The sequence below is a fragment of the Pseudomonas karstica genome, assembly GCF_009707515.1.
Classification (GTDB): domain Bacteria; phylum Pseudomonadota; class Gammaproteobacteria; order Pseudomonadales; family Pseudomonadaceae; genus Aquipseudomonas; species Aquipseudomonas karstica.
Window position 1 is genome coordinate 1 of the sequence record NZ_WLYI01000033.1, and the last position, 57,276, is coordinate 57,276.

A 57,276-nucleotide genomic window follows, 5' to 3' on the forward strand; every position below is an offset into this window, starting at 1 on the left:
AAATAACGCAGGCTATTATTTTTTCAGGTCTTCAGCACCCTGCAACGGCTCATCACCCAGTAGCAAGTCCTTGCCGTGGCTGACGTCTTCCTCTTCGAACAGACGCCAGGTTTTGTCATCCTGTATCCCCAGCAGTTCAACGAAGCGTCGGCCTTCGATCTTGTCGGGCAGTTGGCCGATATAGCGGCCTTGCTCGCTTTGGCTGAGAGCGAGGGCAACCTTGCGGTCTTTCTCGGGCTGGGTTGGTGAAATCAGGTTCAGTTCCAGGCTTCCGGGTGCGCTGGCACCGCTCAGGCGCAGCTCGACTTCACCGGTCAGTTCATCCAGATGGACAGTCGCACGCATTTGCAGGGTCTGGGCCAAGCGCTCACGGTCCAGCGAGCGGTTGATGCCTTTGCCGGCCTCATAGTAGTTGTCGTTGACCAGGTTGTCCGGATTGTTCACCGCGATGGTCACCATGGTCAACGTCAAGGTCACCGAGCAGGCCAGGATACCAATGATGATCCAGGGCCAGAGATGCTTGTACCAAGGGCTTGCGACAGTAGCTACGGGCATTGTGCTGCTCTCTTTTTAACGAATCTGTGGGCCGATGAACCGGCTCTTGGCTTCAATGTGGACGCTGTCGTCATCGGTATCCTTGAGGATGAATTTCACCTCGTTGGTGCTGGACGGCAATTGCTCCGGCGCGCTGGACAGCTCTACCGGCATGGTGAAGATTTCCCCGGCGGCAACCTTGACTTCACGCTTGCCTTGCAGCTTGAGGTCCGGCAGCCCCGAGGCTTCCAGCACGTAGGTGTGGTCGCGTTGGTCCTTGTTCATGATCTTGAGGCTGTAGACGTTTTCGATCCGCCCTTCGGCGTTCTCGCGATACAGCACACGGTCCTTGCTGATGTCGAAGCCTACCAGCGAACGCATGAAGAACGCTGTCGCCAACAGGCTGATCATCGCCAGCAGTACCAGGGCATAGCCGATCAGGCGCGGGCGCAGCTTGTGGGTTTTCTGCCCCGACAGGTTGTGCTCAGTGGTGTAGCTGATCAGGCCGCGAGGGTATTCCATCTTGTCCATGATGTTGTCGCAGGCGTCAATGCAGGCCGCGCAACCGATGCATTCGACCTGCAGGCCGTCGCGGATGTCGATGCCCGTGGGGCAGACCTGCACGCACATGGTGCAATCGATGCAATCCCCCAGGCCCTGGGCTTTGTAATCGATGCCTTTTTTACGCGGGCCACGGGCCTCACCACGGCGTGGGTCGTAGGAAACAATCAGGGTGTCCTTGTCAAACATCACGCTCTGGAAACGCGCATAGGGGCACATATAGATGCACACCTGTTCGCGCAGCCAGCCGGCGTTGCCGTAGGTGGCGAGGGTGAAGAAGCCGATCCAGAAATATGACCAGCCATCGGCCTGCCCGGTGAAAAACTCGAACACCAGTTCCCGAATTGGCGAGAAGTAACCGACAAAGGTCATGCCGGTGACAAAGCCGATGATCAGCCACAAGCTGTGCTTGCTGAGTTTACGCAGGAACTTGTTGGCGCTCATCGGCGCCTTGTCCAGCTTGATGCGTTGGTTACGGTCACCTTCAGTGACCTTTTCGCACCACATGAAGATCCAGGTCCACACGCTCTGGGGGCAGGTATAGCCGCACCAGATCCGTCCGGCGTACACGGTAATGAAGAACAGGCCAAACGCCGAAATGATCAGGATTCCCGACAGCAGGATGAAATCCTGAGGCCAGAAGGTCGCGCCAAAAATGAAGAATTTGCGCTCCGGCAGGTTCCACCAGACGGCCTGATGACCGCCCCAGTTCAGCCATACCGTGCCGAAGTACAAGAGGAACAGCCCGGCGCCGCCGAACATTCGCAAATTGCGGAACAGGCCGGTGAAGGCACGGGTGTAGATTTTCTCCCGCGAGGCGTAGAGATCGACGGTGTTGCTTGAATTTTTGGCAGGCGGGGTAACGTCTTGTACCGGAATCTGGTTACTCATCATTGCATCCCACGGCAGTGGAGATTTGCCTCGGCCAGTACGTGCCAACCGGGGTCAAAAATAGGCTATTGCAGTGGCGTAATGATACGCCTGTAGTGCTGGTGAACGGGTGCGACCTTTGGTCGCGTTGGGGGAAATCAATTGATGGTGTAAATGACTTGAATCAATTGACAGGTGAAGTATGGACGGTTTTCCGGGGGGTGCAGGTCATTCATCCCAGGGGTTTATCAGTACAACGCCGCTGGTTTGGAAATCGGCGATGTTGCGGGTGACCACTGTCAGGCCGTGAACCAGAGCGGTCGCTGCGATCAGCGCATCACCTTCGTTGGCGCGATCGGGTACATGCAGGCTGGCACAGCGCAGTGCTACGGCGGCATCAATCGGCAGGATTCTGGCGTCGAAGGCGGGCATGACATGACGCTTCAGCCAAGTGCGCAGTACCTTCCCCTGCGCGGGATCGCGCCGTTCCATTCGAAGCACGCCGGTCTCCAGCTCTTTCAAGGTAATGGCCGAAATGTACATGCGGGGCGCGGCCACGGTTCTGGCCCAGGCGACGACATTTTTGTCGGCCTGGGGCTTACGCAGTTCGGATATGACGTTGGTGTCGAGCAGGTACATCAAGAGAGGTCCACGGGTCGATGAATAATCACGGCACGCTCGGTTTCAAATTCGATATCCGCCGCTTCTGGCATCACCAGCAGGTCAACGATGTCGACGTTGATGCCTGTGAGTTTTTGGTACTCCTCAATGCTTAGCAGTACATGAGCAGGCTTGCCTCGATCCGTGATGAAAACCGGCCCCTGGCGGGCGGATTTTTTGGCACCGCTTGTGTCCTGGTTGAATTCACGGCTGGAAATGGTGGTGATGGGCATAGGGCGCCTCCCAGGAATTGGGCTGAATGTAGTTACGTTACTACGCTGCAATTGTAAGCTGCAAGCTTCAAGTTACAAGCGGTCGATATGCTTGTAGCTTACGGTTCCGCAAAGAAAAAGCCCCGCCAGCATTACGCTGTACGGGGCTTTTTTTCCTGCAGCTTGCAGCTTAAAACTTACTCCTGCTCTTTCTGCGACAGGCTGTAAACGTAAGCCGCCAGCAAGTGCACCTTGTCGTTGCCTTGCAGGTGCTCTTGTGCAGGCATCTGGCCCTGGCGGCCGTAGCGGATGGTTTGCTGCAACTGGGCGAAGCTTGAACCGTAGATGAACGCGCCCGGGTGGGTCAGGTCAGGTGCGCCCATCGCTGGGGTGCCTTTACCGGTCGGACCGTGGCAGGCCACGCAGTTGGCGGCGAAAAGTTTTTCGCCGTTGGCCAGGTCTGCCTTGGCGCCTTCCGGCAGTTTGCGGCCATCGAGGTTGCTTACGACGAAACCGGCGACATCGGCTACACCTTGCTCGCCAATGACTTCGGCCCAGGCCGGCATCACCGCATGACGGCCGCCCATGATGGTGGCTTTGATGGTTTCCGGTTCGCCGCCCCAGCGCCAGTCGGCGTCGGTGAGGTTAGGGAAGCCGTAGGCACCCTTGGCATCGGAGCCGTGGCATACCGAGCAGTTGGAGGCAAACAGGCGGCCACCCATCTTCAAGGCTTGTGGGTCCTTGGCCACTTCTTCGATCGGCATCGATGCGAACTTGGCGAAGATCGGCCCGAACTTGGCGTCCGACCTGGCCATTTCCTTTTCCCACTCATGCACGCCGGTCCAGCCGGTCTGGCCGTTGGCAAACGGGGTTTGCTTGTCGTTGTCGAGGTAGGCGTAGCCTGGTAGCAGGCCTTTCCAGTTGCCCAGGCCCGGGTACAGCGCCAGGTAACCCAAGGCGAAGATGATGGTGCCGACGAACAGCATGAACCACCATTTCGGCAGCGGGTTGTCGTATTCCTCGATCCCGTCGAACGAGTGACCAACGGTTTCGTCCGTTTGCTCGGCTCGCTGGCCCTTGCGGGTCGACAGCAGCAGCCAGGTCAGGGCGAAAATGGTACCCAGGCTGAGGACTGTGACGTACAGACTCCAGAACGTAGTCATTCTTTGTTACTCCTAGAAGCTTGCTCGACGTGCTTGATGGCTTCGGGATCGTCCGCAAAGGGCAGCAAGGTTGCGTCTTCAAACTCCGACTTGCGCTTGGGGCTGAATACCCACAACGCCAGACCGATAAAAGCCACCATCACCACGACGGTGCCCAGGCCACGAATCATCCCGATATCCATCCAGATCACCGTTTGCTTTTGATGATGGTACCCAGGCCTTGCAAGTAGGCCACCAGCGCATCCATTTCGGTCTTGCCCTTCACGGCATCCTTGGCACCGGCGATGTCTTCATCGGTGTAAGGCACGCCCAGGGTGCGCAAGACTTCCATCTTCTTCGCGGTGTCCTTGCCGTCGAGCTTGTTTTCCACAAGGAACGGGTACGCCGGCATTTTCGACTCGGGTACTACGTTGCGCGGGTTGTACAAGTGCGCGCGCTGCCAGTCATCGGAGTAACGACCGCCAACACGGGCCAGGTCTGGACCAGTACGCTTGGAACCCCACAGGAACGGGTGATCCCAGACGCTTTCACCGGCGACCGAGTAGTGGCCGTAGCGTTCGGTTTCGGCGCGGAACGGACGGATCATCTGCGAGTGGCAGCCGACACAACCGTTGGCGATGTAGACGTCACGGCCTTCCAGTTCCAGGGCCGTACGCGGCTTCATGCCTTCCACCGGCTTGTTGGTCACGTCCTGGAAAAACAGCGGAACGATCTGGGTCAAGCCGCCAATACTCACGGCGATGACCATGAAGAAGGCCAGCAGGCCGATATTCTTTTCTACTGCTTCGTGCTTCATCAGTGAGCTCCCACAACGGCAATCTTGGCGGCGGCTTCAGCTTCTGCAGGGTCACTGGCACGCACGGTGCGCCAGACGTTGTAGGCCATGAACAGCATGCCGCTGGCAAAGAACGCACCACCGATGGCACGAACGATGAAGCCAGGGTGGCTGGCTTGCAGCGCTTCGACGAAGGAGTAGGTGAGGGTGCCGTCATCGTTGATCGCGCGCCACATCAGGCCCTGGGTGATGCCGTTGACCCACATGGATGCGATGTACAGCACGGTACCAATGGTGGCGAGCCAGAAGTGGGTGTTGATCAGGCTGACGCTGTGCATCTGCGCCCGTCCGAACAGTTTCGGGATCATGTGGTACAGCGCGCCGATGGAGATCATCGCGACCCAACCGAGGGCGCCGGCGTGTACGTGGCCGATGGTCCAGTCGGTGTAGTGGGATAGTGAGTTGACAGTCTTGATGGCCATCATCGGGCCTTCGAAGGTCGACATGCCATAGAACGCCAGCGAAACCACCAAAAAGCGCAGGATCGGGTCGGTGCGCAGCTTATGCCAGGCCCCCGACAGGGTCATCATGCCGTTGATCATGCCGCCCCAGCTTGGCGCCAGCAGGATGATCGACATGGCCATGCCCAGGGACTGGGCCCAGTCCGGCAACGCGGTGTAGTGCAGGTGGTGAGGGCCGGCCCAGATGTACAGAGTGATCAGTGCCCAGAAGTGCACGATGGACAGGCGATAGGAGTAGATCGGGCGCTCGGCCTGTTTCGGCACGAAGTAGTACATCATCCCCAGGAAGCCGGTGGTGAGGAAGAAGCCCACGGCGTTATGGCCGTACCACCACTGGATCATTGCATCGGTCGCACCGGAATAAGCCGAGTAAGACTTGAAGAAGCTCACCGGCAGGGATGCATGGTTGACGATGTGCAGCATCGCGGTCACAACGATAAACGCACCGTAGAACCAGTTGCCCACATAGATGTGCTTGGTCTTGCGCTTGACGATGGTGCCGAAGAACACAATGCCGTAGGTAACCCAGACGATCGCCAGAAGAATGGCAAGGGGCCATTCCAGTTCCGCGTATTCCTTGGTGGTGGTGAAACCCATTGGCAGGGTGATGATGGCGCCAACGATAACCGCTTGCCAGCCCCAGAAGGTGAAGGCGGCGAGGCCATCGGAAATCAGTCGCGTCTGGCAGGTTCGCTGCACGACATAGTAGGAAGTGGCGAACAATGCACAGCCACCGAAGGCGAAGATCACCAGGTTGGTGTGCAGCGGGCGCAGGCGTCCAAAGGTCGTCCATGGCAGGTCGAAGTTCAACTCCGGCCAGACCAGTTGCGAGGCGATGAAGACACCGAGCCCCATGCCAAGGATCCCCCAGACCACCGTCATGATGGCGAACTGGCGGACTACCTTATAGTTATAAGCAGTCGGACTGATTGCTGTGCTCATTCTAAGGTTCCACGGTTTAGGTTTTTTTATAGGGTGAAAATCGGTCGCAAGTATGGAGAAAGCAGGGTGCCATTGCAACGCAAGGGTGACCTGCGTCAATGCGTTCCAAACCAGATTCTGCGCCCTTTCCATGTTTGGCGTAAGGACAAAATCCAAAATGAAAAGCTGACGAGTTGGACAGGAAAATTGGAGAGTCGAAGGTACTTGTAACTGGGTGTGATTAAACAGACTGTTCGGAGGACGGAAGGCCAGTGGCACGACAGCCGGTAACTACCAGCCTTTGCGCCTGTCACCCTGCAGAAATATTCAACCCATCGAGTGCAAGTCAGCCGTCGACCAGCCAAAACCAGCCCACTGTGGGAACAAGCGTAGACCCGAATGACGGGAGGGGAAAGTCAGGCTTTAGCCGGGTGCGACAATGGGTCGCAAAGGGGCCGCTTTAAGCGGCAAGCTACAAGCTGCACGGAAAAGCACTGCAAGATCCGAGTGGGGGGAGTTCTTCACTTGCAGTTCACCCCTTATCTCTGCTCCGCCTGCGACAGGCTGTAGACGTAGGCCGCCAGCAAGTGCACCTTGTCATTGCCTTGCAGCACTTCCTGGGCGGGCATCTGGCCCTGGCGGCCGTGGCGAATCGTCTGCTGCAACTGCGCCAGGCTGCTGCCGTAGATGAAGCCGCTCGGCTGGGTCAGGTTCGGCGCCCCCATGGCTTCGACGCCATGGCCATCCGGCCCGTGACAGGCCACGCAGGTGGTCTGGAGCGCCACTTGGCCAGCCGTCAGGTCCGCTGTGCTGTTGGCCGGCAATGGCAGCTTGGCCAGCTCATGACGCACATAGGCGGCGACGTTTTTCACGCCGTCTTCGCCCAGCACTTCACCCCAGGCGGGCATCGCCGCATGGCGGCCCTGCAGGATGCTTGCCTTGATGGCTTGTGCCGAGCCTCCCCAGCGCCAGTTGTTGTCCGCCAGGTTCGGGAAGCCGTAGGCGCCCTTGGCATCCGAGCCGTGGCACACCGCACAGTTGGAGGCAAACAGGCGGCCACCCATTTTCAGCGCTTGCGGGTCTTTGGCGACTTCTTCCACGGGCATGGCCGCGAATTTGGCGAAGATCGGCCCGAACTTGGCGTCGGCCCTGGCCATTTCCTTGTCCCACTCCTTGGTTTGGCTCCAGCCGTCTTCATAGCCTGGCAACACGCCTTTCCAATTGCCCAGGCCCGGATAGAGGATCAGATAGCCGACGGCAAATACCAGGGTGCCGGCGAACAACATGAACCACCATTGCGGCAGTGGGTTGTCGTATTCCTCGATCCCGTCGAAGGCGTGGCCCATGGTCTGGTCGACGCTGCCGCGGGTTTCGCCCTTGCGGGTGCCGACCAACAGCCAGGTCAGGCCGACCAGGCTGCCGAGGGTCAGTACACAGATCCATGTACTCCAGAAGGGGGTCATGGCCGAATGCTCCTTGTTGCAGGCTCTTCTTGAGCCTCGGATGGGGTGCCGGGGGCGGCAGGCGCGGGTTCATCGGCAAGGGGCAGCCAGCGTGCCTGCTCGAATTGCGCGTTGCGCCGGGTGCTGAACACCCAGAGCGACAGGCCGATGAAGGCAATGGCGACTACCAGCGTGCCGAGGCCGCGGATGGTTCCAGCATCGAATTCAAATCCCATGGCTCACCTCTTGCTCTTGATGGCAGTGCCGAGCACTTGCAGGTATGAAACCAGTGCGTCCATTTCGGTCTTGCCCTTGAGGGTTGCCACCGCGCCGACGATGTCGTCATCGATGTACGGCACGCCAAGGGTGCGCATCACCTTGAGCTTGGTCTCGGTATGGTTGCTGTCGACCTGGGCGGTGACCAACCACGGATAGGCCGGCATCTTCGATTCCGGCACCACGTTGCGCGGGTTGTACAAGTGCGCGCGGTGCCAGTCATCGGAGTAACGACCGCCAACACGGGCCAGGTCCGGACCGGTACGCTTGGAACCCCAGAGGAACGGGTGATCCCAGACGCTTTCACCGGCCACCGAGTAGTGGCCATAGCGTTCGGTCTCGGCGCGAAAGGGGCGGATCATCTGCGAGTGGCACTGTACGCAGCCTTCGCGGATATAGATGTCGCGGCCTTCCAGTTGCAGCGCGGTATAGGGCTTCATGCCTTCCACCGGCGTGTTGGTGACGTCCTGGAAGAACAGCGGGACGATCTGCGTCAGGCCGCCGATGCTTACGGCGAGTACCATCAGCAGCATCAGCAGGCCGACGTTCTTTTCAATCGTTTCGTGTTTCATCACAAACTCCTCAGGCCATTTGCGTCGCAGCGGTGATGTCGGCAGGCTGCGCCGAACGCACGGTGCGCCAAGTGTTGTAAGCCATCAGGAACATGCCGCAGAGGAAGATCGCCCCGCCCACCAGCCGCACGATGAAGCCTGGGTGGCTGGCCACCAGGGTTTCGACGAAGGAGTAAGTCAGCGTGCCGTCTTCGTTGACTGCACGCCACATCAGGCCCTGGGCGATGCCGTTGACCCACATCGAGGCGATATAGAGCACCGTGCCGATGGTGGCGAGCCAGAAGTGCGCGTTGATCAGGCCGAGGCTGTACATCTGCTCGCGACCGAAGACCTTCGGGATCATGTGGTACAGCGCGCCGATGGAAATCATCGCCACCCAGCCAAGTGCGCCGGCGTGTACGTGGCCGATGGTCCAGTCGGTGTAGTGGGACAGGGCGTTGACCGTCTTGATCGCCATCATCGGGCCCTCGAAGGTCGACATACCGTAGAACGCCAGGGACACCACTAAAAAGCGCAGGATCGGGTCGCTGCGCAACTTATGCCAGGCACCCGACAGGGTCATCATGCCGTTGATCATGCCACCCCAACTCGGAGCCAGCAGCACCAGCGACATCACCATGCCCAGGGACTGTGCCCAGTCCGGCAGCGCGGTGTAGTGCAAGTGGTGAGGGCCGGCCCAGATGTACAGAGTGATCAGTGCCCAGAAGTGCACGATGGACAAGCGATAGGAATACACCGGGCGCTCGGCCTGCTTGGGCACGAAGTAGTACATCATTCCCAGGAAGCCCGCTGTGAGGAAGAAGCCTACAGCGTTGTGCCCGTACCACCACTGCACCATGGCATCCGTCGCACCGCCGTACAGCGAGTAGGACTTGGTCAGGCTGACCGGGATTTCCAGGTTATTGACGATATGCAGGATGGCCACGGTGAGGATAAACCCACCGAAGAACCAGTTCCCGACATAGATGTGCTTGGTAGTGCGCTTGGACAGGGTGCCAAAGAACACAATGGCGTAGGCCACCCATACGATGGTGATCAGGATATCGATCGGCCATTCCAGCTCGGCGTACTCCTTGGAGCTGGTGTAGCCCAATGGCAAGGTGATCGCCGCCAGCACAATCACCAACTGCCAGCCCCAGAAGCAGAACGCGGCGATTGCGGGAGCAAATAAGCGGGTCTGGCAGGTCCGCTGCACCGAGTAAAAAGAGCTGGCAAACAAGGCGCAGCCCCCAAAGGCGAAGATCACCGCGTTGGTGTGCAACGGGCGCAATCGACCGAAACTGGTCCAGGGCAGGTTGAAGTTGAGCTCGGGCCATACCAACTGGGCCGCGAGAAAAACTCCGAGCCCCATGCCGACGATGCCCCACACCACCGTCATAATGGCGAATTGGCGGACCACCTTGTAGTTATAGGCGGTACTTAAAGTAGTGTTCATGGTTCCCCATCCACGGTTCAACCCAAGCAGATACGACACTTGGGCTGGAGTTATAGGCAGACTAAAAAGCGAGGTAAGCATGGGCAAAGAGCACAAGGCCGGTATTGACGGGGATCAATGGGCGCAGTGTGTACGGGAGCGGGGTTGGTTGTGGAATGCCGCGTCAGGCGCACTCCTGGATGAACCCGTGACGCTGATTCTGGCCCATGGTGCCGGCGCGCCAATGGACTCGGGCTTTATGAACGACATGGCTGCACGTCTTGCCGGCCATGGTGTGAACGTGTTGCGCTTCGAGTTTGCGTACATGGCCCAGCGCCGCCTGGACGGTGGCAAGCGTCCGCCCAATCCGGCGTCCAAACTGCTTGAGTGCTGGCGTGAGGTGTATACCGAGGTGCGACGTCATGTCGCTGGGCGTTTGGCCATTGGCGGCAAGTCCATGGGCGGTCGGATGGCCAGTTTACTGGCGGATGAGCTGGGCGCTGAGGGGCTGGTGTGCCTGGGGTATCCGTTTTATGCAGTGGGCAAGCCGGAAAAACCTCGGGTCGAGCATCTGGCCGGATTGAAGGCGCCGACCTTGATCGTTCAAGGCGAGCGGGATGCCTTGGGGAATCGGGCGGCGGTAGAGGGCTATGAGCTGTCGCCAAGTATCGAGGTGATGTGGCTGGTGGCGGGGGATCATGATCTGAAGCCGTTGAAGGCGTCGGGGTTTACCCATGAGCAGCATTTGGAGGCGGCGGCGGTGAAGGTGGCTGAATTCCTGAAATCCTTGTAGCAGCTGCCGAGGCACGAGGCTGCGATAAGGGCCGCAGGCCCTTCAGCAGTTTCAAGGCCCCGACGACTGCTGCGCAGCCGATTGCAGGCTGCGCCAGCGGTTACAGGTGTGTTACCGGTTAAACCGTTCCACCAGCGAATACTGGGTGTTGGCCGTATGGGTCAGCTCCTCACTCAACTGCGACGATTTCAGGGCTTGTTCCGACGTCTGATCCGCCAACTGTGCAATGGTGCTGATGTTGCGGCTGATCTCTTCGGCCACCGAGCTTTGCTCCTCGGTAGCAGCGGCGATCTGGGCGGTCATGTCGGTGATATGCGCCACCGCCTCACTGATCCCCACCAGCGCCTGGTCCGCTTCCATCACCCGTGCCACGCCTTCTTCAGCCTGGCGATGCCCGGCGTCCATGGTCTGCACGGCGGCGCTGGCAGTCTGCTGCAGCTTGGCGATCAGCGCATGGATCTGCCCGGTCGACTCGCTGGTGCGTTGGGCCAGTTGTCGCACTTCATCGGCCACCACCGCAAAGCCACGTCCCATCTCACCGGCACGGGCCGCTTCAATGGCTGCGTTCAAGGCCAGCAAGTTGGTCTGATCGGCAATACCCTTGATCACATCCACCACGCCGCCGATTTCGTTGCTGTCCTTGGCCAGTTGGGTGACAGTCATGCCGGTTTCGCCGACGGCGACCGAAAGGCGTTGAATCGCCTCGCGGGTTTCCCCGGCGATATCACGGCCACGCCCGGTCAGGCGATTGGCTTGCTGGGTGGCATCGGCCGTGCGCTGCACATGGCTGGCAACTTCCTGGGTGGTAGCTGCCATCTGATTGATCGCCGTGGCCACTTGTTCGGTTTCCACCCGCTGGCGCTCCAGGCCACTGGAGCTGTTATGGGCCAGGGTGCTGGACTGCACGGCCTGGGCGTTGAGGTGTTCAGCCGTGTCTTGCAAGCGCGTAAGACACGTCTTCATGCGTGCCTCCTGGCTGAGGATCGACATCTCCAGGCGCGCCTGGGCGCCGCGACTGTCGGTGTACATCTGCGCGATCAACGGGTCGGACGTGGTCTGCTCGGCCAGGCGTAACAGACGCTTGAGTCCGCGCTGTTGCCAACTCAAGCCCAGCAGGCCCAGTGGCACCGACAGCGCGGCTGCCAGGGCAAAGCCCCAGTGGGAGTCGAGCCAAATGCTGATCAGGAAACTCAGTTGGCTGACCAGGATAAACGGCAGCCAGTCCTGCAGTACCGGCAACCACTTGTCACTGCTCGGAATCGCCGACTTGCCCTGGTTGATACGCTGGTACAGCGCCTCGGCGCGACGGATCTGCTCGGCGGTGGGCTTGACCCGCACCGACTCGTAGCCAACCGTCTGATTGCCATCGAAAACCGGCGTCATATAGGCGTTGACCCAATAGTGATCGCCATTCTTGCAGCGGTTCTTGACGATGCCCATCCATGGCAAGCCTTGTTTGAGCGTGGACCACATGTGTGCGAACACCGCCGCAGGAACGTCCGGGTGGCGAACCAGGTTGTGCGGCGCGCGCAGCAACTCGTCATGGGAAAACCCACTGATTTCGACAAAAGCGTCGTTGCAGTAAGTGATTACGCCTTTGACATCAGTGGTGGAGATCAACCGTTGCTGCGCGGGGAAGGTGAGTTCGCGCTGGGTAACGGGTTGGTTATTACGCATGGTTGTTCAATCCGCAAGGCTTTGACAGGTTGTCGACCGTTGCGGGGTTTTATTTAACTTTTTTTGCAGTAATTGTGATCGCTTGATAGGCCGGCGGTTATCCCGCCAGCATCGGGTAGGTAAACAGTGCAAAGTGCAGCAGATTCAAGCCGAAATGCGTGGCAATCGCCGCGCCCAGGCCACCGAAGCGATAGGCCAGGCCATAACCGACGCCAGCAATGGTCGCCAGTAAGGTCCACTGCCAGCCCGCGCCCAGATGAACCAGGCCGAACAGCAACGATGCCAGCAACAGCGCCAGGTTTTCCCCATAAGGCAGTGGCTTGAAGCGCCGGCTCAACCCGCCCTGGATATACCCCCGAAACAGCGCTTCTTCGACCAATGTCACCAACAGCAGGTTGTTCAGCACCCACAGCCACGCCTGTTCCGGCCATTTTGGCGCCCAACTGATAATCCCCAGCAGCAGCGCACCGCCCAGAGCTGCGATGGCAGTCAGTGTCAACGCCATGGCTGCAGCGTAGATCGACAGGCGCAAGGAGCGACGGGCAACGATCCATGGGCACGCCAGCAGCAGCCAGAAGCCGATCAGCGGTTTGTCCTGGTTCAGGTACATCGAGAAGGGCACGGCGTCGGCGGTAAAGCGTTGTGGGTCGATACCGCGACCGTTGTAGAAACCAGGCAGCCAATGCATCGCCAAACCCAGGGCCAGCACTATGAACAGGCCATGGCCGAGGTAACGCGCCCACGGGTTTCGCTGTTGACGTACGGCAAAGCCGGCGACCAGCAGCAGGGCGATTGAGATGGCTGCCAGCAGACCCAGTTGCCCGTAGGTCAGTGCCAGTACATAGCCGATGGAAAGAAGCGCCAGGTATAACCAAGGCCGAGCAGGCATGAGCAGTCCTTGTGACGGTAAACAGCGCGGCATTATAACGACAGTGGCCCTGCGTCCAAATGAAAACACCGCCCCAAGGCGGTGTTTTGCAGTACAGGGCTGGCTACGAGGCAATCAACCCCCGCAGTACATAATGCAAAATCCCTCCCGCCTTGAAGTACTCCACCTCATTCAGCGTATCGATCCTGCACAACACCTCGACGGTCTTGGTGCTCCCATCCTCCCGAGTAATCACCAGCGTCAAACTCATCCGCGGCTCAATCACGGCGTTCGTCAGGCCCAGGATGTCGATTTTCTCCTTGCCCGTCAGCCCCAACGTCTTGCGGTTCTGATCCAGCTTGAACTGCAGCGGCAGCACGCCCATGCCCACCAGGTTGGAGCGGTGAATCCGTTCGAAGCTTTCGGCGATTACGGCCTTGACGCCCAGCAGGTTGGTGCCCTTGGCTGCCCAGTCGCGGCTTGAGCCTGTGCCGTATTCCTGGCCGGCGATGACTACCAGCGGGGTGCCAGTGGCCTGGTATTTCATGGCCGCGTCGTAGATCGGCATTTTCTCGCCGGTGGGGATGTAGAGTGTATTGCCGCCTTCTTCGCCGCTGAGCATTTCGTTGCGGATGCGGATGTTGGCAAAGGTGCCGCGCATCATCACTTCATGGTTGCCGCGACGTGAGCCGTAGGAGTTGAAGTCGCGGGGCTCCACGCCTTGTTCGCGCAGGTAATGTCCGGCGGGGCTGTCGGCCTTGATGTTGCCGGCGGGGGAGATGTGGTCGGTGGTGACCGAGTCGCCGAGCAGGGCCAGCACGTTGGCGCCCTTGATGTCTGCGATCACCGGCAACGGGCCGGCAATGTCGTCGAAGAACGGTGGATGCTGGATGTAGGTGGAATCTTTCTGCCACACGTACGTCGCCGCTTGCGGCACTTCGATGGCTTGCCACTGTTCGTCGCCGGCGAAGACTTCGGCGTACTCCTTGTGGAACATGCCGGTGCTGACTTGTGCGACGGCATCGGCGATTTCCTGGCTGCTGGGCCAGATATCCCGAAGGTACACCGGCTTGCCATCCGAGCCGGTACCGAGTGGTTCGCTGCTGATGTCGATACGCACGCTGCCGGCCAGGGCGTAGGCCACTACCAAGGGTGGGGAGGCGAGCCAGTTGGTTTTCACCAGGGGGTGCACACGACCCTCGAAGTTACGGTTGCCGGACAGCACCGAAGCCACAGTGAGGTCGGCCTTCTGGATGGCTTTTTCAATGGGCTCCGGCAGAGGGCCAGAGTTGCCAATGCAGGTGGTACAGCCATAGCCCACCAGGTCGAAGCCCAATTTATCCAGGTACTGGGTCAGGCCGGCAGCCTTGTAGTAGTCGGTGACCACTTTCGAGCCGGGCGCCAGGGAGCTTTTCACCCATGGCTTGCGCTGAAGGCCCTTTTCCACGGCTTTTTTCGCCACCAGGCCCGCCGCCATCATCACGCTGGGGTTGGAGGTATTGGTGCACGAGGTGATTGCAGCGATGACCACGGCGCCGTTTTTCAGGCGATAGGTCTGGCCTTCGAAATCGTAATCGGCCTCACCCACCAAGTCGGCGTTACCCACGGCGACACCGCCGCCGCCTTCGCTTTCCAGGCGGCCTTCCTCCTTACTCGTCGGCTTGAATTGCAGGTCGAGAAAATCACTGAAGGCTTGGCCGACATTGGGCAGGGAGACGCGGTCCTGTGGGCGTTTCGGGCCGGCGAGGCTGGCTTCGACACTGCCCATGTCCAGGGACAGGCTGTCGGTGAAGACGGGTTCCTGGCCGGCGTTGCGCCACAGCCCCTGGGCTTTGGTGTAAGCCTCCACCAGTTTCACGGTGGCAGTCGGACGGCCCGACAAACGCAGGTAGTCCAGCGTCACTTCATCCACCGGGAAAAAGCCGCAGGTGGCGCCATATTCCGGAGCCATGTTGGCGATGGTGGCGCGGTCGGCCAGAGGCAGGTCGGCAAGGCCATCGCCATAGAATTCGACAAACTTGCCCACTACGCCTTTTTTACGCAGCATTTGGGTGACGGTCAGCACCAGGTCGGTGGCGGTGATGCCTTCTTTCAGTTTGCCAGTGAGCTTGAAGCCGATCACTTCCGGGATCAGCATCGACACCGGTTGGCCAAGCATCGCGGCTTCAGCCTCGATACCCCCCACGCCCCAGCCCAGCACGCCGAGGCCGTTGATCATGGTGGTGTGGGAGTCGGTACCTACCAAAGTGTCCGGGAATGCATAGGTGCGGCCGTCTTCGTCCTTGGTCCAGACGGTACGGCCGAGGTACTCCAGGTTGACCTGGTGACAGATACCGGTGCCTGGCGGGACGACGCTGAAGTTGTCGAAGGCGCTCTGGCCCCAACGCAGGAAAGCGTAGCGTTCGCCATTGCGCTGCATTTCAATGTCGACGTTCTGTTCAAAAGCGCTTGGGCTGCCGAATTTGTCGACCATTACCGAGTGGTCGATCACCAGGTCCACCGGCGACAGCGGGTTGATGCGCTGCGGATCACCACCGGCCTTGGCCACCGCGGCGCGCATGGCAGCCAGGTCGACCACGGCGGGTACGCCGGTAAAGTCTTGCATCAGTACGCGCGCCGGGCGGTATTGGATTTCACGGTCGCTGCAGCGCTCCTTGAGCCAGGCGGCAATGGCTTTCAGGTCGGCGCCAGTGACGGTTTTTTGGTCTTCCCAGCGCAGCAGGTTTTCCAACAGCACTTTGAGCGACATCGGCAGTTTGTCCAGATCACCCAGGCTCTTGGCGGCTTCGGGCAGGCTGAAGTAATGGTAGGTCTTGTCGTCGACTTCTAAGGTTTTAAGGGTTCTCAGGCTATCAAGGGATGACATTGAATGACTCCTTATGGTCCGCACGGCTACGGACCTGACGGGACGGACAGAGCGTCTAAGCTAGCCCTGTTTTAAGTAGCTGGCTAATAACTGGACTCTATGGGCAAGTCCTATGCCTTGTATGGCTCGTTCGTTAGTTCCAATTCGGACGCCAGAAGTTCATAGCCAGGGCGCTGTGACGAGCCATAACCTGCGATGGCGAGGAACAGCAACGCAGGATGTGGCCTTCTGGCGCCAGATTGGGCTAACAGAACGCGTCATGCAGGGCATTCGGGCTCCGAACTCGGCTATCATGCGCACGTTTTCATGACAGGCATTGCGCTAGAGCAAGCCGGTTGCCCAGGAGAGTCAATGAACACCCTTTTTATGCACTGCCGCCCGGGTTTTGAAGGCGAAGTCTGTTCCGAAATTGCGGAACACGCCGCTCGCCTGAACGTCTCGGGCTACGCCAAGGCCAAGACTGGCAGCGCCTGCGCCGAATTCGTCTGCACCGAAGAAGGCGGCGCACAACGCCTGATGCGCGGCCAGCGTTTTGCCGAACTGATCTTCCCTCGGCAGTGGGCGCGCGGGGTGTTTATCGACTTGCCGGAAACCGACCGGATCAGCGTGATCCTCGCTCATCTGCAAGGCTTTGCGGTGTGTGGCAGCCTGTGGCTGGAGATGGTCGACACCAACGATGGCAAGGAGCTGTCCAACTTCTGCAAGAAGTTCGAAGTTCATCTGCGCAAGGCATTGTTGGCGGCTGGCCGACTGGTGGAAGACCCGAGCAAGCCGCGCTTGCTGTTGACCTTTAAAAGTGGCCGCGAAGTGTTCATGGGGCTGGCGGAGTCGAATAATTCGGCGATGTGGCCGATGGGCATCCCCCGACTGAAATTTCCCCGGGAGGCGCCGAGTCGCTCAACCTTGAAGCTGGAGGAGGCCTGGCACCACTTTATCCCCCGGGATCAGTGGGACGAGCGCCTGCACAGTGACATGACCGGGGTCGACCTGGGTGCTGCTCCCGGCGGCTGGACCTGGCAACTGGTCAATCGCGGCATGCTGGTGACCGCAATCGACAACGGTCCCATGGCCGAAAGCCTGATGGACACAGGCTTGGTGCAGCATTTGATGGCCGATGGGTTCATCTACACACCCAAGCAGCCGGTGGATTGGATGGTCTGCGATATCGTCGAGAAACCGGCGCGCAATGCGGCGTTGCTGGAAACCTGGATTGGCGAGGGGCATTGCCGCGAAGCGGTAGTCAACCTGAAACTGCCGATGAAACAGCGTTATGCCGAAGTGAAGCGCCTGCTGGAACGGATCGCGGACGGCTTCAAGACGCGGGGCATTCGTGTGGAGATCGGCTGTAAGCAGCTGTACCACGACCGCGAAGAAGTGACCTGTCATTTGCGTCGCTTGGATGTGAAGAAGCCAAAGGCCCGGTAAACTGACGGCCAGTTTCAGGAGTGAATGATGAGCGACATTTTTGATACCCCCGTCGACGGCACCCTCGATGCCACCGGCCTCAACTGCCCGGAACCTGTGATGATGCTGCACCAGCACATCCGCGACCTGGAGCCAGGTGGCTTGTTGAAAGTCATCGCGACCGATCCCTCGACCCGTCGCGATATCCCTAAATTCTGCGTGTTCCTTGACCACGAGCTGGTGGACCAGCAAGAACAGGCCGGGACCTACCTGTACTGGATCCGCAAGAAATCCGCTTAAGCTGCTGAACGACTGAGCCGAATCTGCCGGCGCGCGCTGCGTGCCAGGCGGATCACCAACATCGCAGCTGCGCAGCTCAAACCCACGATCAGGCCCTGCCACAAACCACTTGGGCCACTGGCCGTGCCCAGCCAGTCCGTCAGCCCCAGCGCATAGCCCACCGGCAAACCCACTCCCCAGTAGGCGAACAGTGTCAGGACCATGGTCACCCGCGTGTCCTGGTAGCCGCGCAAGGCACCTGCGGCCGTGACCTGGATCGCATCGGAAAACTGAAACAGCGCAGCAAACACGATCAGCGTTGCCGCCACCTGGATCGCCAGTGTGTCCGAGGTATAGAGGGTGGCAATCTGTTCGCGAAACAGCAGCATCAGGCTGCAGGAAAGGCAGGCGTAAGCCAGCGCCGTGCCCATCCCGACACCTGCGGCGAAGCGTGCCTCACGGGGCTCGCCCCGGCCCAGGGCCTGGCCGACCCGCACGGTGACGGCCATGCTCAGGGAGTAGGGGATCATGAACACCAGGGAGCTGAAGTTCAGCGCGATCTGATGCCCGGCTACAACGGTAGCGCCCAGGCTGCCGATCAGCAGGGCGATGACCGCGAAGATGCTCGACTCGGCAAAGACGGCGATGCCGATGGGCAAACCGATGCTCAATATCCGCTTGATCACCGCCCATTGCGGCCAGTCAAAGCGCTTGAACAATTCGCTGGCCTGGTAAACCGGCGCCCAACGGGTCCAGCCGGCCAGTCCGAGCATCATCACCCACATCACAATCGCCGTAGCCCAGCCGCAACCGACGCCGCCCATGGCCGGCACGCCGAAATGGCCGTAGATGAACACGTAGTTCAACGGAATATTCAACGCCAGCCCACACAAGCCCAGGATCATGCTTGGCCGCGTACGGCCCAGGCCATCACTGAAACAGCGCAGCACGTAGTACAGCGCAACCGCCGGCATGCCCGAGGCGATGCCGTACAGATAGCCCATGCATGGCTTGATCAGCTCGGGGTCGACATTCATGGCATGCAGGATGGGTTCGGCGCTGACCAGCAACACCAGGGCAGCGAGCCCCACCATCAGCGCCAGCCACAATGATTGACGCACCAGCGGGCCGATCTCGTGATGGGTGCCGGCACCGAAGCGCTGGGCAACTTTGGGCGTGGTGGCCAGCAAGGTGCCAGTCATCAGCAGGTACACCGGGATCCAGATCGAGTTGCCTAGTGCAACTGCCGCCAAGTCTCGGGCACTGACTCGTCCGGCCATCACCGCGTCGACAAAGCCCATGGCGGTGGTTGCCAGTTGGCCGATCATGATCGGCAGGGCCAGGGCCAGCAGGTTGCGTACCTCCAGACTGACACGGGCGGGACGGGTGAGGGGGGTGGTGGCAGTGTTCACGTGCAGGTGTCCAAAAAAGGGGGAGCGCAGGACGGCGCATTCTACGCCTTGACATGTTGGTCAGGAAAAAACCTGTGTTGCGCATTTGTAAGCGCGCTTGCCGATACTGCCGATCAATCTCACTCCATCCCTGATCCCTGTACACTGCTGGTCCGCGAAAGGAGCCTGCCATGCTGATTGTTGCCGACGAAAATATCCCGCTACTCGATGCGTTCTTTGGAGGGTTTGGCGAGATTCGCCGCGTTGCTGGCCGTTCCATCGACCGTGCGGTCATCGAGCAGGCAGATGTGTTGCTGGTGCGTTCGGTGACCAACGTCAACCGTGCATTGCTTGAAGGTACTTCCGTGCGTTTTGTCGGGACTTGCACCATCGGTACCGACCACCTGGACCTTGATTATTTCCAGCGTGCCAGCATTCACTGGTCCAGCGCCCCGGGTTGTAACGCCCGTGGAGTGGTCGATTACGTGCTGGGTAGCCTGCTGACCCTGGCCGAGATCGAAGGCGCAGACCTCGCCCGACGCACCTATGGCATCGTGGGGGCCGGTGAAGTCGGCGGACGGCTGGTCAAGGTTCTCAAGGGGCTGGGTTGGAACGTGCGGGTCTGCGATCCGCCCCGGCAAGTCGCCGAAGGGGGTGATTACGTCAGCCTGGAGCAGCTCGTTGAGCAGTGCGACGTTATCAGCCTGCACACGCCGCTGAACAAATCCGGTAATGGCTCCACCTGGCATCTGTTTGATCGCCAGCGGTTGAACCAGCTCAAACCGGGTGCCTGGCTGATCAACGCCAGCCGTGGGCCGGTGGTGGATAACGCTGCCCTCAAGGATGTGCTGCTTGAGCGTGAGGACCTGCAAGCCGTTCTGGATGTCTGGGAAGGCGAGCCACAGGTGGATGTCGAGTTGGCCGACTTATGTGTACTGGCCACCCCGCACATCGCCGGCTACAGCCTGGATGGCAAACAGCGCGGCACGGCGCAGATCTATCAGGCGTTCTGCGAGCACCTGGGACAGGCGCCGAGCATTCAATTAAGTGATCTGCTGCCTGAGCCGTGGTTGTCCGAGGTGAGCCTCAATGCCAATACCGACCCGGCCTGGGCGCTGGCGATGCTGTGCCGCGGCGTATACGACCCGCGCCGCGACGATGCGGATTTGCGCCGTAGCCTCGTAGGAACCGTGGAAGAGCAGCGCAAGGCGTTTGACCTATTGCGCAAACACTACCCCGAGCGGCGAGAAATTGATGGGTTGACGGTGCGGATTAGTGGCGAGTCGGCTGCCTTGTCGAACATCGTGTCGGCGTTGGGTGCCCAGGCAACCTGAGCCCGAGTCCCTGTTGGAAAGCCATAAAAAAACCGGCCATCAAGGCCGGGTTTAAAAGCATTCTGGCAGTTCAGCCTTGCTTGGCAGGCTTGACCAATTTGTGCTCCAGCTCGCGGCACGCGTCCTGGATCATGTCTTCAGTGATCGGCACTTCGCGCCCTTTGGCATCGATGAATGAGCAACCCAGGTTTGCCTGTTGCTCCTTGCGGACCACTTGAACTTTGTCAGTACTGCTATTTTGCAAGGACATAGCCTGTCTCCTCATCAGGTTGTGTACCTACTTTAAAACCCCCGCGTGACCAAGCTGTTACAACTGCTACAACTACGTACACGAATGCTCAGTCCAGCAGAAACACTCTCGGTTTTCCAGCAGGACATTAGACCGTTAACGTCTACGCGCTAGCGCCAGCGGGCATAATTAACCTGACTCATTATGATTTACCCAAGTTCCATCGGATTGCAGTGTAGGCTTGAGGTTGTACTCCTCAGGTGATGCTCTCTATGCTCTCAGCCCGTCAACGCCGCGCCATTCGCTTGGCCAGCCGCTTTATTGCCCCTTACCGCTGGCAGGCGCTGGGCGCCTTGTTGGCACTGATAGTCACCGCTGGCATCACCTTGTCCATGGGGCAGGGCATCAAGCTGCTGGTGGATCAGGGCTTCATGACCCAGTCGCCCCATTTGCTCAACCAGTCCATCGCTCTGTTCATGATTCTGGTACTTGGCCTGGCAGTGGGTACCTTTGCACGGTTCTACCTGGTGTCGTGGATCGGCGAACGTGTGGTGGCAGACATTCGCCGCCTGGTATTCAACCACCTGATCTACCTGCACCCCGGTTTCTACGAAAACAACCGTAGCTCGGAAATCCAGTCCCGGCTGACCGCAGATACCACCTTGCTGCAATCGGTGATTGGCTCCTCGTTATCACTGTTCCTGCGCAACGCATTGATGGTGATCGGCGGGATCGTGTTGCTGTTTATCACCAACCCCAAGCTCACCAGCATTGTCGTGGTTGCGTTGCCGCTGGTGCTGGCGCCGATCCTGATTTTCGGCCGTCGGGTGCGCAGTCTGTCGCGCCTGAGCCAGGACCGCATCGCTGATGTCGGTAGCTACGTGTCCGAGACCCTCGGCCAGATCAAGACCGTACAGGCCTATAACCATCAGGTGCAGGACGAGCAGCGCTTCGCTGTCACCGTGGAAGAAGCCTTCACCACCGCCCGCAAACGCATCCTCCAGCGTGCCTGGCTGATTACCCTGGTGATCACGTTGGTTCTGGGCGCCGTGGGCGTGATGCTCTGGGTTGGCGGTATGGACGTGATTGCCGGGCGCATTTCTGGCGGCGAACTGGCGGCGTTTGTGTTTTACAGCCTGATCGTTGGCAGTGCCTTTGGCACCCTGAGCGAAGTGATCGGCGAGCTCCAGCGGGCGGCTGGGGCGGCCGAACGGATTGCTGAGCTGTTGCAGTCAAACAATGAGATTCAGGCGCCGGCCAGTGGTACGGTCATGTTGCCGGAGCGGGTCAGCGGCCAATTGGAGCTGCAGGACCTGCACTTTTCCTACCCGTCGCGTCCAGATCGCTACGCCATCGATGGCTTGAGCCTGACGATCAATGCGGGCGAAACCCTTGCGTTGGTCGGTCCGTCAGGTGCTGGCAAATCGACGGTTTTTGATCTGCTGCTGCGTTTCTACGATCCGCAGCAAGGTCGCGTCCTTCTGGAAGGGCACGCCCTGACCGAACTTGATCCGCTGGACCTGCGTCGCTGTTTCGCACTCGTGTCCCAGAGCCCGGCGCTGTTCTTCGGCAGCGTTGAAGAAAACATTCGCTACGGCAATCCCTCGGCCACCTTTGCCCAAGTCGAAGAGGCTGCACGCATTGCTCACGCTCACGACTTCATCCTGCAAATGCCCGACGGCTACCAAACTCACCTGGGCGATGGTGGCATGGGGCTCTCCGGTGGTCAGCGCCAGCGCCTGGCTATTGCGAGGGCCTTGTTGGTGGACGCACCGATCCTGCTGCTGGACGAAGCCACCAGCGCCCTCGACGCCCAGAGCGAGCACCTGATCCAGCAAGCCTTGCCGCAGTTGATGCAGGGTCGCACCACCTTGGTGATTGCTCACCGCCTGGCCACGGTTAAAAACGCTGATCGGATCGCGGTGATGGACCAAGGCAAGCTGGTGGCGGTGGGCACGCATCAGCAGTTGATCGACAGTAACCCGCTGTATGCGCGGTTGGCGGCGCTGCAGTTCAGTGACGGGCATATGCAACCCTAAAAAATGCCCGCATTTCACAATGCGGGCATTTTTTCACTTGCAGCTTCAAGCTTGGAGCTTCGAGCGGCTCCTTCTACTGATCATCGAAATACCGCTCATGCCAATCCACCAGCGGTTGTGGCGCATTGAGCTTCTGCCCATAGATCACAGAATAAGACAGCACGTTCTGCACATATTGGCGGGTTTCGTCGAAGGGGATGCTTTCCACCCATACGTCGAAACTCAGGTGATCAGCACCGCGCAACCATTGGCGCACGCGGCCCGGGCCAGCGTTGTAAGCTGCGGAGGCGAGCACGCGGTTGCCGTTGAACTGGCTGTGGACCTGGCTCAGGTACGCGGCACCCAGTCGGATGTTTTTGTCCGGGTTCAACACTTGTGCAGGCGAGGCGAGCGGGATGTTGAACTTACGCGCAGTCTCCTTGGCGGTGGCTGGCATCAATTGCATCAGGCCGGTGGCTCCGGCGCCGGAGCGGGCGTCGTCCATGAAGGCGCTCTCTTGGCGAGTAATGGCAAACACCCAGCTTGAATGCAGGCCACGGACCTTGGCTTCGCGCACCAGAGTGTCGCGGTGAGCCATGGGAAAGCGGATGTTCAGGTCGTCCCAGTATTTCGCCTGGCTGATGGTGCGGATCGCCGGGAAATACCATTTCATGTCGTAGGCCAGTTTGGCCTGGGCGACCATCTCATCACGGTTGAAGTGGCGGCTGACGTGGTACCACTCACGGCGACCGTCGACGATCTGGCCACGGGCATAGAACTCCAGGGCGCGGCGCACGCCTGGGGTGTTACGCACCTTGTTGACCAGCGCCGGACTCAATACCAGCGGCTTATTGTTCAACTGATAAGGGGCCAGGGAGCGGTCCGCCGCCAGGAAACCGTAGAAGTCCCGTTCTTTCGCCAGACTTTTATATAACACCAGGGCTTGTGGGTTTTTCGGTTCTGCCAGTTCCAGGCTACGGGCCTGCCAGTAGCGCCAACGGTTGGTGGTGGCCAGATCCTCAGGCAGCTTGCGGGTCAGTTGGTAGGCATCTTCCCAGCGGGCCAGGCGCAGCAACAGGCGCAGACGCCACTCGGACACTGTGTTGTCTCGCAGTTGCGGGTCGTACTTGGTCATCACGTCCAGGGCGCGAGGATCGAAACGTCGCGCCAGGGTCAGGCCGATTTCCCGGGCTATGGACACTTTTTCGTCGCGGGAGAAGTGCATGCTGGCGGCATAACCGTCCAGCAGGGCCATGGCCTTGTCAGGATCCTGGCGGGCCAGGCGTCGAAGACCGAGGCCGACGGCATCGGACATCGCCTCGGTAGCCGGCAGGAAGCGTGATGGATCACTGAGCATGGCGGGTTTTTGCGCCACATCCACCATCAGGCGGCCTTGGGGGCCGAGAGTTGGCAAGGTTTTCACCAGGCTATTGGCCAGTGCGTAGTTGCGCGCTTCGGCAGCCAGCTTGGTGCGGGCCCAGATTTTTTGTTCGGTCAGTTGGCCATCAGCGGCCCATTGGCCAAAGGTGGCATCGCAGGCGGCGGGTTGGGATTTACCGCTCATCCACAGCTTTTCGGCGGTTTTGTAGCCCTCGGCCTTGAGGTTGTGGCTCAACTGGTACTGGCCATGAAGGCAGTCCAGTTCGACGAAGTTGAGTTTTGCGTCGTAGTACTTTTCAAAGGTTTTCCAGTCGCCACGCTCGGCCAGCCAGCGCAACCAGCGCAATTTCATCCAATTGGCCTGGGGCAGGTCGCCGTTTTTTGCGAGGAACTGTTCGATTTCCGCGTTACTGGCGGACTTCAAGCGGGCGGTCAGCTCGTCGTAAGCCAGGTACGGCGTCAGCGGATAGTCGGCCAAGGCCTGGCTATATTGCATATAGGGACCGGTATCACCCTTGGCCAAGGCCCGTTTGGCTTGATCGTAATATTGGCGTTGGGTGGTCAGATCCACGGCCTGTGCGGACTGAGCGGCGGTGGCGGAAAGAAGCAGGCAAGATAAAAAGTTGAAAAGGCGACTGCGCATGAGACGTCCGTGCAGAGGAATCAGGGCTAGTGCCGGCCTCGCCGACACTGATTGCCCCTAGCTTAGCCTTTTGCCCACAGTGGGTGAAAGCTTTGCCGGTCGCTTCGCTCAAGTTCAGCAGAAATGTCCTACAGAACGTGTCGGCCGCGAAAATGCCGGCCGCCTCAGGCCCTAAGTCAGGTAGAATGCGCGCCCAGTTTTTGGAGAAGCTCATGACCCTGCTCAAATTCAGCGATGTGTCCCTTGCTTTCGGCGCTATGCCGTTGTTGGACAAGGTGTCCTGGCAGATCGCCCGTGGTGAGCGGGTGTGCATCATCGGCCGTAACGGCACCGGCAAATCCAGCATGATGAAGCTGGTCAAGGGCGATCAGAAGCCCGATGAAGGCTCTGTCTGGCGTGCGCCGGGCCTCAAGATTGGCGAATTGCCGCAAGAGTTGCCGGTGGCCGACGAGCGGACAGTGTTCGACGTGGTTGCCGAAGGCCTGGACGGTGTGGGTGAGTTGCTCGCGCAATACCACCACCTGAGCCAGAACATCGTCACCGACGCTGACCTGGACAAGTTGATGCACGTTCAGCACGACCTCGAAGCCCGTGACGGCTGGCGCCTGCAGCAATTGGTCGACAGCACCCTCAGCCGCCTGCAACTGCCGGCTGACAAGACCCTCGCCGAATTGTCCGGCGGCTGGCGTCGTCGTGTCCTGCTGGCCCAGGCCCTGGTTTCCGAGCCGGACCTGCTGCTGCTCGACGAGCCAACCAACCACCTGGACATTGGCGCCATCGCCTGGCTCGAAGAAGCCCTCAAGGACTTCCAGGGCGCCGTGCTGTTCATCACGCACGACCGTTCGTTCCTGCAAAATCTCGCTACCCGCATCCTGGAGTTGGATCGCGGCGGCCTGATCGACTGGAACGGCGACTACGCCAGCTTCCTGGTACACAAAGAAGCGTCTCTGGCAGCTGAAGATACCGCCAATGCGCTGTTCGACAAGAAGCTGGCCCAGGAAGAAGTCTGGATCCGACAGGGCATCAAGGCGCGTCGCACCCGTAACGAAGGCCGTGTACGTGCCCTGAAAGCCCTGCGCAACGAGCGTAGCGAGCGTCGTGAGCGCACCGGCAAGGCCAACATTCAGCTGGATACCGCCGATAAGTCGGGCAAGCAGGTGATGGTTCTGGAAGACGTGAGCTTCGCTCACCCAGGTGGCCCGTTCCTGATCAAGGACTTCTCCATGGTCCTGCAGCGCGGCGACCGCATCGGCCTGCTGGGCGCCAACGGTACCGGCAAGACCACCTTGCTCAAGCTGATGCTCAATGGCCTGCAACCGACCAGCGGCACAGTGGAAGAGGGCACGCGCATCGACGTGGCCTACTTCGATCAGTTGCGTCACCAGTTGGACCTGGAAAAAACCGTGATCGACAACGTTGCCGAAGGTCGCGACTTTATCGACATCGACGGCCAGAGCCGCCACGTGCTGAGCTACCTGGGCGACTTCCTGTTCAGCCCGCAACGTGCACGTACGCCGGTCAAGGCATTATCCGGTGGTGAACGTGCGCGCCTGCTGCTGGCCAAGCTGTTCAGCAAGCCGGCCAACCTGCTGGTGCTCGACGAACCGACCAACGACCTCGACGTGGAAACCCTGGAACTGCTGGAAGAGGTCTTGCTGACCTTCAATGGCACTGTGCTGATGGTCAGTCACGACCGGGCATTCCTCGACAACGTGGTCACCAGCACCCTGGTCTTCGAAGGTGAAGGCAAGGTGCGTGAATACGTCGGTGGCTATCAGGACTGGCTGCGTCAGGGCGGCTCGCCGCGCCTGCTGGGCGTGACTGAAAGCAAGTCCGGCAAGGCTGACTTGAACTCGGCGGTGGTTGCGCCGGTTGCAACACCTGCCCCAACGCAGGAAGCGCCCGCGGCAAAGAAAAAACTCAGCTACAAGCTGCAACGTGAGTTGGAAGCGCTGCCGGGTGAGATCGACGCCAAGGAACAGCAGATCGCCGCCGTTGAGGCTGAAATGGCCGACGCGGGCTTCTATCAGCGTCCTGCGGCCGAAACCGCCAAGGTCATTGCGTCCCTTGAGCAGTTGAACAAAGAACTGGATGTATTGGTTGAGCGTTGGGCCGAACTGGATGCCTGAGTGATTCAAGCGCAATAAAAAGCCCGGCCTCACGGATGTGAGTGCCGGGCTTTTCATATCGGTACTACTTGCTGGTGTCTTTGACCAGTTTCACGGCCAGCACATCGCAGGGTGCGCCGTGCAGCACATCATTGGCGGTAGAGCCCAGCAGCAGCGCCAGGCCGTGGCGGCCGTGACTGCCGACCACGATCAGGTCGCAATGCTGCTCCTTGGCCAGATGGTGGATTTCCTGGCGGGGCTGGCCGTAAGTGAGGTGAGAGTTTTCCTTGGTTACTTCAGGGTATTTGAGGATCAATCGTTCAAGGCGCTCTTTGGCCTGATCAAACTGTTGTTGTTGCAACTGGGAAAGATCCATGGGGACGTCGCCACCAAAGGCCATGGCCATTGGCTCGACGATGTGCACCAGTGACAGTTTTGCGTTGCTGGCGACTGCGAAAGCCCGCGCTCGCTTGATGACTGGATCGCACTCTTCGGTCAGATCTACGGCGACCAGAATATGTTCGTATGACATGGGGCGTTCCTCCAGGAGACTGCAATAAGTTCAGTATGGCTGCTTTCAGGCGGATGGGGTTGCGTCAGGTCAAATCCGCTCATCAAGAAATTCGGGAGTACACATATGACGGTCTGGATAGTGGTGTCAATCCTTGTAGTGGTCTTGAGCCCTCTGGCATGGCTGCGTCCCTCGCGCCATCAGAGCGGGCGCATGGCCCTGCGCATGGAGGCGCGCCGCATCGGCCTGGCCATGCAACTGGCGCCCCAGGAGTGGCCGCACTGGCTCAAGCAGGAGCCGCCGAGCCCTTGTGCGCAGTATCACCGTCCACGGCGGGGCAACCTACCTCAATGCTGGAGTTATTGGCAATTGGAGCCAGGGATCTGGGTGAATCAGTGGCAGGAAATCTGCGACGATGAAAAGTTGTTGCCGCATTTTGCAACGCTGCCGGCCAACGTCTACAAGGTCGAGGCGGACAAGCAAATGATCACGTTGTACTGGGGCGAGAAGGGCAAGGTGAGTGTTTTGCAGGACATCAATGCGGTGCTCAAGGCTCTGGCGTGACGCAGTCCCATTTTGTAGGAGCGAGGCGCGCCCCCCCAGCCCTTGCTCGCGAAAGTCGTCAACGATAACGCGGGCATTCAGGTTGAGCGCGGGGCCCTCACGCTTTTCGCGAGCAAGCTCGCTCCTACAGAAAAGCAAAGTGCAGGCAATAAAAAGCCCGATATCAACATCGGGCTGGAGTTGGCCAGGCAGGCCGGTAATTCGTCAGTAGCCAAGTCGCTCTATCACGCGGGATGTTCATCCTCGCGTTCATACTTCCCTGCTAAGGTTGCCCCAGCCTAGCCGGATATCTTGGCCTGTACAGGCTTTTGCGTAGACTTTTGAATTATTGATCTGGTGAATGGTTAGGCATTGGCAATTCGTTGGTGTGTAGCACAGGTTACGAAATGACTGAAAAGTCGCGTTTTGCCTGCGCTTTCGGGCGATTGACAATTGCTCTGAATTGAATGAAGGTGGCATACCCAAATCAAACGGGCGTATGAATTGAGCGTTTGTATTTCAGGCCGCTCTTACAGAATCCCGACTATCGCGTTGACGGGTGTGCCTGGCGGATTGGCGTTAGCATCGACGGTAAACGTCCCTGCTGAACCTATGGCCAGCGTCCAACGTGTACTGTTCAGCTTCCATATCGTGGAGATCAGTTGATGATTTACGAAGGTAAAGCCATCACGGTTAAGGCTCTTGAAAGTGGCATCGTCGAATTGAAATTCGACCTCAAGGGTGAGTCCGTCAACAAGTTCAACCGTCTAACCCTGAACGAACTGCGTCAGGCCGTAAACACTATCAAAGCCGATGCATCGGTCAAAGGCGTGATCGTTTCCAGTGGCAAGGACGTGTTCATCGTTGGCGCCGATATCACCGAATTCGTCGACAACTTCAAGCTGCCCGATGCGGAACTTGTGGCTGGTAACCTTGAAGCCAACAAGATTTTCAGCGATTTTGAAGACCTCAACGTACCGACCGTTGCCGCAATCAATGGCATTGCGCTGGGCGGCGGTCTGGAAATGTGCCTGGCCGCGGACTTCCGCGTCATGGCCAGCACCGCGAAGATCGGCCTGCCGGAAGTCAAGCTGGGCATCTACCCAGGCTTCGGCGGTACCGTGCGCTTGCCGCGCATCATTGGTGCCGACAATGCCATCGAGTGGATCGCTGCGGGCAAGGAAAACCGTGCTGAAGACGCGCTGAAAGTTGGTGCTGTCGATGCCGTGGTTGCTCCCGAGAAGCTGGCAGAAGCGGCACTGAGCCTGATCAAAGGCGCCATCAACGGTGAGTTTGACTACAAGGCCAAGCGTCAGCCGAAGCTGGAAAAACTCAAGCTCAACGCCATCGAACAAATGATGTCGTTCGAAACCGCCAAGGGCTTCGTGGCCGGCCAGGCCGGCCCGAACTACCCGGCGCCGGTTGAAGCGATCAAGACCATCCAGAAAGCCGCGAATTTCGGTCGCGACAAGGCGCTGGAAGTTGAAGCAGCCGGTTTCGTCAAGCTGGCCAAGACCTCTGCTGCACAGAGCTTGATCGGTCTATTCCTGAACGATCAGGAACTGAAGAAAAAGGCCAAGGCCTACGACGAAATCGCCAAGGACGTGAAGCAGGCTGCCGTACTCGGTGCCGGTATCATGGGTGGCGGTATCGCCTATCAGTCGGCGTCCAAAGGCACGCCGATCCTGATGAAGGATATCAACGAGCATGGTATCGAGCAGGGCTTGGCAGAAGCAGCGAAATTGCTGGTGGGCCGCGTTGATAAAGGTCGCATGACCGCAGCGAAAATGGCTGAAATACTCAATGGTATTCGTCCTACCTTGTCCTACGGCGATTTCGGTCATGTCGACCTGGTAGTCGAAGCGGTTGTCGAGAACCCGAAAGTCAAGCAGGCGGTATTGGCTGAAGTAGAAGCCCAGGTCAAAGACGACACCATCCTGGCATCGAACACCTCGACCATTTCCATCACCTTGCTGGCCAAGGCCCTCAAGCGTCCGGAAAACTTCGTCGGCATGCACTTCTTCAACCCGGTGCACATGATGCCGTTGGTGGAAGTGATCCGCGGCGAGAAGTCCAGTGAACTGGCAGTCGCCACCACCGTGGCCTACGCCAAGAAAATGGGCAAGAACCCGATCGTGGTCAACGACTGCCCGGGTTTCCTGGTTAACCGCGTGTTGTTCCCATACTTCGGCGGTTTCGCCAAGCTGGTGAGCGCCGGTGTGGACTTCGTCCGTATCGACAAGGTCATGGAGAAATTCGGCTGGCCAATGGGCCCGGCGTACCTGATGGACGTAGTCGGTATCGACACTGGCCATCATGGTCGTGACGTGATGGCTGAAGGTTTTCCGGACCGCATGAAAGACGACCGCCGTTCGGCTGTCGACGCGCTCTACGAAGCCAAGCGCCTGGGCCAAAAGAATGGCAAGGGCTTCTATGCCTACGAGACCGACAAGAAGGGCAAGCAGAAGAAAGTCGCCGACCCGTCGGTGCTGGAAGTGCTCAAGCCGATCGTCTACGAACAGCGTGAGGTGTCCGACGAGGACATCATCAACTGGATGATGATCGCCCTGTGCCTGGAAACCGTGCGCTGCCTGGAAGACGGCATCGTCGAAACCGCTGCCGAAGCCGATATGGGCCTGGTGTACGGTATTGGTTTCCCTCCATTCCGTGGTGGTGCGCTGCGTTACATTGATTCCATCGGTGTGGCCGAGTTCGTTGCCCTGGCTGATCAATACGCTGATTTGGGCCCGTTGTACCACCCGACTGCGAAGCTGCGTGAGATGGCCAAGAACGGCCAGAGCTTCTTCGGTTAAGTGCCCAGACGACTAGAGCGAGAATATTTATGAGCTTGAATCCAAGAGACGTCGTGATTGTCGACTTCGGTCGTACTCCGATGGGCCGCTCCAAGGGCGGCATGCACCGCAACACCCGTGCCGAAGACATGTCGGCACACCTGATCAGCAAATTGCTGGAGCGCAACGTCAAGGTCGACCCTAACGAAGTCGAAGACGTGGTCTGGGGCTGCGTGAACCAGACCCTGGAGCAGGGCTGGAACATCGCCCGCATGGCGTCGTTGATGACCCAGATCCCGCACACTGCAGCCGGCCAGACCGTCAGCCGCCTGTGTGGCTCGTCCATGAGCGCGCTGCACACTGCCGCACAAGCAATCATGACCGGCAACGGTGATGTGTTCGTGGTCGGTGGCGTAGAACACATGGGTCACGTCAGCATGATGCACGGTGTCGACCCGAACCCGCACATGTCCCTGTACGCGGCGAAAGCCTCGGGCATGATGGGCCTGACCGCGGAAATGCTCGGCAAGATGCACGGCATCACCCGCGAAGCCCAGGATGCCTTTGGCCTGCGCTCCCACCAGCTTGCCCACAAGGCAACCCTGGAAGGTAAGTTCAAGGATGAGATCATCCCGATGAACGGCTACGACGAGAACGGTTTCCTGAAACTGTTCGACTACGACGAAACCATTCGTCCGGACACCACCCTGGAAAGTTTGGCGGCCCTCAAGCCGGCCTTCAATCCCAAGGGCGGCACCGTGACAGCCGGTACGTCGTCGCAGATCACCGATGGTGCTTCGTGCATGATCGTGATGTCGGCCCAGCGTGCCCAGGACCTGGGCATCCAGCCGATGGCGGTGATTCGTTCGATGGCCGTGGCGGGTGTGGATCCGGCGATCATGGGCTATGGTCCAGTACCGGCCACACAAAAAGCATTGAAGCGCGCGGGCCTGACCATCTCCGATATCGACTTCTTCGAACTCAACGAAGCTTTCGCCGCACAGGCCCTGCCAGTGCTGAAAGATTTGAAAGTACTCGACAAGATGAACGAGAAGGTTAACCTGCACGGCGGCGCGATTGCTCTGGGACACCCATTCGGTTGCTCCGGCGCACGTATCTCCGGCACGTTGCTTAACGTGATGAAGCAAAATGGCGGCAATCTTGGGGTAGCCACCATGTGCATTGGCCTTGGCCAAGGCATCTCCACCGTCTTCGAACGCATCTAAGCATTCGGTTGACGGAAGCCGGGGCCCAGTGCCCCGGTTTTTGTTTTTTGGAATTTTTTTATATTTTTTTTTAACAAAATTTGTAAGAGGGTTGGAGCATGAAAGTCGAACCAGGGCTCTACCAGCATTATAAAGGTCCGCAGTACCGCGTTTTTAATGTGGCGCGGCATTCCGAGACTGAAGAGCAAGTGGTGTTTTACCAAGCACTGTATGGCGATTACGGCTTTTGGGTGCGTCCCTTGAGCATGTTCCTGGAGAGCGTCGAAGTTGACGGTGAACAGGTCCCGCGCTTTGCTTTGATCCAGGTCGAACCCAGCCTTTTTTCAGCGCGATAAAGGTAGGTTGCGCAGAATGCTGCGCTTGACCTCACCTTGTTGCCACTATATATAGCGTTGCCGCGTCAGGCGCCAACTGCCTTTCACTTCTCGAATTCAGGAATTTTCCGATCCATGGGCAAATCGCTGGTCATTGTGGAATCCCCGGCTAAGGCCAAGACCATCAACAAGTACTTGGGTAACGAGTACGTGGTGAAGTCGAGTATCGGCCATATCCGAGACCTGCCCACCAGCGGTTCGGCTAGCGCCAGCAAGGAGCCTGCCGCCAAGCGCGGCAAGGCGGCTGCGGGCGAAGGTCCGGTGCTCACGCCTAAAGAGAAAGCGCGCAAGCAGTTGGTCTCGCGCATGGGTGTCGATCCCGATCATGGCTGGAAAGCCAAGTACGAGATCCTCCCGGGCAAGGAAAAGGTCATCGAAGAGCTGCGCCGGCTTGCCAAAGATGCTGACACCATCTATCTCGCAACCGACTTGGATCGCGAGGGGGAAGCCATTGCCTGGCACCTGCGCGAAGCCATCGGCGGTGACGACAGCCGCTACAAGCGCGTGGTGTTCAACGAAATCACCAAGAAGGCGATTCAGGAAGCATTCTCCAAGCCGGGCGAGTTGGACATCGACCGCGTCAACGCTCAACAGGCCCGGCGCTTCCTCGATCGCGTCGTGGGCTACATGGTTTCTCCGCTGCTGTGGGCGAAGATCGCTCGTGGGCTGTCCGCTGGCCGTGTGCAATCGGTTGCCGTGAAGTTGGTGGTGGAGCGTGAGCGCGAGATCCGCGCGTTCAACCCCGAAGAGTACTGGGAAGTCCACGCCGACCTCGGCACAGCCAAGGGCGCAACCGTGCGCTTTGACGTGGCCCGCGAGAAAGGCGAGGCCTTCAAGCCGCTCAACGAAGCCCAGGCCATGGCTGCGCTGGAGAAGCTCAAGTCTTCCAGCTACAGCATCGTCAAGCGTGAAGACAAGCCCACCAGCAGCAAGCCGTCGGCACCGTTCATCACCTCTACCCTGCAACAGGCCGCGAGTAACCGCCTGGGCTTCGGGGTGAAGAAGACCATGATGATGGCCCAGCGTCTGTATGAGGCGGGTTACATCACGTATATGCGTACTGACTCCACCAACCTGTCGGTGGACGCGGTCGAGATGGCGCGTACTTATATTGAGGGCGAGTTCGGCAAGAAGTACCTGCCAGAAAAGCCGAATGTCTATAGCAGCAAGGAAGGCGCACAGGAGGCTCACGAAGCGATTCGTCCTTCTGATGCCAATACCGACCCAAGCAAGCTCAGTGGCATGGAGCGCGACGCTGAGCGCCTTTACGAGCTGATCTGGCGCCAATTCCTCGCCTGCCAGATGCTGCCGGCGCAATACCTGTCCACCACTGTCAGTGTGGGTGCCGGGGACTTCGAGTTGCGCGCCAAGGGCCGTATCCTCAAGTTCGACGGCTACACTCGCGTCATGCCACAAATCGCCAAGCCGGGCGATGACGATGTATTGCCGGACATGGCACAGGGCGATTCACTGAAGCTGATCAAGCTGGACCCGTCCCAGCACTTCACCAAGCCGCCGGCCCGTTATTCGGAAGCCAGCCTGGTCAAGGAGATGGAGAAACGTGGTATCGGCCGGCCTTCGACCTATGCGGCTATCATCTCCACCATTCAGGACCGTGGTTATGTTGCCCTGCATAACCGTCGTTTCTACTCGGAAAAAATGGGCGATATCGTCACCGAGCGTCTGTCGGAGAGTTTCTCCAACCTGATGGACTACGGCTTCACCGCTGGTATGGAGGAGCACCTCGATGACGTGGCCCAGGGTGAACGCGACTGGAAAAACGTGCTCGACGAGTTTTATGGCGACTTCAAGAAGAAACTCGAAGTAGCTGAAAGCCCTGAAAGCGGCATGCGCGCCAACCAGCCGGTAATGACGGATATTGCGTGCCTTACCTGTGGACGGCCGATGCAGATCCGTACCGCGTCCACCGGCGTGTTCCTCGGCTGCTCGGGCTACAGCCTGCCGCCGAAAGAGCGCTGCAAGGCCACGGTCAACCTGGTGCCTGGTGATGAGATCGCGGCCGATGACGAGGGTGAATCCGAGTCTCTGGTGCTGCGTGGCAAGCATCGCTGCCCGATCTGCAGCACGGCGATGGACGCCTACCTGCTGGACGAGAAGCACAAGCTGCACATTTGCGGTAACAACCCGGATTGCTCGGGCTACGAGATCGAAGAAGGCACCTACCGTATCAAAGGCTATGAAGGTCCGAGCCTGGAATGCGACAAGTGCGGCAGCGAGATGCAGCTCAAGACCGGCCGGTTCGGCAAGTTCTTCGGGTGCACCAACGCCACCTGCAAGAACACCCGCAAATTGCTGAAAAGTGGTGACGCGGCGCCGCCGAAGATGGACCCGGTGAAGATGCCTGAGCTCAAGTGCGAGAAGGTCAACGACACCTACATCCTGCGTGACGGCGCTTCGGGCCTGTTCCTGGCCGCCAGCCAGTTCCCGAAAAACCGTGAGACCCGTGCACCATTGGTGATCGAGATCGTGCCCCACAAAGAGGAGATCGATCCGAAGTACCACTTCCTCTGCGAAGCACCGAAGAAGGATCCGGACGGCCGCCCAGCGGTGATCCGCTACAGCCGCAAGACCAAGGAGCAGTATGTGCAGACCGAGGTCGAGGGCAAGCCTACCGGTTGGAAGGCGTTCTACGACGGTGGCAAGTGGAAGGTCGAGGACAAGCGCCAGGGCGCTTGATCCCGTTACCCGTTTGACCCAAAGGCCGCCTTCACAGGCGGCCTTTGTTTTGGGCTTGCAGTGGACTTATGTGATCCGTGACACTGTTCCTAGCATCACGCCTATGTCGTTGTGGAGACTGCCGTCATGGCCAACGAACTCTATACCCGTACCAATCAGAAAATTTATTTCGCGGGTTTGTCCCTGGAAGCCCTCGGCCGCGCCGAGGAAGGGAAGGAGATGAACGCGATCGCGCTGGTGCAGGCTGGGCGTGAGTCGGCGCTGTTCCACCTCTATGGCGCCTTACTGGGTTTGTGTCATGAAATCGCCGGGTTTTATCGATTGCCTCAAGCCGGTGCGCCTCGAGTGGAAATGCTCCTCACCCGTGAAGTGCTGGAATCCACAGCCATTCCGCAATTAGCTGAGTTGGTGGAAATGGCTCAGAGCCCGGGCAGTTGGTTGGCGCGTTTGTTGGTGGCCCACTCGGAGATGTTCCAGCCACCACGGATGCCCCATAAACCCAAGGGCGACGTGACCCAGCCGCTGATCGTGGCAGTGGGCCTGGAAGAGGGGCCGGAGCCGCTGGGCCGCAAAGAGTTGGAGAGCTGGCGCCAGGAGCTGAAGAAGTTGGCGATTCGGTTCCGGGATGGGCTGAACGAGTGCTGAGCCGCGTGCGTTCGATAGACCAATGATCATCCAGCGCAAACGCTGACGCTTGATGCGGTAAGGCTGCTCGCCACAACAAGCCTGCTCGCCACAAGACTGATATAATCCTGGCCTTTCGTGGAGAACAGACTTTTATGCCAACGTCCTTTCTGGAAATTGTTGAATTGCCCGACGGCCGAATTGAGCTGCGCCGGGCCGAGGACGAGGGTTCTCTAGTGATTTTGGACTTTTCCGAGGACGCCAAGGCGTTCCTGCAAGGTCAGCACGTGGAAGTGGCCAAGGCCATGTTGAGCGTCGGTGTACAGATGGCGGGGCGCCTCGCTGAAGGCGAATCGGAGAAAGACGACGGCCCACGGATTCTTCATTAAGTCCGTTTGTCGGTTTTTTGCAAATTTAAATTTATAGACCGTCTTCTCAATTCTAGAGAAGCTTCGCGCCCGTGCAGGCCCCGACACAAAGCCGGTGAGCTGCAATCGGACGATGTTTTGTTGCGTCCAGGTAACGCTTTGTTCAGCGTTGCCCCCAGAATTTACCCCAAACGAATGTTCAGGCTTTGTGCGCCGCCAGCCCGTGCCGCGCTGATCAGTTGCTGCCTGGCCGTTGTGCTCAGAGGGTCCAGCCAACTGACCACCGTATGGCTGCGGCCCAGGCGCAAGGCTTCGCAGGTCAGTTGTTGAGCACTTTGAAAACCGCGAGGTTGCAGCAACAAGATACGCTCGCGATTAAGGCCCGCATCCCGCAACCAGGTCTGGGTCAGGTGGGCGGGTGGGGCGATCAATGTCAGCCAGCGTGCGTCCTGCTCCTCGCTCAGCTCGCGAAGAATCGGCGCCAGCAGGTTCAGGCAGCTTCCGGCAGTACCGCGCAACGACAGTTCGCTGAACGCTTCAGGTTCAACGCTCCAGGGCGCCTCCACCGTTTCCTCGAGGATTGGCGCCAGGGGCTGCGCCATCATGAAGGCTTCAAACAGAGGTAGCTGTGTGTGTTGGGGGGTATGGGGAAACTGCATGATGCCTCCGTTAGCGGCGAATAACGCCGACGCTCAAGCCTTCAATCACCAGGTCCTGATCTTTCAGGTTGACTTCAATGGGTGCGAACTCCGGGTTTTCGGCCAGGAGCCAGACCTTGCTGCCTTCGCGCTTGAAACGCTTGACCGTCACTTCATCGCCGATACGGGCAACGACGATCTGGCCATTACGGGCTTCTCGAGTGGTATGGACGGCCAGCAGGTCACCGTCGAAGATGCCGACATCCTTCATGCTCATGCCATGTACCCGTAACAGGTAGTCGGCACGAGGGTGGAAGAACGTCGGGTTGATGTTGCAGGACTCCTCGACGTGCTGCTGTGCCAGGATCGGCGCGCCGGCAGCGACACGGCCAATGATCGGTAGTGTCGATTCGTCGGCCTTGGCCTCGAAACCGGGGATGCGGATGCCTCGTGAAGCGCCTGGGGTCATCTCGATTGCGCCTTTGCGGGCGAGGGCCTTCAGGTGTTCTTCGGCAGCATTGGGTGACTTGAACCCCAGTTCCAGCGCAATTTCCGCCCGGGTCGGCGGGTAGCCGTTGTCATCGAGGCAGCGCTTGATAAAGGCCAGAATTTCAGCTTGGCGTGGCGTCAGTTTTAGCATGTTGATCGCTCTGTCTTTTTATACAGTGACTGGGATTATATACAGTGGACTGCGCTTGGCAATCACCGTTTTTGCATGCTCCGCTGGACGGTCATCGATCAAGCATCCGACGAGCTCGAGATAGCGCTGCCTACAGACGCTGGTAGATGTGATTAAATAGCGCTGAAATTAATGACTGCCCAGCCGGAAACGGACTCGCAGGCTTGACAAGACACAAGGTGAAACGTATGTTTCAAACAAGTGTTTGTCAGGCGGAGTAGCCATGGCCCAGTCGGAAACCGTTGAACGCATTCTCGATGCTGCGGAGCAATTGTTCGCGGAAAAAGGATTTGCTGAAACTTCATTGCGGCTGATCACCAGCAAGGCCGGGGTCAACCTGGCGGCAGTGAACTACCATTTCGGTTCGAAAAAAGCCCTGATCCAGGCGGTGTTCTCGCGCTTCCTGGGGCCGTTCTGCATCAGCCTCGATCGTGAACTGGAGCGTCGCCAGGCCAGGCCAGAGAACAAGCCCAGCCTGGAAGACTTGCTGGAAATGCTGGTCGAACAAGCCTTGGTCGTCCAGCCGCGCAGTGGCAACGACCTGTCGATTTTCATGCGTCTTCTGGGGCTCGCGTTCAGCCAGAGCCAGGGCCATTTGCGCCGCTACCTGGAAGACATGTACGGCAAGGTGTTCCGCCGGTACATGCTGCTGGTCAATGAAGCTGCGCCGCGTATCCCGCCCATCGAATTGTTTTGGCGTGTGCACTTCATGCTCGGCGCCGCGGCATTCAGCATGTCCGGGATCAAGGCCTTGCGGGCGATTGCCGAGACCGATTTTGGCGTCAATACCTCCATTGAGCAGGTGATGCGCCTGATGGTGCCGTTCCTGGCTGCCGGCATGCGTGCCGAGACGGGCGTTACCGATCAGGCCATGGCCGCTGCGCAGTTGCGCCCACGTAGCAAGTCCGTGCCGGCTGCTGCCAAGGTTTAACCGCTTGCGGGTGGGCGCGACCGCCGGCATCCGCTAAGCTAGCCGCCCATGCCGATTTCAGATGTTTATCCACACCCCTTTGCGCTTGCTGAGCGTCCATTGCCAGGTTTGATCCTGGCGGTGCGACCTCGTGAGTGTTTCGGGTTGCGCGCTATTTAAGGAAGGTTTATGACTGCGGCCCTGCAAGGCTCTTTGATGGTGGACGTCGCCGGTACTTGGCTGACAGCTGAAGATCGTCACTTGTTGCGTCAGCCCGAAGTGGGTGGCCTGATTGTTTTTGCACGCAACATCGAGCATCCGCGACAGGTGCGTGAGTTGAGCGCGGCCATTCGTGCCGTGCGCCCGGACCTGCTGCTGGCAGTTGACCAAGAGGGCGGTCGTGTCCAACGCTTGCGCCAGGGGTTTGTACGCCTGCCGGCGATGCGCGCCTTGGCGGATAATCCCAATGCCGAATACCTGTCTGAGCAGTGCGGTTGGATCATGGCCACCGAAGTCCTGGCAGTTGGCCTGGACCTGAGTTTTGCCCCTGTACTGGACCTGGATTACCAGCGCAGTGCAGTGGTGGGCAGCCGTTCCTTTGAAGGTGACCCCGAGCGCGCCGCCTTGCTGGCCGGTGCTTTTATCCGTGGTATGAACCGTGCCGGCATGGCGGCCACCGGCAAGCACTTCCCGGGCCATGGCTGGGCCGAGGCGGACTCCCATGTCGCGATTCCCAATGATGAGCGCAGCTTGGAACAGATTCGCGCCAATGACCTGGTTCCGTTCGCTCGCTTGAGTAAACAACTGGCAGCCGTAATGCCGGCCCACGTCATTTATCCGCAGGTTGATTCGCAGCCCGCCGGTTTTTCCCGCCGCTGGTTGCAGGACATCCTGCGGGGTGAGTTGCAGTTCGACGGGGTGATTTTCAGTGATGACCTGTCCATGGCCGGTGCTCACGTAGTGGGCGATGCCGCCAGTCGTATCGAAGCGGCCCTGACGGCCGGTTGCGACATGGGCCTGGTGTGTAACGACCGCGCTGGCGCCGAGTTGGCCCTGAGCGCTGCCCAGCGCATGAAAGTCACGCCGTCGGCACGTATTGCGCGGATGCGCGGGCAAGTGATTGTTTCTACCGAATACAAACAGGATCCGCGTTGGCTGATGGCCCTGGGTGCGCTGCGAGAGGCTCAGTTGATCGACTGAGTACAGTGGTGGCGGCCTGACGAGGGCCGCTAGCGTTTTTCCTGCTTATTGGGCAGCGGCGCAAACAGTGCCTCGATATCATCGTTGCCCAGTTGCCAATCCCCTGTGGTCCGTCCATCCAGCACACCCGCCGCCAGATCGGATTTCTCCTTCTGCAAGTGCTGGATTTTCTCTTCCACCGTGCCCCGGGCGATCATCTTGTAGACGAACACCGGCTTCTCTTGACCAATCCTGTAGGCACGATCGGTGGCCTGGTTTTCCGTGGCCGGGTTCCACCACGGATCGTAATGGATCACCGTGTCGGCTTCCGTCAGGTTAAGCCCGACGCCACCCGCCTTGAGGCTGATCAGGAAGATCTGCAGTGTGCCGCTCTGGAAGTCTTTCACCGGCGTGCGCCGGTCCCGAGTCTGGCCAGTCAGTAGTGCGTAGGCGACGCCGCGCTGCTTCAGCTCAGCCTCGATCAGGCTCAGCATCGAGGTGAACTGGGAAAACAGCAGGATCCGCCGCCCTTCGGCAAACAGTTCCTCGAGCATTTCCATCAGGCTGTCGAGTTTGCCAGAACTGCTACCCCGTGTGGGTAAGGTTGCATCATTGACCAGGCGCAAGTCACAGCACACCTGGCGCAACTTGAGCAGCGCTTCCAGAATAATGATCTGGCTGCGGGCCACGCCCTTGCGAGTGATCTCGTCGCGGACTTTCTTGTCCATGGCCAGGCGCATGGTTTCATATACATCACGCTGGGCTTCGTTGAGGTCGACCCAGTGGATGATCTCGGTCTTGGGTGGCAATTCAGTCGCCACCTGTTCCTTGGTGCGACGTAGCAGAAAGGGTTTTATCCGACCATTGAGGTGCTGCAATCGTACATCACTGGCGCGCTTTTCGATGGGTACGCGGTAATCACGGTTAAAGCTTTTCACGTCACCCAGCCAACCCGGCAACAGGAAGTGGAACAGCGACCACAACTCGCCCAAATGGTTTTCCAGTGGTGTACCTGAAAGGCACAGGCGCTGGCGGGCATTCAGCTCGCGGGCGGCCTGGGCGGCCTTGCTGGTAGGGTTCTTGATGTACTGGGCTTCGTCGAGGATCAGCACATGCAAGGGTAGGGCAGCCAGTGCCTCGATGTCCTTGGGGAGCAAGGCGTAAGTGGTGAGCAACAGGTCGTAATCCTGCAGGTGCTCGAAATGCTTCTTGCGTCCGGCGCCATATAACGCCAGAACCTTGAGCTGCGGCGTGAAGTGGGCGGCCTCGTCGAGCCAGTTGGGGATCAGGCTGGTGGGCATCACCACCATGCAGGGTCGATCCAGGCGCCCGGCGATTTTTTCGCTGAGAACATGCGCCAGGGTTTGCAGGGTTTTCCCCAGGCCCATGTCGTCCGCGAGAATCCCGCCGACTTCCAGTTGCCGCAGGGACTGCATCCAGCTCAAGCCTTCCAACTGATAGGGGCGCAAGGTTGCATTCAGGCCTTCGGGCGCGGTGGCGGTGAAGTTCTTGATGTCCCGCAGGCGTTGGGCGAAGTTGCGGATCTGCTCGCCACCTTCCCATTGCAGTGGCAAGTCTTCCAGCGGATTGAGGCGGATCGCATCGGCCTTGCTCAGGCGCAGCGTAGTGGTGCCGGGGTCTTGCAGGTAGAACTCGCCGAGGGTGGCCAGCACCGGTTTCAGTCGGCCGTAGGGCAGGGCGACTTGCAAGGGGCCGTGGCCGCCGTTGGGCCGTGCCGGGATGTTTACCAGAATCAGTTCGTCATCGCGACGGCGGGCCAGTTTTTCCGGGTTGAGGATTTCGGTGTGGGAGCGCATCAGGTTTAACAGGATCGGTAACAGGCTCAGCCGTTCACCGTTGACGATGATGCCCAATTCCAGGTCAAACCAGTCGCGCTCCGGGACTTCATCGACGGTGGCATACCAGTCGTCCACGGCCGTCAGGTCGAAGCCGAAATCTTCATCGATCTGCAACTCCCAGCCCTGGGCGCATAACCCGGGTGAGGCATTCAGGGTGAAATTCAGCCAGGCGCTGTCATTGACCATCTCAAACAACTCGCCGGCGCTTTCCGGCAGGGCCTTGCTCTGGCGGGTGGCGATCTTGAAGCCCAGCAGGCGCAGTTGTTCGCGAAACTGTTGCTCCACCTCGGGGTGGCGCTTGATCCGCAGGCTCTGGGTTTCCTGGCGCACAATGATGTCGGCGTTCTTCTGGCCGCTGACGTAGTTGCCTTGGTAGTTGAACGATAGGGCAGCCCGATGCTGGATGTAGCGCTGCATCTTGCCGTTGCGCGGTTCAAACGCGCTGAACTCTATACTCGCCAGCCACAAACGGGGTACCGGTTGCACGTCGTCCAGCACCACTTGCGGCAAGATCACGCGATTGTCCAGCACCGCCTGGAGCTTCTCCAGCAGGTCGGAGTCCTTGGCCGCGGCCGGGTAGGCCAGGGTTTCCTGGACCTTGAGCAATACCGCCGCGATGTGTTTGCAGTTCGTGTGTACGGGGCAGGTGCAGCGGCTGTCTACCAGGATCAAGGTGCCCTTGGCTGACTCGCGCAATTCGATGGTCTGACGGTAGACGTTGCTGCCCGAGCCTTCACAACTGGCGATGATCGTACTGTCGCCAGACTCGACGATCCGCACGCGGTTTTCCAGGGCGTAGCGCCGGCCGCGCTCCAGGCTTTGCTCTTTGAAGCGGTTGGCCCAGGAGGGAGCCAGGGGTTTGGTCAGCGACGACGTCAGGGCCATGGCGCAGGATCAGTCCTGAAGGTCGGGCGGTGGCGCACTGGGCGGCTTGGCGGTCAGCGAGGTGATCTTGATCAGCAGGGCGAGATGGCCGCCGTCCAGGTAGTTGAGCTGGTTGTTCTTGGTGCGCACGTCTGTCTGACTCAGGTGTTCGCTGGCGATGACACTGCCGTTGCTATCGAACTGGTTGATCCAGAGTTGCGCATCGATATCGGTAAAGCGCCCCAGTTGCAGGCTCAGGGTGCCCTCGATGGGAAACTGGCCGAACTGCTCCTGGCCGTCGCTGATGGCCAACTTGACCGGTTGCTCGCCGAGGTTCTGCTCCCAGGCCTTGTGCAGCAACACGGTGTAATTATTGTCGGCGCTGAGCTTGTCGACGATGTTATTCAGCCGCGGCGGACTCACTTTGTCATTGTCCAGGCGAGACGCACCGGCGGCCCAGTCTTCCGGGGCCGCTCGGCTGTTGATCAGCGGTTCGGCATTCTGCCGGATCAGGATCATTTCTACCTGATACAGGCTATCGGCAAATGCCGAAGGTGCGATGACCACCAACAACAGGCTCAGAATGCGAAACAGGCGCATGGGGCGTCCTTCAAGCAGATTTTGGAAGGAGGCGTTCAAACAGCGCCTCCAATGTATTAAAGCGTTCTTCGGCCCGTTCCATCGCAACCATGAACTTGAACAGCGTAGCGCCTTCGAACTTGTAGCGGTTGGGTTGGCCTTGAATCAGCTTGATCAGCACCAGCGGGTCCACCGGGGTCTGTGCTTCGAATTCAATACGCCCTCCTTGCGGGCCTGCGTCCACTTTCTTGATCCCCAGTTGCTCGGCCTGCAATTTGAGCAGGGTCAGGCGCACCAGGTTCTTGGTCGGTTCCGGCAACAGGCCAAAGCGGTCGATCATCTCCACTTGCAGGTCCTTCAGGCCCTCTTCGTTGGTCGCCGAGGCAATACGCTTGTACAGAATCAGTCGCGCATGGACATCCGGCAGGTAGTCTTCAGGAATCAATGCCGGCAAGCGCAGGTTGATTTCCGGGCCACCGCCCAGGGGTTGGTCGAGGTTGGGCTGCTCGCCTTTGCGGATGGCTTTCACCGCCCGTTCGAGCATTTCCATGTAAAGGGTGAAGCCCACGGCCTGGATCTGCCCGCTCTGACCGTCGCCCAGTAGCTCGCCGGCACCACGGATTTCCAGGTCGTTGGTGGCGAGCACGAAACCGGCGCCCAGGTCCTGGGTGTTGGCGATGGCTTCCAGGCGCTTTTCAGCGTCAGAAGTAATCTGTTGGCGCGGCGGTGTCAGCAGGTAGGCGTAGGCCTGGTGGTGACTGCGCCCGACCCGGCCGCGCAATTGGTGCAGTTGCGCCAGGCCGAACTTGTCGGCCCGCTCGATGATGATGGTGTTGGCGCTCGGCACGTCGATGCCGGTCTCGATGATGGTCGAGGCGATCAGTACGTTGAAGCGTTTGTGATAGAAATCACTCATGACCTGTTCGAGTTCGCGCTCGCGCATTTGCCCGTGGCCGATGCCAATTCGTGCTTCTGGCACCAGTTCGGCCAATTCGGCGGCGCACTTCTCGATGCTCTTCACGTCGTTGTGCAGGTAGTAGACCTGGCCGCCGCGCAGCAACTCCCGCAGCAACGCTTCTTTGATCGTGCTCTTGTTCTGCTCCATGACGAAGGTGCGTACCGACAAACGCCGCGCCGGCGGGGTGGCGATGATCGACAGGTCGCGCATGCCCGACACCGCCATGTTCAAGGTGCGCGGAATCGGCGTGGCGGTGAGGGTGAGGATGTCGACTTCACTGCGCAGCGCCTTGAGTTGTTCCTTCTGGCGGACCCCGAAGCGATGTTCTTCGTCGATGATCACCAGGCCCAGGTTCTTGATCTTCACATCATCCGACAGCAGCTTGTGGGTGCCGATGACGATGTCGATCTTGCCTTCTGCCAGGTCGGCGACGGCCGCATTTACTTCCTTGGTCGACTTGAAGCGGCTCATCACTTCCACGGTCACCGGCCAGTCGGCAAAGCGGTCGCGAAAGCTGTTGTAGTGCTGCTGGGCGAGCAGGGTGGTGGGTACGAGGATCGCCACCTGCCGGCCACCGTGCACGGCAATAAAGGCGGCGCGCATGGCCACTTCGGTCTTGCCGAAACCGACGTCGCCGCAGACCAGGCGGTCCATTGGCTTGGGCGCCAGCATATCGGCGCGCACGGCGTCGATGGTGGTTTGCTGGTCTGGGGTTTCCTCAAAAGCGAAGCCGGCGCTGAAGGTCGCGTAATCGGCTTTCGGGTCGGCGAAGGCATAACCTTCCCGGGCCGCGCGGCGGGCGTAGATATCCAGCAGTTCGGCGGCGACGTCGCGCACCTGTTCGGCGGCCTTGCGCTTGGCCTTCTGCCAGGTCTCGGAGCCCAGCCGGTGCAATGGCGCCAGGGCGTCGTCGCTGCCAGTGTAGCGGGCGATCAGGTGCAGGTTGGCGACCGGCACGTAGAGCTTGGCGCCCTCGGCGTATTCCATGGTGAGGAATTCGGCGACCTGGTTGTCGATTTCCAGGGTGGCGAGGCCCAGGTAGCGGCCCACGCCATGGTCGATATGCACCACCGGCGCGCCTTCGCGCAACTCGGTGAGGTTCTTGATCACGGCATCATTGTTGGCGTCGGCGCGTTTTTCGCGGCGGCGACGCTGCATGACGCGCTGACCGAACAACGGGCTTTCGGCAATCAGCGCCAGGGCCGGGTCATCCAGCAGCAGGCCTTCGTCCAGTGGCGCGATGGTGATCGCCAGGCGATCCTTGCTGGCGACGAAGTCCGGCCAACTGTCGACGGTTTTCGGTCGCAGTTTCAGGCGTTCGAGCAGTTCCAGCAGCACTTCGCGGCGGCCGGCGGATTCGGCGGTGAACAGCACGCGACCCGGGAAGTCGCCGAGGAAGTTCGACAGCGCTTGCAGCGGCTGGTTGGCCTTAGCTTCGATGGCGAGATTGGGCAACGCTTGCGCCGCAAAACGCTTGCGACCGGCGCTGGTCTCCATATCCTGCTGGCTGGCAACCACGCGCGGCCAGTTTTTCAGGCGGGCGAAGCAGTCTTCCACCGGCAGGAACAGTTCGGCGGGCGGCAATAAAGGCCGGGCTGGGTCGACGCGGCGTTCTTCATAACGGTTGCGCACGTCATTCCAGAAGTTTTCCGCCGCCTGTTCGATGCCGGGCAGGGAGAACACCTGGGTGTCCTGGGGCAAGTAATCGAACAGGGTAGAGGTTTCGTCGAAGAACAGCGGCAGGTAGTACTCGATACCGGCGGGGGTGATCCCGCTGCTCAAGTCCTGGAAGATCGGGCAGCGACGGAAGTCCACATCAAAGCGCTCGCGAAAACGCGCCTTGAAGCGGGTGACCGCATCTTTTTGTAGTGGGAATTCCCGGGCTGGCAACAGCTTGACCGACTCGACCTTGTCGATGGAGCGCTGGTTTTCCGGGTCGAAGGTGCGCAGGGTTTCGATTTCGTCGTCGAACAGATCGATCCGGTACGGCAGTTTGCTGCCCATCGGGAACAGGTCGATCAAGGCCCCGCGCACGGCGAACTCACCGTGCTCGTACACGGTGTCGACACAGCGGTAGCCACTGGCCTCAAGCCGGGTGCGCATCTGTTCCACGTCGAGCTTCTGGCCGATATCCAGCACCAGGCTGCTGCCCAGCAGGAATTTGGTCGGTGCCAGGCGGTGCAGGGCGGTGGTGATCGGTACCACCAGCACGCCGTGGGCCAGTTCCGGTAGGCGGTACAGGCTGGCGATGCGCTGGGAGATGATGTCCTGGTGCGGCGAAAACAGATCGTAGGGCAGGGTTTCCCAATCCGGGAAATGCAGCACCGGCAAATCGGGGGCGAAGAAGCTCAGCTCCTGTTCCAGCCGCTCGGCACTTTGGCTGTCGGCGGTTAATAGCAGGGTAAAGCGCTTGGCTGCGCTGGCAGCCTCGGCAATGGCCAGGCTCAGGGCGGCACCGGGCAAATTGTCCCAGTGCTGTTTACCTGCCTCGGCAGGGAGTTGCGGTAGACGCAGAACGGGCACGGAAGGTTGAGCTCCAAGCGTTGCGACAAAGTCGGTAATTGTAACGGTCCAAGGTGCCGCCTGTCAGTTGCTGACTGTGCCTATTACGGTTTGCAGGAAATGTAGTGGCTAAGACAAACAAAGGCGCCTTTTGACTCAATATGTAGTGTGGTTTTGCGCGGATATTTCGGAGGGTTACGGACAAGTCGGTCTGTGCGTTCCACTAGTGGCCTTCTGGAACCCGCGTATTTACTGGGCTGCGGCGGGGCGGTATTTTTTGCCAAGGGCTTTTTGTTGCGGGGCGCGCATTGCTCCGAGGGCGGTCGGGCGGCATAATGTAGCCCCTTTTTTCAGCCCCTACATGTGGAAGGTTCCCGTGACTCAGAAGCCCGACCAGTGTCTTGGTGAATGGATCGACCGTGAAGCACTCGCGGAAGCGATGATTCCGCTTATCGGCCAGCTATACCGCAATAACAATGTGGTGAGCTCGATCTATGGCCGCAGCCTGATCAACCAGTCAGTCATCGCGATTCTCAAGGCTCATCGCTTTGCTCGCCATCGTCAGTCCGACGATGTCGAACTCTCCGTCCACGAAACATTCCCCCTGCTCAAGGCCATGAGCGAGCTCAAGCTCGGCGCGGCCTCGGTGGACCTGGGCAAGTTGGCCGTTAAATTCAAGGCCCAGGGCAATGGCCGCACTGCCGAGCAGTTCGTCCGTGAAGAAATGGCCGAAGTCGTTGGCCAGCAAAACGCTTCCGCGCGCAAAGGCACCGACGTTGTGCTGTACGGCTTTGGTCGTATCGGCCGTCTGTTGGCGCGCATCCTGATCGAAAAAACCGGTGGTGGCGACGGCTTGCGCCTGCGTGCCATCGTTGTGCGCAAAGGCGCCGAGAATGACCTGACCAAGCGCGCCAGCCTGCTGCGTCGCGACTCGGTACATGGTTCGTTCAATGGCACCATCACCATCGACGAAGAAAACAGCACCATTACCGCCAACGGTAACCTGATCCAGGTGATCTACGCGAAGAACCCGACCGAGGTGGACTACACCCAGTACGGCATCAAGGACGCCCTGCTGGTGGACAATACCGGTGTATGGCGTGATGCCGACGGCCTGGGCCAGCACTTGGCCTGCCCGGGTATCGACCGTGTTGTCCTGACTGCGCCTGGCAAAGGCAAGTTGAAGAACATCGTTCACGGTATCAACCACGCTGAAATCACTGCTGACGACAAGATCGTGTCCGCCGCTTCCTGCACCACCAACGCCATTGTGCCGGTGCTCAAGGCGGTGAACGACAAGTTCGGCATCATCAACGGCCACGTCGAAACCGTTCACTCGTACACCAACGACCAGAACCTGATCGACAACTTCCACAAGGGCGATCGCCGTGGCCGTAGCGCCGCGCTGAATATGGTGATCACCGAGACCGGTGCTGCCACCGCTGCTGCCAAGGCCCTGCCTGAGCTGGCCGGCAAGCTGACCGGCAACGCGATCCGTGTACCGACGCCAAACGTGTCGATGGCCATTCTCAACCTGAACCTTGAGAAGCCAGCCACCCGTGAAGAGATGAACGAGTACCTGCGCTACATGGCGCTGCACTCCGATCTGCATAAGCAAATCGACTTCGTCAACTCGCAGGAAGTGGTTTCCACCGACTTCGTGGGTTCACGCCACGCCGGTGTGGTCGATGCCGAAGCCACCATCTGCAACGATAACCGTGTTGTCCTGTACGTCTGGTACGACAACGAATTCGGTTACAGCTGCCAGGTGGTTCGCGTGATGGAAGACATGGCCGGGGTCAACCCGCCAGCGTTTCCGCGCTAAGCGTCAGTTGTAAAGAAAGCGCCCCGAGATGTCGGGGCGTTTTTGTGTGTGGGGTCTATCAGGGGCTGCCTCTGCAGAAGTTGCTGCTGTGGAAAAGACCAGCAGTGAATGATGGATGAAGGGATCCCGCATAATGGCCGTCCCTGGAAGGTACTTGCCTACAGGTCAGGTTTTGACAGCAATAAGGTTTTGTTGCCTATGGGTAGTCTGCGGCAGGTGGTGATAGTGTGCGGGTTCGCGGCGTTGGCCGGTTGTGACGGTGACTCGCTGGAAAGCTTTGGCGGCCCGACCATGGGCAGCACCTATTCGATCAAATACGTGCGCACGCCTGGAGTACCTGGCCCGGATGAAGTTCAGCGTCAGGTTGAGGGGGTACTGGCTGAGGTCGACCGACAAATGTCGACCTATCGCGGGGACTCCGATATAGAGCGTTTCAATGACCTGCCCGCCAACAGTTGCCAGCCGATGCCGGAGTCGATCCTGCACCTGGTGCGCACGGGAGAGCGGTTGGCCGAGGCCAGCAATGGGGCTTTCGACCTGACGGTCGAGCCGCTGCTGAATCTCTGGGGATTCGGCCCGCAGGCTCGTGAGATAAAAGTCCCGGACGCCGTAACCCTTGAGCAGGTGCGCCAGCGTGTCGGCCACGCTCATCTACGCATCGAGGGCCAGCAGTTGTGCAAGGACGCCGCCGTTGAAGTCGACTTCAATAGCATCGCTGCTGGCTACGCGGTTGACCGCATTGCTGCGCAGCTGACCCGGTTGGGTATTCAGAGCTACCTTGGGGAAGTCACCGGCGAACTCAAGGCCGCAGGTCGAAAACCCGATGGCTCACTCTGGCGCATCGCCCTGGAAGAGCCCCGGGATGATCAACAGGTGGCCGAGCGGATCATCGGCGTGAATGGCTTCGGCGTATCCACATCAGGTGACTATCGCAATTATTTCCAGCAGGATGGTCAGCGTTACTCCCATACCCTCGATGCGCGCACGGGAGCGCCGATCACTCACCCATTGGCATCGGTGACGGTGTTGCAGCCGTCGGCGCTGATGGCTGACGGATTATCGACGTTGCTACTGATCCTCGGGCCTGAGCAAGGCTGGGAATACGCAGAAAAGCACCAGGTTGCGGCTTTTTTTGTGATGCGCGAGGGGACAGGCTTCGTCACACGGAGTAACAAGGCTTTTGAGCAATTGACGGCGGTGAAACCGTAACGAACGCTATGTAGTAAAGGCAAAACTGGCCTACGACGCGACCAAGGGTTAATGTGCGCGGCGTTGAGGCTTATATAGACTGTGCCCCGGTTCATACACCTGAGCCCATTTGATCCTTCATGACCGCTGGCCGCGGCATGATTTAGCCAGGCGCCCAACCGTGCGTCCTGGCCTGTTCTGAGGAGTACGCATGGCTGTCTACAACTACGACGTAGTGGTACTGGGTTCCGGCCCGGCTGGAGAAGGTGCGGCGATGAACGCCGCCAAAGCTGGGCGCAAGGTGGCGATGGTCGATAGCCGTCGCCAGGTCGGCGGTAACTGCACCCACCTGGGCACCATCCCGTCCAAGGCCTTGCGTCACTCGGTGCGCCAGATCATGCAGTTCAACACCAACCCGATGTTTCGGGCCATTGGTGAGCCGCGCTGGTTCTCGTTCCCGGACGTGCTCAAGAGCGCTGAAAAAGTCATTTCCAAACAGGTTGCCTCGCGTACGGGCTTCTATGCCCGCAACCGTGTCGACCTGTTCTTCGGCACCGGCAGCTTCGCCGACGAGCAAACCGTCGAAGTGGTCTGCGCCAATGGCGTGGTCGAAAAACTGGTGGCCAAGCACATCATCATCGCCACCGGCTCGCGCCCGTATCGCCCAGCCGATATCGATTTCCACCACCCGCGTATCTACGATAGCGACACCATCCTCAGCCTGGGCCACACCCCGCGCAAACTGATCATCTATGGCGCCGGTGTGATCGGCTGCGAATATGCCTCGATCTTCAGTGGCCTGGGGGTACTGGTGGAGTTGGTGGATAACCGCGACCAGTTACTCAGCTTCCTCGACTCGGAAATTTCCCAGGCGTTGAGCTACCACTTCAGCAACAACAACATCACCGTGCGCCACAACGAGGAATACGATCGCGTTGAAGGCCTGGACAACGGGGTGATCCTGCACCTCAAGTCCGGCAAGAAGATCAAGGCCGACGCCTTGCTCTGGTGCAATGGCCGTACCGGCAACACCGACAAGCTGGGCCTGGAAAACATCGGGGTCAAGGTCAACAGTCGCGGCCAGATCGAGGTGGACGAGAACTATCGCACCGGCGTGACCAACATTTACGGTGCTGGCGACGTGATTGGCTGGCCAAGCCTGGCCAGTGCCGCTCACGACCAGGGGCGTTCGGCCGCTGGGAGCATTGTCGACAATGGCAGCTGGCGCTACGTGAATGATGTACCGACCGGGATCTATACCATTCCCGAGATCAGTTCCATTGGCAAGAACGAGCATGAGTTGACCAAGGCCAAAGTGCCTTACGAAGTGGGCAAGGCGTTCTTCAAGAGCATGGCGCGTGCGCAGATTGCCGGTGAGCCGCAAGGCATGCTGAAGATTCTGTTTCATCGCGAGACCCTGGAAGTTCTCGGTGTGCATTGCTTCGGCTACCAGGCCTCGGAGATCGTGCATATTGGCCAGGCCATCATGAACCAGCCGGGTGAGCAAAATACCCTCAAGTATTTCGTCAACACCACCTTCAACTACCCGACCATGGCTGAAGCCTATCGGGTAGCGGCCTACGACGGCCTCAACCGGCTTTTTTGAGCGGCTCCGGCCGGTGGCCTGAGCCGGCCGGGGAGACCGATTTCAGTAATTCCCGAGAGTGGCAGTGGCCAAACCGGGAAAGTCTGTAATCAGGCTATCTACGCCGAAGTCGGCGAGCCTGCGCATCAGCGCAGGTTCGTTGACTGTCCACACCGACACGTGCAGTCCTTGGCGCTGGGCTTTTTCCAGGCGCTCAGGGGTGCACAACGTCCAGTTCAACGCCAGAATCTCACAGCCGTAGTTTTGCGCGACCTTCAGCGGATCGAGCCAGGCGTATTCGGCGACCAGGCCCCGCGACAGGTCCGGGGTGAGTTCGACGGCGGCTTTCAATACCTCCCGCGAGCTTGAGGTCACAGTGACCTTATCCATGATGCCGAACCTTACGGCCATTTCCCGAATCGCCAGGACGGTGGTGGCGGCGCGGGTGCGTGAGGCGCTTTTGACCTCCAGTTGCCAGTGATCGAAGTCGCACTTTTCAAACAGCTCTTCCAGGCGTGGAATTGGGCAAGGATTAACCCAGCCCGGTCCGCTCTTGCGTGCGTCCATCTTCACAAGGTCCGCCGCTGAATACTCGACGACCTTGCCGCGACGGTCGACGGTACGCTTGAGGGTCGGGTCGTGGATGACCATCAACTCGCCGTCCATGGACAGGTGCAAGTCCAGTTCGCAGCGACGAACGCCGTGCTTGAGGCATTCCTGAAAGCTGGTCAGGGTGTTCTCTGGTGCCTCGCCTTTGGCACCGCGGTGGCCGTAAATCAGGGTCACAGTTGCTCCTTTACGCCAGGTGTCCTGGCGGGGTGGATGGCACAACAGGCCATTCAATGATCGTATTCAAGTGTCTTGGGCTTCGCTTTGTTCCCGTGCCAGACGCCGTTCCTGAGCCTGCTTCTGCAGGATATGGCGCGCCAGCAACTGGCGTTGGGCGTCGGTCATGGCTTCGAACTCGGTACTGAGTTCAAAACCGTCGCCTCGGGCATTGCAATGGGTAACCTTGGCTCGTAACAACAGGCCCAGCGCCTGGGGCATCAACACCAGTTTGACCGCCAACTGGCTGCCGGGTGCCACGGCGCTTGGGTGCTGGAATTCGATGCCGCCTTCGGAAATGATCACCGGTTGGGGTGTGCCGATCTCGCTCAGCAAGCTTTGCGCCATGATCTGGCTGAGCAGGTCGATCCGCTTGTTCTGGACTTTGAGGAAGGCGGCCAGGGTTCGGTCTCGCTCACCGATCTGGCGCAGCAGGTGCTGGGATTCGAATTCACTCAGGTGTAATTCACTGAGCAGATTGAAGAGTGGCGAATCATCCAGCAACACTTCCTTGCTCGCCGCTTCCGGGCCGGACAGAGGGCTAATTTCCAGTGCGATCATGTCCTCGATACGGTAGTATTCGCGGCGATCTTCTTCATCTAATGTCGACATGGCGAACCCAAGGCAGCGGTGATGGTCTGAGTGTAAAGCTGCTTACCTGACCCCGCCACAAGGACGTCTTCTTTTCCTCCGAACAAGCCCCGACATGTTCAGACCTCTCTTCGTATTTATTGGCACGCGTTATACCCGTGCAAAGCGCCGCAATCATTTTGTGTCATTCATTTCCTTGACCTCGATGATCGGACTCGCCCTTGGCGTAGTTGTGATGATCGTCGTGCTCTCGGTGATGAACGGCTTCGATCATGAGATGCGCACCCGCGTGCTGGGCATGGTGCCCCACGCGACCATCGAGTCTGGTGAGCCCATCAGCGATTGGCAAAGCCTGGCCGCCAAGGTCAAGCAGAACCCCAAGGTCCTGGCGGTTGCGCCCTTTACCCAGATGCAAGGTCTGTTGACCCATAATGGCAAGGTGCAGAAAATCCTGCTCAATGCCATCGACCCGGCCGTCGAACGCAACGTCTCGATCATCGATAATTTCATGCAGCAGGGCAAACTGGACGACTTGTCGCCCGGCAGCTTTGGCATCGTGATCGGCGATAAGGCCGCGGCCAAGCTCGGGGTGGGCATCGGCGACAAGCTGACCTTCGTCGCTCCGGAAGTTACGGTGACCCCGGCGGGGATGTTTCCGCGCATGAAACGCTTCACCGTGGTCGGTGTGTTTCACGTCGGCGCCGGTGAGATCGACGGTTACCTGGGACTGACCAACCTCACCGACCTGGCCCGCCTGCATCGTTGGAAGCCGGATCAGGTGCAGGGCCTGCGCCTGAAATTCAACGACTTGTTCGATGCGCCACGTACTTCATGGGAGATCGCCCAGCACTTGGGAGAAACCCAGTACTACGCCCGCGACTGGACCCGTACCCACGGCAACCTGTACCAGGCGATTCGCATGGAAAAAGCCATGATCGGCCTGCTGCTGCTGCTGATCGTCGCTGTCGCCGCCTTCAACATCATCTCCACTCTGGTAATGGTGGTAAATGACAAGAAGGGCGACATCGCTATCCTGCGCACGCTCGGCGCCACGCCGGGGCAGATCATGGCGATCTTCATGGTCCAGGGCACAGTGATTGGTGTGGTGGGTACCTTGATTGGTACCGTCGTGGGGATTTTCGCCGCGCTGAACGTCAGCGCCGCGATTGCCGGCCTGGAAGTGCTGATTGGCCACAAGTTTCTTAATTCCGACGTTTATTTCATCGACTACTTGCCGTCTCAGGTGCAGAGCCAGGACGTGTTGATGGTCGGCGCCGCGGCGTTGGTCCTGAGTTTCCTTGCCACCCTGTATCCAGCCTGGCGCGCGGCACGCACCCAGCCGGCGCAGGCTTTACGTTATGAGTGAATCGGCATGAGTGAAAAAGCAATCCTGAGTTGCCGCGACCTGGGCAAATCCTACGAGGAAGGCCCGGAGTCCGTGGTTGTGCTGTCCAACCTGCAGTTGGAACTGCATCCGGGCGAGCGTGTGGCGATCGTCGGCAGTTCGGGCTCCGGCAAAAGTACCTTGCTCAACCTGTTGGGTGGCCTTGATACGCCGTCCCAGGGCAGTGTCTGGCTGGCCGGTGAAGAACTGTCGGCCCTGGGCGAGAAAGCCCGCGGCCAGTTGCGCAACCGGTCCCTGGGTTTTGTATACCAGTTCCATCACTTGCTGGCGGAGTTCACGGCCCTGGAAAACGTCTGCATGCCGCTGTTGATCGGCAAGACCGCCATACCTGAGGCGCGTCAGCGGGCTACGGCGTTGCTGGAGCGAGTCGGCCTTGGCCATCGCCTGGAGCACAAGCCGGCTGAATTGTCCGGTGGCGAGCGCCAGCGAGTGGCCATTGCCCGGGCCCTGGTCAACAATCCGGGCCTGGTGATGCTCGACGAGCCTACCGGCAACCTCGACTCCCATACCGCCCAAGGCATCAAGGACTTGATGCTGGAGTTGAGTACCCAGATGCGCACGGCGTTCCTGGTGGTGACCCATGACATGAGCATGGCCCGGCAGATGGACCGTGTGCTGCACCTGCAGGAAGGTCATTTAGTCGCCATCTGACGTGTTTCAAGCCCGGGCACCTGCGCCCGGGTTTCTATTTTTTCAACGGTGCCCGCGAATGTTCAGACCGTTATCGATTTTCATCGGCACGCGCTATACCCGCGCCAAGCGCCGCAACCGTTTTGTTTCGTTTATTTCGATGACCTCGATGATCGGCCTCGCCCTGGGCGTACTGTCGATGATTGTGGTGTTGTCGGTGATGAACGGTTTCCAGCGAGAAATGAGCTCACGCATTCTCGGCATGGTGCCCCACGCCACTATCGTCGGTGTCAACCCGATCAGCGATTGGCGGCCTGTAGCTGCCGCAGCGCTGAAAAATCCCGCCGTCACCGCTGCCGTGCCATTCACAGAGATGGAGGGCATGCTGTCCTACAAGGGCTCGATGCAGCCGATCCAGATCAGCGGTATTGACCCGGCCCAAGAGGGCAAGGTGTCCATCGTCGCCCAGCATATAGTCCAGGGCAGCCTTGAAGACCTGAAACCCGGAGAGTTTGGCGTGGTGATCGGTGAGATCACCGCGCGGCGTTTCCGCCTGAATGTTGGCGATAAACTGACCCTGATCGTGCCGGAAATCAGCACCGCGCCCGGCGGTATCACCCCGCGCATGCGGCGTTTGAATGTGGTGGGTGTGTTCAAGGTGGGGGCCGAACTGGATGGCTCCATGGCGTTGATCCACGTTGCCGACGCCGCCGAGATGCAGCACTGGCAGCCGAACCAGGTGCAAAGCGTGCGCCTGGCGGTGAAGGACTTGTACGCGGCGCCGAAGGTTTCGGCGGACATCGCCAGCGGTCTGGGCGCGGACTATAGGGCGGACGACTGGACCCACACCCAGGGTAGCCTGTTCAGCGCAATGAAGATGGAAAAGACCATGATCGGCCTGTTGTTGCTGATGATCGTCGCGGTCGCTGCGTTCAACATCATCGCCACCTTGATCATGGTGGTGAACGACAAGGGCGCAGACATCGCGATCCTGCGTACCATCGGCGCCACGCCACGGCAGATCATGGCGATCTTCATGGTTCAGGGCACGGTGATCGGGGTTGTGGGTACCTTGATTGGCGGCATACTGGGTGTGATTGCGGCACTGAATGTCAGTGAGTTGGTGGGTTGGCTGGAGCGGGTCACCGGGCAGCATATCTTCAGTTCGGACGTGTACTTTGTCAGCAACCTGCCTTCGGAGCTCCAGGGCGGGGATGTGCTGCTGATTTGCACGGCCGGGTTTGTGTTGAGCTTTTTGGCGACGATCTACCCTGCGTATCGGGCGGCGAAGATTGAACCTGCGCATGCCCTGAGATACTCCTGACCTGATTGTTCCCATGCTCCGCGTCACAAGATCGGACGCGGAGCGTGGGAATAATCATTAACCTTCCTTTGGCAACTCGATCACAAACCTTGTCCACCCCATCTTCGGTTCACACCGAATCGTCCCCCCATGAGCCCGTACAATCGACTGGGTAATCGCCAGCCCCAGTCCCGCATGCTCACTGCTACCTTCATGCCGCGCCGGATCCGCCCGGTAGAATCGATCAAACAACCTTGGCAGCAACGCAACTGGAATACCTTCCCCGGTGTTTTCCACGCTCAGCTTCAGGTGATGAGCCTCTTCGGTAATCCTTACGCTGAGTTCTCCACCTTGCGGGGTGAACCGCAATGCGTTATCCAGCAGGTTGGACAGTGCGCGGCGCAACATGCTGCGGTCGCCGAGGGTGTCGGCCTGACCTTCTCGGGACATGTTTACCCGGGCGTCTTCGGCCAGCGGAGCGAAGAACTCCAACAATGCATCCACCTCATCCGCCAGCGCCAATGGTTCGCGCTTGGGTACCAACAGGCCATGATCGGCCTTGGCCAGGTACAACATGTCATTGACCAGTTGCGCCATCCATTGCAGCTCTTCCAAATTGCTGTGCAGCGCTTCGCGATAATCTTCCAGCGCCCGTGGGCGGGTGAGGGTGACTTGGGTGTGGGTCAACAGGTTGGATAATGGTGTGCGCAGCTCATGGGCGATATCGGCGGAAAATGCCGAAAGCCGTTGGAAGGCGTCATCCAGTCGGCCGAGCATGGCATTGAATGCCTGGGCCAATTCCGCCAGCTCCGCAGGCATCTGCTCTTGGGGCAGGCGCTGGGTCAGGGAGTGCACAGATACGCTGGCGGCCACCTCGCTCATGCGGCGCAGCGGTCGCAAGCCACTGCGGGCGGCCCAGGCGCCGAGTAGCGCAGTGGCCAGGGCCGAGAGGCCAACCGTCAACCAGATTAGGCGCTGCATGCGTTGCAGGAAATGCTGGTGGTGGGTGATGTCGAGCATCAGGCTGAGTTGCGGGGAATCCGTTTTGCCGGGCACCAAAGGCGCGTTGTACACGCGGTAATCGGTGCCGGCGTTTTGCAGGCTGTGCAGGCCGGCGCCGGAAGGTAAGTGGATGCCCGAAGCCCCGTCGAACCAGTGCTGACCATTCGCCGCGCTGACCCGCAAGATGAGATCCGGCTGGCGGCTCAGTTCTTCGCGCAGTGTGCTTTCACGTTGGGTAAACAACGTGGGTGTATTGGCGCCTTGCAAGGTACTGCGCAGAGCTACCAGCTTGCCGTCGAGCAATTGCTGGTCCAGCTCGATAAAGTGCGTTTCGCTGGCACGATTGAACAGCACGCCCGCCAATAACGACACCACCGCGGTACAGGCAGCAAACAGCAGCGCCACGCGGCTGGCCAGGGATATTCGTTTCATCAGCAAAAGCGCTCTTCAAGCACATAACCCATGCCGCGTACGGTATGAATCAGCTTGTGAGGGAAGCCGTCATCGACTTTCAGGCGCAGGCGGCGGATCGCCACTTCAATGATGTTAGTGTCGCTGTCGAAGTTCATGTCCCAGACCTGGGACGCGATCAGCGACTTGGGCAGCACCTCGCCCTGGCGCCGCAGGAGCATTTCCAGCAGGGCGAACTCCTTGGCGGTCAGGTCGATACGTTGGCCATTGCGCTCCACACGACGGCGAATCAGGTCC

Annotated in this window: 49 protein-coding genes (1 of these 49 only partly in view); 21 read left to right on the top strand and 28 right to left on the bottom strand. The window is 59.4% G+C overall.

Going from position 1 to position 57,276, the window contains the following annotated elements; translation table 11 throughout:
* Nucleotides 1-15: 15 nt before the first annotated feature.
* The 12 genes from GIR22_RS21165 to ccoN (GIR22_RS21220) all read right to left on the bottom strand — a co-directional run bounded on the left by GIR22_RS21165 (nt 16) and on the right by ccoN (GIR22_RS21220) (nt 9,942).
* Complete coding sequence (locus GIR22_RS21165; RefSeq protein WP_154745220.1) at nt 16-555, bottom strand: FixH family protein; 540 nt, start codon at nt 553-555, stop codon at nt 16-18.
* A gap of 15 nt (nt 556-570) precedes the next feature.
* A complete protein-coding gene (gene ccoG, locus GIR22_RS21170) occupies nt 571-1,986 on the bottom strand; it encodes a cytochrome c oxidase accessory protein CcoG (RefSeq protein WP_154745221.1) in 1,416 nt (471 codons plus the stop codon).
* A 207-nt stretch (nt 1,987-2,193) separates the two neighbouring features.
* Complete coding sequence (locus GIR22_RS21175) at nt 2,194-2,604, bottom strand: type II toxin-antitoxin system VapC family toxin (RefSeq protein ID WP_154745222.1); 411 nt, start codon at nt 2,602-2,604, stop codon at nt 2,194-2,196.
* The gene (locus GIR22_RS21180; protein WP_154745223.1) at nt 2,604-2,858 is read right to left on the bottom strand and encodes a type II toxin-antitoxin system Phd/YefM family antitoxin; all 255 of its coding nucleotides are present in this window, start codon (nt 2,856-2,858) and stop codon (nt 2,604-2,606) included. Before GIR22_RS21180 ends, GIR22_RS21175 begins: the two co-directional genes overlap by 1 nt.
* 176 nt (nt 2,859-3,034) lie before the next feature.
* The gene (gene ccoP / locus GIR22_RS21185) at nt 3,035-4,000 is read right to left on the bottom strand and encodes a cytochrome-c oxidase, cbb3-type subunit III (protein WP_154745224.1); all 966 of its coding nucleotides are present in this window, start codon (nt 3,998-4,000) and stop codon (nt 3,035-3,037) included.
* Entirely contained in the window at nt 3,997-4,182 is a 186-nt protein-coding gene (locus tag GIR22_RS21190) for a CcoQ/FixQ family Cbb3-type cytochrome c oxidase assembly chaperone (protein ID WP_003175465.1), read from the bottom strand. Before GIR22_RS21190 ends, ccoP (GIR22_RS21185) begins: the two co-directional genes overlap by 4 nt.
* A 5-nt stretch (nt 4,183-4,187) precedes the next feature.
* Nucleotides 4,188-4,796: a cytochrome-c oxidase, cbb3-type subunit II gene (gene ccoO, locus GIR22_RS21195; protein WP_009042961.1), complete on the bottom strand. Its 609-nt coding sequence runs from the start codon at nt 4,794-4,796 to the stop codon at nt 4,188-4,190.
* A complete protein-coding gene (ccoN, locus tag GIR22_RS21200) occupies nt 4,796-6,238 on the bottom strand; it encodes a cytochrome-c oxidase, cbb3-type subunit I (protein ID WP_154745225.1) in 1,443 nt (480 codons plus the stop codon). The genes ccoO (GIR22_RS21195) and ccoN (GIR22_RS21200) overlap by 1 nt, the downstream gene beginning before the upstream one ends.
* 518 nt (nt 6,239-6,756) lie before the next feature.
* Nucleotides 6,757-7,680, bottom strand: a complete 924-nt coding sequence (gene ccoP / locus GIR22_RS21205) for a cytochrome-c oxidase, cbb3-type subunit III (protein WP_154745226.1) — start codon at nt 7,678-7,680, stop codon at nt 6,757-6,759.
* Nucleotides 7,677-7,895 carry a cbb3-type cytochrome oxidase subunit 3 gene (locus GIR22_RS21210; protein ID WP_154745227.1) on the bottom strand — a complete coding sequence of 73 codons (219 nt, stop codon included), beginning with the start codon at nt 7,893-7,895 and terminating at the stop codon, nt 7,677-7,679. Before GIR22_RS21210 ends, ccoP (GIR22_RS21205) begins: the two co-directional genes overlap by 4 nt.
* 3 nt (nt 7,896-7,898) lie before the next feature.
* Nucleotides 7,899-8,507 carry a cytochrome-c oxidase, cbb3-type subunit II gene (gene ccoO / locus GIR22_RS21215; RefSeq protein WP_154745228.1) on the bottom strand — a complete coding sequence of 203 codons (609 nt, stop codon included), beginning with the start codon at nt 8,505-8,507 and terminating at the stop codon, nt 7,899-7,901.
* Between the two features lie 10 nt (nt 8,508-8,517).
* A complete protein-coding gene (gene ccoN, locus GIR22_RS21220; RefSeq protein WP_154745229.1) occupies nt 8,518-9,942 on the bottom strand; it encodes a cytochrome-c oxidase, cbb3-type subunit I in 1,425 nt (474 codons plus the stop codon).
* Nucleotides 9,943-10,021: 79 nt separating this feature from the next.
* On the opposite strand from ccoN (GIR22_RS21220), the gene GIR22_RS21225 reads away from it, so the two are divergent.
* Nucleotides 10,022-10,714, top strand: coding sequence for an alpha/beta family hydrolase (locus tag GIR22_RS21225; RefSeq protein WP_154745230.1), 693 nt, complete (start codon nt 10,022-10,024; stop codon nt 10,712-10,714).
* A 111-nt stretch (nt 10,715-10,825) separates the two neighbouring features.
* On the opposite strand, the gene GIR22_RS21230 is transcribed toward GIR22_RS21225, so the two are convergent.
* The 3 genes from GIR22_RS21230 to acnA all read right to left on the bottom strand — a co-directional run bounded on the left by GIR22_RS21230 (nt 10,826) and on the right by acnA (nt 16,125).
* On the bottom strand, nt 10,826-12,391 hold the full coding sequence (locus GIR22_RS21230) for a methyl-accepting chemotaxis protein (RefSeq protein ID WP_154745231.1): 1,566 nt from the start codon (nt 12,389-12,391) through the stop codon (nt 10,826-10,828).
* A gap of 97 nt (nt 12,392-12,488) precedes the next feature.
* Nucleotides 12,489-13,280, bottom strand: coding sequence for a CPBP family intramembrane glutamic endopeptidase (locus GIR22_RS21235; protein WP_154745232.1), 792 nt, complete (start codon nt 13,278-13,280; stop codon nt 12,489-12,491).
* Between the two features lie 103 nt (nt 13,281-13,383).
* A complete protein-coding gene (acnA, locus tag GIR22_RS21240; RefSeq protein WP_154745233.1) occupies nt 13,384-16,125 on the bottom strand; it encodes an aconitate hydratase AcnA in 2,742 nt (913 codons plus the stop codon).
* Nucleotides 16,126-16,476: 351 nt separating this feature from the next.
* Between acnA and rlmM the strand changes: the two genes are divergently transcribed.
* Nucleotides 16,477-17,550, top strand: coding sequence for a 23S rRNA (cytidine(2498)-2'-O)-methyltransferase RlmM (rlmM, locus tag GIR22_RS21245; RefSeq protein WP_154745234.1), 1,074 nt, complete (start codon nt 16,477-16,479; stop codon nt 17,548-17,550).
* Between the two features lie 27 nt (nt 17,551-17,577).
* Nucleotides 17,578-17,829, top strand: coding sequence for a sulfurtransferase TusA (tusA, locus tag GIR22_RS21250; RefSeq protein ID WP_154745235.1), 252 nt, complete (start codon nt 17,578-17,580; stop codon nt 17,827-17,829).
* On the opposite strand, the gene GIR22_RS21255 is transcribed toward tusA, so the two are convergent.
* Nucleotides 17,826-19,220 (bottom strand): MATE family efflux transporter, encoded by a 1,395-nt coding sequence (locus tag GIR22_RS21255; protein WP_178122392.1) that lies wholly within the window; start codon nt 19,218-19,220, stop codon nt 17,826-17,828. The genes tusA and GIR22_RS21255 overlap by 4 nt on opposite strands.
* 170 nt (nt 19,221-19,390) lie before the next feature.
* Here GIR22_RS21255 and pdxB point away from each other — a divergent pair, with 170 nt between their 5' ends.
* The gene (gene pdxB / locus GIR22_RS21260) at nt 19,391-20,533 is read left to right on the top strand and encodes a 4-phosphoerythronate dehydrogenase PdxB (RefSeq protein ID WP_154745237.1); all 1,143 of its coding nucleotides are present in this window, start codon (nt 19,391-19,393) and stop codon (nt 20,531-20,533) included.
* Nucleotides 20,534-20,603: 70 nt separating this feature from the next.
* Here pdxB and GIR22_RS21265 read toward each other — a convergent pair whose 3' ends face one another.
* The gene (locus GIR22_RS21265) at nt 20,604-20,783 is read right to left on the bottom strand and encodes a PA1571 family protein (protein ID WP_154745238.1); all 180 of its coding nucleotides are present in this window, start codon (nt 20,781-20,783) and stop codon (nt 20,604-20,606) included.
* Between the two features lie 242 nt (nt 20,784-21,025).
* Between GIR22_RS21265 and GIR22_RS21270 the strand changes: the two genes are divergently transcribed.
* Nucleotides 21,026-22,801 (top strand): ABC transporter transmembrane domain-containing protein, encoded by a 1,776-nt coding sequence (locus GIR22_RS21270; RefSeq protein ID WP_178122393.1) that lies wholly within the window; start codon nt 21,026-21,028, stop codon nt 22,799-22,801.
* A gap of 73 nt (nt 22,802-22,874) precedes the next feature.
* On the opposite strand, the gene GIR22_RS21275 is transcribed toward GIR22_RS21270, so the two are convergent.
* On the bottom strand, nt 22,875-24,803 hold the full coding sequence (locus GIR22_RS21275) for a transglycosylase SLT domain-containing protein (RefSeq protein WP_154745240.1): 1,929 nt from the start codon (nt 24,801-24,803) through the stop codon (nt 22,875-22,877).
* A 212-nt stretch (nt 24,804-25,015) separates the two neighbouring features.
* Between GIR22_RS21275 and GIR22_RS21280 the strand changes: the two genes are divergently transcribed.
* Nucleotides 25,016-26,932 carry an ATP-binding cassette domain-containing protein gene (locus tag GIR22_RS21280; RefSeq protein ID WP_154745241.1) on the top strand — a complete coding sequence of 639 codons (1,917 nt, stop codon included), beginning with the start codon at nt 25,016-25,018 and terminating at the stop codon, nt 26,930-26,932.
* Nucleotides 26,933-26,996: 64 nt separating this feature from the next.
* Here the strand turns inward: GIR22_RS21280 and GIR22_RS21285 are convergent, their stop codons facing one another.
* Complete coding sequence (locus GIR22_RS21285; RefSeq protein ID WP_154745242.1) at nt 26,997-27,443, bottom strand: universal stress protein; 447 nt, start codon at nt 27,441-27,443, stop codon at nt 26,997-26,999.
* A 105-nt stretch (nt 27,444-27,548) separates the two neighbouring features.
* Between GIR22_RS21285 and GIR22_RS21290 the strand changes: the two genes are divergently transcribed.
* The 7 genes from GIR22_RS21290 to GIR22_RS21320 all read left to right on the top strand — a co-directional run bounded on the left by GIR22_RS21290 (nt 27,549) and on the right by GIR22_RS21320 (nt 36,067).
* Complete coding sequence (locus GIR22_RS21290; protein WP_154745243.1) at nt 27,549-27,986, top strand: hypothetical protein; 438 nt, start codon at nt 27,549-27,551, stop codon at nt 27,984-27,986.
* A 644-nt stretch (nt 27,987-28,630) separates the two neighbouring features.
* Nucleotides 28,631-30,778 carry a fatty acid oxidation complex subunit alpha FadB gene (gene fadB, locus GIR22_RS21295; protein ID WP_154745244.1) on the top strand — a complete coding sequence of 716 codons (2,148 nt, stop codon included), beginning with the start codon at nt 28,631-28,633 and terminating at the stop codon, nt 30,776-30,778.
* Between the two features lie 29 nt (nt 30,779-30,807).
* Nucleotides 30,808-31,983: an acetyl-CoA C-acyltransferase FadA gene (fadA, locus tag GIR22_RS21300; RefSeq protein WP_154745245.1), complete on the top strand. Its 1,176-nt coding sequence runs from the start codon at nt 30,808-30,810 to the stop codon at nt 31,981-31,983.
* Between the two features lie 98 nt (nt 31,984-32,081).
* A complete protein-coding gene (locus GIR22_RS21305; RefSeq protein ID WP_154745246.1) occupies nt 32,082-32,318 on the top strand; it encodes a DUF1653 domain-containing protein in 237 nt (78 codons plus the stop codon).
* Between the two features lie 114 nt (nt 32,319-32,432).
* Nucleotides 32,433-35,054 carry a type I DNA topoisomerase gene (topA, locus tag GIR22_RS21310; RefSeq protein WP_154745247.1) on the top strand — a complete coding sequence of 874 codons (2,622 nt, stop codon included), beginning with the start codon at nt 32,433-32,435 and terminating at the stop codon, nt 35,052-35,054.
* A 126-nt stretch (nt 35,055-35,180) separates the two neighbouring features.
* Complete coding sequence (locus GIR22_RS21315; RefSeq protein WP_154745248.1) at nt 35,181-35,699, top strand: DUF6586 family protein; 519 nt, start codon at nt 35,181-35,183, stop codon at nt 35,697-35,699.
* Nucleotides 35,700-35,833: 134 nt separating this feature from the next.
* Nucleotides 35,834-36,067: a hypothetical protein gene (locus tag GIR22_RS21320; protein WP_154745249.1), complete on the top strand. Its 234-nt coding sequence runs from the start codon at nt 35,834-35,836 to the stop codon at nt 36,065-36,067.
* 161 nt (nt 36,068-36,228) lie between these two features.
* On the opposite strand, the gene sulA is transcribed toward GIR22_RS21320, so the two are convergent.
* Both sulA and lexA read right to left on the bottom strand, forming a co-directional pair.
* Entirely contained in the window at nt 36,229-36,705 is a 477-nt protein-coding gene (gene sulA, locus GIR22_RS21325; RefSeq protein ID WP_154745250.1) for an SOS-induced cell division inhibitor SulA, read from the bottom strand.
* Nucleotides 36,706-36,715: 10 nt separating this feature from the next.
* Nucleotides 36,716-37,324: a transcriptional repressor LexA gene (gene lexA, locus GIR22_RS21330; protein ID WP_003172575.1), complete on the bottom strand. Its 609-nt coding sequence runs from the start codon at nt 37,322-37,324 to the stop codon at nt 36,716-36,718.
* Nucleotides 37,325-37,586: 262 nt separating this feature from the next.
* On the opposite strand from lexA, the gene GIR22_RS21335 reads away from it, so the two are divergent.
* Both GIR22_RS21335 and nagZ read left to right on the top strand, forming a co-directional pair.
* Complete coding sequence (locus tag GIR22_RS21335; RefSeq protein WP_154745251.1) at nt 37,587-38,294, top strand: TetR/AcrR family transcriptional regulator; 708 nt, start codon at nt 37,587-37,589, stop codon at nt 38,292-38,294.
* Between the two features lie 168 nt (nt 38,295-38,462).
* A complete protein-coding gene (gene nagZ / locus GIR22_RS21340) occupies nt 38,463-39,473 on the top strand; it encodes a beta-N-acetylhexosaminidase (RefSeq protein ID WP_154745252.1) in 1,011 nt (336 codons plus the stop codon).
* A gap of 29 nt (nt 39,474-39,502) precedes the next feature.
* On the opposite strand, the gene GIR22_RS21345 is transcribed toward nagZ, so the two are convergent.
* The 3 genes from GIR22_RS21345 to mfd are packed head-to-tail and all read right to left on the bottom strand — an operon-like array spanning nt 39,503 to nt 46,235.
* Nucleotides 39,503-42,196: a DEAD/DEAH box helicase gene (locus tag GIR22_RS21345; protein ID WP_154745253.1), complete on the bottom strand. Its 2,694-nt coding sequence runs from the start codon at nt 42,194-42,196 to the stop codon at nt 39,503-39,505.
* A gap of 9 nt (nt 42,197-42,205) precedes the next feature.
* Nucleotides 42,206-42,775 carry a CsiV family protein gene (locus GIR22_RS21350; protein ID WP_154745254.1) on the bottom strand — a complete coding sequence of 190 codons (570 nt, stop codon included), beginning with the start codon at nt 42,773-42,775 and terminating at the stop codon, nt 42,206-42,208.
* A 10-nt stretch (nt 42,776-42,785) separates the two neighbouring features.
* Nucleotides 42,786-46,235 (bottom strand): transcription-repair coupling factor, encoded by a 3,450-nt coding sequence (gene mfd / locus GIR22_RS21355; protein ID WP_178122394.1) that lies wholly within the window; start codon nt 46,233-46,235, stop codon nt 42,786-42,788.
* A 340-nt stretch (nt 46,236-46,575) separates the two neighbouring features.
* Between mfd and GIR22_RS21360 the strand changes: the two genes are divergently transcribed.
* The 3 genes from GIR22_RS21360 to sthA all read left to right on the top strand — a co-directional run bounded on the left by GIR22_RS21360 (nt 46,576) and on the right by sthA (nt 50,833).
* Nucleotides 46,576-48,039, top strand: a complete 1,464-nt coding sequence (locus GIR22_RS21360; protein WP_154745255.1) for a glyceraldehyde-3-phosphate dehydrogenase — start codon at nt 46,576-46,578, stop codon at nt 48,037-48,039.
* A gap of 198 nt (nt 48,040-48,237) precedes the next feature.
* A complete protein-coding gene (locus tag GIR22_RS21365) occupies nt 48,238-49,248 on the top strand; it encodes an FAD:protein FMN transferase (RefSeq protein WP_154745256.1) in 1,011 nt (336 codons plus the stop codon).
* Nucleotides 49,249-49,438: 190 nt separating this feature from the next.
* Nucleotides 49,439-50,833: a Si-specific NAD(P)(+) transhydrogenase gene (gene sthA, locus GIR22_RS21370; protein WP_154745257.1), complete on the top strand. Its 1,395-nt coding sequence runs from the start codon at nt 49,439-49,441 to the stop codon at nt 50,831-50,833.
* Nucleotides 50,834-50,875: 42 nt separating this feature from the next.
* Here sthA and GIR22_RS21375 read toward each other — a convergent pair whose 3' ends face one another.
* Together GIR22_RS21375 and GIR22_RS21380 are read right to left on the bottom strand one after the other, a co-directional pair.
* Nucleotides 50,876-51,598 (bottom strand): glycerophosphodiester phosphodiesterase family protein, encoded by a 723-nt coding sequence (locus GIR22_RS21375; protein WP_178122395.1) that lies wholly within the window; start codon nt 51,596-51,598, stop codon nt 50,876-50,878.
* A 66-nt stretch (nt 51,599-51,664) separates the two neighbouring features.
* Nucleotides 51,665-52,249 carry a PilZ domain-containing protein gene (locus GIR22_RS21380; protein WP_154745258.1) on the bottom strand — a complete coding sequence of 195 codons (585 nt, stop codon included), beginning with the start codon at nt 52,247-52,249 and terminating at the stop codon, nt 51,665-51,667.
* Between the two features lie 94 nt (nt 52,250-52,343).
* Here GIR22_RS21380 and GIR22_RS21385 point away from each other — a divergent pair, with 94 nt between their 5' ends.
* Genes GIR22_RS21385 through GIR22_RS21395 form a run of 3 tightly spaced genes read left to right on the top strand, consistent with a single transcriptional unit; the run spans nt 52,344 to nt 55,587 of the window.
* Nucleotides 52,344-53,594, top strand: a complete 1,251-nt coding sequence (locus tag GIR22_RS21385) for a lipoprotein-releasing ABC transporter permease subunit (protein ID WP_154745259.1) — start codon at nt 52,344-52,346, stop codon at nt 53,592-53,594.
* A gap of 6 nt (nt 53,595-53,600) precedes the next feature.
* Nucleotides 53,601-54,284, top strand: coding sequence for a lipoprotein-releasing ABC transporter ATP-binding protein LolD (gene lolD, locus GIR22_RS21390; protein ID WP_154745260.1), 684 nt, complete (start codon nt 53,601-53,603; stop codon nt 54,282-54,284).
* Nucleotides 54,285-54,342: 58 nt separating this feature from the next.
* Nucleotides 54,343-55,587 carry a lipoprotein-releasing ABC transporter permease subunit gene (locus tag GIR22_RS21395; protein WP_154745261.1) on the top strand — a complete coding sequence of 415 codons (1,245 nt, stop codon included), beginning with the start codon at nt 54,343-54,345 and terminating at the stop codon, nt 55,585-55,587.
* Nucleotides 55,588-55,644: 57 nt separating this feature from the next.
* On the opposite strand, the gene GIR22_RS21400 is transcribed toward GIR22_RS21395, so the two are convergent.
* Nucleotides 55,645-57,000, bottom strand: coding sequence for a heavy metal sensor histidine kinase (locus GIR22_RS21400; RefSeq protein ID WP_154745262.1), 1,356 nt, complete (start codon nt 56,998-57,000; stop codon nt 55,645-55,647).
* Nucleotides 57,000-57,276 carry the 3' end of a heavy metal response regulator transcription factor gene (locus GIR22_RS21405; RefSeq protein ID WP_154745263.1) on the bottom strand. The gene runs 404 nt beyond the window's last position, so the window shows 277 of its 681 coding nt (coding positions 405-681); its start codon lies off the right edge, out of view; the stop codon is at nt 57,000-57,002. The genes GIR22_RS21400 and GIR22_RS21405 overlap by 1 nt, the downstream gene beginning before the upstream one ends.

Coding starts and splice junctions, on each gene's coding strand:
- GIR22_RS21165 (WP_154745220.1), bottom strand. CDS start 555: ATGCCCGTAGCTACTGTCGCAAGCCCTTGGTACAAGCATCTCTGGCCC.
- ccoG (WP_154745221.1), bottom strand. CDS start 1,986: ATGAGTAACCAGATTCCGGTACAAGACGTTACCCCGCCTGCCAAAAAT.
- GIR22_RS21175 (WP_154745222.1), bottom strand. CDS start 2,604: ATGTACCTGCTCGACACCAACGTCATATCCGAACTGCGTAAGCCCCAG.
- GIR22_RS21180 (WP_154745223.1), bottom strand. CDS start 2,858: ATGCCCATCACCACCATTTCCAGCCGTGAATTCAACCAGGACACAAGC.
- ccoP (WP_154745224.1), bottom strand. CDS start 4,000: ATGACTACGTTCTGGAGTCTGTACGTCACAGTCCTCAGCCTGGGTACC.
- GIR22_RS21190 (WP_003175465.1), bottom strand. CDS start 4,182: ATGGATATCGGGATGATTCGTGGCCTGGGCACCGTCGTGGTGATGGTG.
- ccoO (WP_009042961.1), bottom strand. CDS start 4,796: ATGAAGCACGAAGCAGTAGAAAAGAATATCGGCCTGCTGGCCTTCTTC.
- ccoN (WP_154745225.1), bottom strand. CDS start 6,238: ATGAGCACAGCAATCAGTCCGACTGCTTATAACTATAAGGTAGTCCGC.
- ccoP (WP_154745226.1), bottom strand. CDS start 7,680: ATGACCCCCTTCTGGAGTACATGGATCTGTGTACTGACCCTCGGCAGC.
- GIR22_RS21210 (WP_154745227.1), bottom strand. CDS start 7,895: ATGGGATTTGAATTCGATGCTGGAACCATCCGCGGCCTCGGCACGCTG.
- ccoO (WP_154745228.1), bottom strand. CDS start 8,507: ATGAAACACGAAACGATTGAAAAGAACGTCGGCCTGCTGATGCTGCTG.
- ccoN (WP_154745229.1), bottom strand. CDS start 9,942: ATGAACACTACTTTAAGTACCGCCTATAACTACAAGGTGGTCCGCCAA.
- GIR22_RS21225 (WP_154745230.1), top strand. CDS start 10,022: ATGGGCAAAGAGCACAAGGCCGGTATTGACGGGGATCAATGGGCGCAG.
- GIR22_RS21230 (WP_154745231.1), bottom strand. CDS start 12,391: ATGCGTAATAACCAACCCGTTACCCAGCGCGAACTCACCTTCCCCGCG.
- GIR22_RS21235 (WP_154745232.1), bottom strand. CDS start 13,280: ATGCCTGCTCGGCCTTGGTTATACCTGGCGCTTCTTTCCATCGGCTAT.
- acnA (WP_154745233.1), bottom strand. CDS start 16,125: ATGTCATCCCTTGATAGCCTGAGAACCCTTAAAACCTTAGAAGTCGAC.
- rlmM (WP_154745234.1), top strand. CDS start 16,477: ATGAACACCCTTTTTATGCACTGCCGCCCGGGTTTTGAAGGCGAAGTC.
- tusA (WP_154745235.1), top strand. CDS start 17,578: ATGAGCGACATTTTTGATACCCCCGTCGACGGCACCCTCGATGCCACC.
- pdxB (WP_154745237.1), top strand. CDS start 19,391: ATGCTGATTGTTGCCGACGAAAATATCCCGCTACTCGATGCGTTCTTT.
- GIR22_RS21265 (WP_154745238.1), bottom strand. CDS start 20,783: ATGTCCTTGCAAAATAGCAGTACTGACAAAGTTCAAGTGGTCCGCAAG.
- GIR22_RS21270 (WP_178122393.1), top strand. CDS start 21,026: ATGCTCTCTATGCTCTCAGCCCGTCAACGCCGCGCCATTCGCTTGGCC.
- GIR22_RS21275 (WP_154745240.1), bottom strand. CDS start 24,803: ATGCGCAGTCGCCTTTTCAACTTTTTATCTTGCCTGCTTCTTTCCGCC.
- GIR22_RS21280 (WP_154745241.1), top strand. CDS start 25,016: ATGACCCTGCTCAAATTCAGCGATGTGTCCCTTGCTTTCGGCGCTATG.
- GIR22_RS21285 (WP_154745242.1), bottom strand. CDS start 27,443: ATGTCATACGAACATATTCTGGTCGCCGTAGATCTGACCGAAGAGTGC.
- GIR22_RS21290 (WP_154745243.1), top strand. CDS start 27,549: ATGACGGTCTGGATAGTGGTGTCAATCCTTGTAGTGGTCTTGAGCCCT.
- fadB (WP_154745244.1), top strand. CDS start 28,631: ATGATTTACGAAGGTAAAGCCATCACGGTTAAGGCTCTTGAAAGTGGC.
- fadA (WP_154745245.1), top strand. CDS start 30,808: ATGAGCTTGAATCCAAGAGACGTCGTGATTGTCGACTTCGGTCGTACT.
- GIR22_RS21305 (WP_154745246.1), top strand. CDS start 32,082: ATGAAAGTCGAACCAGGGCTCTACCAGCATTATAAAGGTCCGCAGTAC.
- topA (WP_154745247.1), top strand. CDS start 32,433: ATGGGCAAATCGCTGGTCATTGTGGAATCCCCGGCTAAGGCCAAGACC.
- GIR22_RS21315 (WP_154745248.1), top strand. CDS start 35,181: ATGGCCAACGAACTCTATACCCGTACCAATCAGAAAATTTATTTCGCG.
- GIR22_RS21320 (WP_154745249.1), top strand. CDS start 35,834: ATGCCAACGTCCTTTCTGGAAATTGTTGAATTGCCCGACGGCCGAATT.
- sulA (WP_154745250.1), bottom strand. CDS start 36,705: ATGCAGTTTCCCCATACCCCCCAACACACACAGCTACCTCTGTTTGAA.
- lexA (WP_003172575.1), bottom strand. CDS start 37,324: ATGCTAAAACTGACGCCACGCCAAGCTGAAATTCTGGCCTTTATCAAG.
- GIR22_RS21335 (WP_154745251.1), top strand. CDS start 37,587: ATGGCCCAGTCGGAAACCGTTGAACGCATTCTCGATGCTGCGGAGCAA.
- nagZ (WP_154745252.1), top strand. CDS start 38,463: ATGACTGCGGCCCTGCAAGGCTCTTTGATGGTGGACGTCGCCGGTACT.
- GIR22_RS21345 (WP_154745253.1), bottom strand. CDS start 42,196: ATGGCCCTGACGTCGTCGCTGACCAAACCCCTGGCTCCCTCCTGGGCC.
- GIR22_RS21350 (WP_154745254.1), bottom strand. CDS start 42,775: ATGCGCCTGTTTCGCATTCTGAGCCTGTTGTTGGTGGTCATCGCACCT.
- GIR22_RS21360 (WP_154745255.1), top strand. CDS start 46,576: ATGTGGAAGGTTCCCGTGACTCAGAAGCCCGACCAGTGTCTTGGTGAA.
- GIR22_RS21365 (WP_154745256.1), top strand. CDS start 48,238: ATGGGTAGTCTGCGGCAGGTGGTGATAGTGTGCGGGTTCGCGGCGTTG.
- sthA (WP_154745257.1), top strand. CDS start 49,439: ATGGCTGTCTACAACTACGACGTAGTGGTACTGGGTTCCGGCCCGGCT.
- GIR22_RS21380 (WP_154745258.1), bottom strand. CDS start 52,249: ATGTCGACATTAGATGAAGAAGATCGCCGCGAATACTACCGTATCGAG.
- GIR22_RS21385 (WP_154745259.1), top strand. CDS start 52,344: ATGTTCAGACCTCTCTTCGTATTTATTGGCACGCGTTATACCCGTGCA.
- lolD (WP_154745260.1), top strand. CDS start 53,601: ATGAGTGAAAAAGCAATCCTGAGTTGCCGCGACCTGGGCAAATCCTAC.
- GIR22_RS21395 (WP_154745261.1), top strand. CDS start 54,343: ATGTTCAGACCGTTATCGATTTTCATCGGCACGCGCTATACCCGCGCC.
- GIR22_RS21400 (WP_154745262.1), bottom strand. CDS start 57,000: ATGAAACGAATATCCCTGGCCAGCCGCGTGGCGCTGCTGTTTGCTGCC.